We start from the raw sequence: 46,965 nt of genomic DNA, 5'->3' as shown, positions 1-46,965 counted from the left end.
CGGTCGCCGCCCCGATCAACAGCGGCATCCGCTGGCGCTGGCCGGCCGACGGCCCCTTGCTGAGCCGCTACGTCGCCAACGAGCCGACCAAGCAGGGCGTCGACATCGGCGGCTCCAGCGGCGCCGCGGTGCGCGCCGCGGCCGACGGCGTGGTGGTGTATTCGGGCACCGGCCTGGTCGGCTATGGCGAGCTGATCATCGTCAAGCACAACGAGCAATGGCTGTCGGCTTACGGCCACAACCGCAAGCGCCTGGTCAACGAAGGCCAGGTGGTCAAGTCCGGCGAGCAGATCGCCGAGATGGGCCGCAGCGGCGCGGCGCGCGACATGCTGCACTTCGAGGTGCGCTACAACGCCAAGCCGGTCGATCCGTTGCTGTATCTGCCGGCGAGGTAAGCCGGCGAAACGAGCCGGCGGGCTCAGCCCGGCCGGGCCGGCCCGGAACCCCGGCACAGCGAACTACTGCGCGAATAATCGCCGCCCCAGGTGCGGAAACCGGCGCTGTCGATGTGCGGGTGGCGGCGATCATAGAAGCCGAGGCCGAAGCCGGCCGCCTCGCCATGGCGGCGCCAGAACCCGCACAGCTCACGGGCCGGCGCATCGGCGGCCAGGTCGAAATCATAGGCGCCGCCGCTCATGTGGCGGCTGCGCGAGCTGCCGCCTTCGCAGCGGTTGAGGGCCGGGTCGCGATAGCCGGAGGTGATTTCGGCGCCATCGAGTAGTCCGGCCCGGCGCAGTTCGCCGATCAGCCGCAGCGTGCGCAGGGTATCCGGCCAGGCCGGTTTCGGCGGCAACGCGAACTCGGGCGCGCCGCATATCCGCCAGCGGCGCCCGCTGCGCAACAACTGGCTCAGCGGCACGACTTCGGCCGCGCCGTGGGCGCGCAGGTAGTCGCGGTACTCCTCGACTGCAGCCCGTCGGCCGTCGTCGAGCCAGCGCTGGTAACGCTCGGCCGGCGAGGGCAGGGCGCAGGCGTCGAGCAGGACCCCCACGATTGCCAGGGCCGGGGCGAACAGGAAGGCCGCCCGCCGCGAATGCGGCGCGGCCGGCTTCATGCGCCGAGCACGAACCCCATGACCACGCGCCGGCCTTCGCCGGCCAGCACGTTGAAGGTGCGCGCGGCGGCGGGGTTGGTCATGGTTTCCAGGCCGACGCCGCGGCCGAGGCAGGCGGCCAGGGTCGCCGCCGGGGGAAACGCCTGGGTCGCGCCGCAGCCGAGCACGATCAATTCGGGCTCCAGCGCGAACAGCGGCGCCAGGTCCTCGATGCCCAGGGTTTTCACGTCGCGCACCGGCCAGTCTTCGATCAGCCGGTTCGGCGCGAGGATGAAGCTGCGTTCCAGGCGGCGATCGTTGACCAGGGCGACCTGGCCGTCGGCGCCGCGCAGGAAGAACTCGTGATCGGGGCGTTCCAGGGTCAGCAGCATGGGGCGGGAATCGAAATCGGGAGGCCGGAATCGGGGAACGGGATGGCTGGAAGCAGCCGGAGTGGAGCAGGGCCGGGGCGTTCGGACTTCCTATGCCCCCATTCCGGGCCTCATCAGGTCCGCGGCAGGACGATCTGGCGCTTTTCCTTGCTCGGGCGGTACAGCACGGCGGTGTGGCCGATGCGTTGGACCAGGGCGGCGTCGGTGCGCTCGGCGATCTCAGCGATGGCTGCGTCGCGGGTGTCGCGGTCTTCGGCGCCGACCTTGATCTTGATCAGTTCGTGGTGCTCGAGGGCGCTATCGACCTCGGCGACCAGCGCATCGGTGATGCCCTTGCCGCCGACCTGGAGCATGGCCTTGAGGTCGTGGGCCTGTCCGCGCAGGAAACGGGTCTGGGCGGAGGTCAACAGGGTGGGCATTGGGTCACACGAACGGAGCGGGAGGGGCGCTCAGGGTATCATGGCGTCCCCAACCCCCACCGGGACGGCCGCCCGCCCATGGCGACCCGCAGCAAAAGCAGCCAGCGCTGGCTCAAGGAACACTTCTCCGACCCCTTCGTGAAGAAGGCCAAGGCCGAAGGCCTGCGTTCGCGCGCCGCCTACAAACTCGAAGAGCTGGTCGAGCGCGACCGCCTGCTCAAGCCGGGCATGGTCGTGGTCGACCTGGGCGCCGCCCCGGGCGGCTGGTCGCAGTGGCTGCGCCAGGAGCTCGACCGCCTGAACGCGGCCAAGCCGGGCCGGATCATCGCCCTGGACATCCTGGAGATGCCGGGACTGGCCGGGGTCGAGTTCATCCTCGGCGATTTCCGCGAGGACGAGGTCCTGGCCCAGCTCGAACAGGCCCTGGCCGGGCAGACCGTGGACCTTGTGCTGTCGGACATGGCCCCCAATATGAGCGGTGTGGATGCGGTGGACCTGCCGCGGGCGATGCACCTTTCCGAGCTGGCGATGGATTTCGCCGACCGGCATTTAAGGGTCGACGGCACTTTCCTGATCAAGCTGTTCCAGGGCGTGGGCTTCGACGATTACGTGCGGGAACTGCGCCGTCGCTACGCCAAGGTCTCGATCCGCAAGCCGGCGGCCTCGCGCAAGCGATCCCCGGAGGTGTACGCGCTGGCGCAGGGCAAGCGGGCCGCCCCGACCTGAACGCCAGGGCGTCGGGCCGACGGACGGCCGGCCGACCCACCTGCTTTTGGCAGGTGTCCGGCCACGGGTGGTGTGACAATCTGAGCGGTACCGCCGGCGCAAGAGGCGTCGGAGGACACGAGGCCCCACAGGGCCGCAGGCTAGGAAATACATGAACGATTTGGCCAAGAATTTGCTGCTTTGGGTAATCGTCGCCGTCGTGCTGATGGTGGTGTTCCAGGCGTTCGGCCCGCGTACGCCCGGCGCCGAAGCGATCCCCTACGATCAGTTCATCGCTCAAGTCCAGAGCGACCGGATCAAGGAGATCAAGTTCTCCGACGACCGCACGACGATCACCGGCACGCGCAAGGACGACACCAAGTTCACGACCTACGCTGCGCAGGACCCGTACCTGATCAACGACCTGCTCAACCACAAGGTCGAGACGGTGCAGACGCCGCAGTCGAGCAGCCCGTCGCTGGTGGTGATCCTGATCAACGTCCTGCCCTGGCTGCTGTTCATCGGCATCTGGGTGTATTTCATGCGCCAGATGCAGCAGGGCGGCAGCAAGGGCGCGATGAGCTTCGGCCGTTCGCGCGCCAAGCTGCAGGGCGAGGACCAGGTCAAGGTGACCCTGGCCGACGTCGCCGGCTGCGACGAGGCCAAGGAAGAAGTCGGCGAGCTGGTCGAGTTCCTGCGCGATCCCTCCAAGTTCCAGAAGCTCGGCGGCAAGATCCCGCGCGGCGTGCTGATGGTCGGCCCGCCGGGCACCGGCAAGACCCTGCTCGCGCGCGCCATCGCCGGCGAGGCCAAGGTGCCGTTCTTCAGCATTTCCGGTTCCGACTTCGTCGAGATGTTCGTCGGCGTCGGCGCCAGCCGCGTGCGCGACATGTTCGAGCAGGCCAAAAAGCACGCGCCGTGCATCATCTTCATCGACGAAATCGACGCGGTCGGCCGCCATCGCGGCGCCGGTCTCGGCGGCGGTCACGACGAGCGCGAGCAGACCCTCAACCAGTTGCTGGTCGAGATGGACGGTTTCGAAGGCGGCGAAGGCGTGATCGTGATCGCCGCGACCAACCGCCCCGACGTGCTCGATCCGGCGCTGCTGCGTCCGGGCCGTTTCGACCGCCAGGTCGTGGTCGGCCTGCCGGACGTGAAGGGCCGCGAGCAGATCCTGCGCGTGCACATGCGCAAGCTGCCGCTGCACGACGACGTCGAGCCGATGACCATCGCCCGCGGCACCCCGGGCTTCAGCGGCGCCGACCTGGCCAATCTGTGCAACGAGGCGGCCCTGTTCGCCGCGCGCGAGAACGGCAAGGACGTGCGCATGGAGCACTTCGACAAGGCGCGCGACAAGATCCTGATGGGCGCCGAGCGCCGCTCGATGGCGATGAGCGAGGACGAGAAGAAGCTCACCGCCTACCACGAGGCCGGCCACGCCATCGTCGGCCGCGTCGTGCCCGAGCACGACCCGGTCTACAAGGTCACCATCATTCCGCGCGGCCGCGCCCTCGGCGTGACCATGTACCTGCCGGAAGGCGACAAGTACTCGATGAACCGCGTCGCGATCGAGTCGATGCTGTGCTCGCTGTACGGCGGCCGCGTCGCCGAGGAGTTGATCTTCGGCGTCGACAAGGTCACCACCGGCGCGTCCAACGACATCGAGCGCGCCACCAAGATGGCCCGCAACATGGTCACCAAGTGGGGCCTCAGCGACGAGATGGGCCCGATCGCCTACGGCGAAGAAGAAGACGAAGTCTTCCTCGGCCGTTCGGTCACCCAGCACAAGAACGTGTCCAACGAGACCGCGCGCCGGATCGACGAAGTGGTGCGCGGCATCCTCGACAAGGCCTATGGCCGTACCTCGCAGATCCTCAAGGACAACCTCGACAAGCTGCACATGATGGCCGAGGCCTTGCTGCAGTACGAAACCATCGACGCCGCGCAGATCGACGAGATCATGGCCGGCCGCGAGCCGGGTCCGCCGGCCGACTGGGCCAAGTCGGGCCGCATCTCCAAGGACGACCCGGGTCCGGGCCGCCCCGGCAGCCAGATCGGCGGGCCGGCGGCGCAGACGTAATTCGGGACTCGGGGTTCGGGACTCGGGACTCGGGACTCGGCAAAGCACCGGGACTCGGGACTCAGTAGAAGCACAAAGCGAACGGCGCCCGAGAAATCGGGCGCCGTTTTGTTTGGGCTGGGTTTGGATTGGCAACGGCCGAAGCCTGGAAGATATCCAGGTTAGGCGGATGTCTTTGCTTCCGAGCGAAAATTAAGCATCCAGAATGCTTGCGTAAGCTCGAGGCAGCGCGAAAACTCTTTCCCGAGTCCCGAGTCCCGAGTCCCGAGTCCCGAGTCCCGAGTCCCGAGTCCCGAGTCCCGAGTCCCGAGTCCCGAGTCCCGAGTCCCGAGTCCCACTCTCGAATCCCAGACGGCGCACCCATGTTCGATCTCGCCCCCACCCTCGATTGCAACGGCCGCCGCCTGGTTCTCGACCGCCCGCGCATCATGGGCATCGTCAACGTGACGCCCGATTCCTTTTCCGACGGCGGCGCCCACGACAGCGTGGAGGCCGCGGTCGCGCATGGTCTGAAGCTGGCCGGGGAGGGCGCGGACCTGCTCGATATCGGGGGCGAGTCGACCCGCCCAGGCGCCGCCGAGGTGCCGCTGGAAGAAGAGCTGCGCCGCACGATTCCGGTGATCGAACGTCTGGCCGGCGCGACCGGACTGCCGATCAGCATCGATACCTCCAAACCGGAGGTCATGCGCGCCGCGGTCGCCGCCGGTGCCGGGCTGATCAACGATGTCTACGCGCTGCGCCGCGAGGGCGCGCTCGACGCCGCGGCCGAACTCGGCGTGCCGGTGGTATTGATGCACATGCAGGGCGAGCCGCGCTCGATGCAGGCCGACCCGGTCTACGACGATGTCGTCGCCGAGGTGCACCGTTTCCTGGTCGAGCGCCTGTTCGCCGCCGAGATGGCCGGCATCGCCAAGAAACGCATCGTCGTCGACCCCGGCTTCGGCTTCGGCAAGACCCTGGCCCACAACCTGGCCCTGCTCGCGCAACTGGAGCGCTTCGGCGAACTCGGCGTGCCGGTGCTCGCGGGACTGTCGCGCAAGCGCAGCATCGGCGAGCTTACCGGCCGCGACGAGGCGCGGCAGCGCGTCCACGGCTCGGTCGCCGCACACCTGGTCGCCGCCCAGCGCGGTGCGAAGCTGCTGCGCGTGCACGACGTCGCCGCCACCGTCGACGCGATCAAGGTCTGGGAAGCGGTCGCGGCGCAGCCGATGCCGCGGCGCGCGGCCGCCTCGGCGCCGAGCCTGAAGTGGCCCGACGACGACTGAGCCGGTTCGGCGCTTCGGTGCGGTGCCGAGCGCTCGGTCATCGAGGGGACGGTTCGCTCGCCACGCGCCTCGGAAAATCGCCGTCGCCGCGCTCGCTCTGCGGCAGGGTGCATCGCGTGGGACAGGCTGGCGAAAGATGCGTCTGCCCGAATCGCAGCATCTCGTCCTCAACAATCGCCGCGATCGCGAAAGCCTTGCCGCACAAGGCGTGAAACATGCTGCACGAAGATTGTCCGCAGGCTTGTCCACAGGCGTGGTGGGCAGCGCGATGCGGCCGCTGCGATGCGGTCGCATGCACCGGATCGGCGATTCCGGATTCCGAACACCACGGCCTCGCGCCCCATCGACGCTGCAATCCGTCGGCGTTCGCGACTGCGCGACGTCAAGCATTTGACGAAGCGAGCGACCCATGTCCTTCGATGCGGAGCGCATGGTCAAAATTTCGCCATGATTCGGACGCCTTTGCGACACAAGGCGTGGAACCCGATTCCACCGCGTGTGTCCGCAGCCTTGTCCACAGCGTTTGTGGACATCGCCGCGGCGGTTTCGCGCAAACGATGGCCGGCATGCGCGCAGTCGCTGCGAGTTCTGCGCGATTCGCGACGGGGATCGGATACCGCGAGCCGTGCTCGAACGCCGACAGCCGGCGAGATGCCGAGGCTCAGCGATGCGATTCGACCTCGTTCCAGGGGTGGTCAAAGTTTCGCCATAGTTGCCGCGCCCTTGCGGCGTAAGGCGTGAAACCCGATTCCATCGCCGCTGTCCGCAGGTTTGTCCACAGGCCTTGTGGACATCGCCATGCATGGGCGCGGACGACTCGGCCGCCTGTTTGTTGCGAGGCGACGCGACACCATGCCGATCGTGTCGGCAGCGGCGAGCGGCGCTCGTCGCGGTTCGCCTCGGCTTCGATGTCAAGCCTTCGACGCCGATTTCCTGCGAATTTTTCCCGCCGAGTTGGGTGGCGAAAATTTGATCAAACCTGTCGCGCCCTTGTCACACAAGGCGTGAAACACGGTTGCGCGGTGTCTGTCCGCAGGTTTGTCCACAGCGATTGTGGACAGCGCTCGCTCTGGCTTGCGCGCGGCCTCGTCGTGCCTGCGGTCGGTCTCGCTCCGGGATGCCGACAATGCGATGCAAGTCAAGAAAAATCAGTGATCAATAAATGATCAAACTTATCGCGAGCGTTACGCCGCAACGCATTGCGTCGGCTTCGCGAAGACTGTCCGCAGGCTTGTCCACAGGCTGTGTGGACAAACGTCATCGCCTGGTCAAAAAAGCGACAAACAGGCGCCATGCCTTGCCGGGCCTGGGCGCGACGGGCTTGTCCACAGGCTTGCCCCAGTGCTTCTCCACAGCTTCTGTGGAGCGCGCTCGCCGCGCCTCGCCCGCGCCCCATCCGGGCCGCGCGCGGAAGGCGGGGCGGGTGTGCGCTTCCTCGAGGCCCGCGCCTGTGCGAGGCTGCCGGCTCGCTCCACCGCCGTGCCGCCGTCCCGCATGAACGCTTCTGCCGATCCCCGCCCGCTCGCCATCGCCCTGATGGGCCCGACCGCGTCGGGCAAGACCGCGCTCGCCTTGGATTGGGCGCAGCGCCTGGGCGGCGAGATCGTCAGCGTCGATTCGGCCCTGGTCTATCGCGGCCTCGACATCGGCGCGGCCAAACCGAGCGCCGCCGAGCAGGCCTGCGTGCCGCACCACCTGATCGACCTGCGCGAGCCCTGGCAGCCGTACTCGGCCGCCGAGTTCGCGCTCGACGCCCGCCGCGCCCTCGACGACATCGCCGGCCGCGGGCGCCTGCCGATCCTCGCCGGCGGCACCGGCCTGTACTTCCACGCCCTGCTGCACGGCCTGTCGGCCATGCCCGAGGCCGACCCGGCCACCCGCGCGCAACTCGGCGCCGAAGCCGAAACGCTCGGCTGGGACGCCCTGCACGCGCAACTGGCGCAGATCGATCCCGAGGCCGCGGCGCGCATCCACGTCACCGACGCCCAGCGGATCCAGCGCGCGCTGGAAGTGTTCCGGTTGTCCGGACGCAGCATCAGCGACTGGCGCCGCGACTCGCTCGCCGCGCCGCGGCTGCCGTACCGCGTGCTCAAGCTGGTGCTGGCCCCAGCCGATCGCGCGGTCCTGCACGGCCGCATCGAGCGCCGCTTCGAGCAGATGCTCGCCCAGGGTTTCCTCGACGAAGTCCGCGACCTGCGCGCGCTGCCGGCGCTGCAGGCGCATCCGCGGCCGCGGGACTTGCCGGCGCTCCGCGCGGTCGGCTACCGCCAGGCCTGGGAGCATCTCGACGGCGACTACGACGCCCGCGAGTTCCGCGATCGCGGCGTCTACGCGACCCGCCAGCTCGCCAAGCGCCAATTGACCTGGCTGCGCAGCGAGCTTGACGCCCGTTGGTTCGATCCTTTGCGCGATGCGGCCGAACTGGAGCGCGCCCTGGCCCTGTTTATGGGCGCGGGGAGGCCCTAGACGCATCCGGCGCCCGGAATGTGCGCGCAAACCCAGAACCGGGTCGCAATGTTTGCTTTCACTTGCGTTAACATCGGCCGGTCGCCCCTGTGGGGACAACAGCCGGCGATACGGCCGTGCTCCGCACCACCGGTGCCGGGCGTGCCGTCCTAATAACTAGAACATGCTGGGGAATTAGAAGATGTCTAAGGGGCAATCCCTGCAGGATCCTTTCCTGAATGCGCTGCGTCGCGAACGCGTACCGGTCTCGGTCTACCTGGTCAACGGCATCAAGCTGCAGGGCACGATCGAATCCTTCGACCAATTCGTGGTGCTGTTGCGCAATACCGTGAGTCAGATGGTCTACAAGCACGCCATTTCCACCGTCGTTCCCGCGCGCAACGTTCGCGTCGGTCCGGGCGGCGGCTATGTGCAGTCCGCCGATGGCAGCGACAATGGCGACGGCGGCGACGAAACTGAGTAATTCGACGACCATGGCGGCGCGCGCGCCGACGGTGCGAACCCGTGTTTGAACGTTCGCGCAAGGGCGAGCACGCGCTGCTGATCCAGCCTCATGCCGGCGGCCCGCCGGACGAGGACCTGCTGGAAGAGTTCGCCGACCTGGCCAGGTCGGCGGGCGCGAGCGTGGCCGCGGTCCTGACCGCGCGCATCGACCGTCCGAATGCGGCGACCCTGATCGGCAGCGGCAAGCTCGACGAGGTCAAGGCTGCGGCCGAAGCCAGCGGCGCCGACCTGATCCTGGTCAACCACCCCTTGTCGCCGGGCCAGGAGCGCAATCTCGAACGCTTCCTCGAACGGCGGGTGGTCGACCGCACCGGCCTGATCCTCGACATCTTCTCGCAGCGCGCGAAGAGCTCGGAAGGCAAGCTGCAGGTCGAACTGGCCCAGCTCAAGCACATGGCGACCCGCCTGGTGCGCGGCTGGACCCACCTGGAGCGCCAGCGCGGTGGTTCGATCGGCCTGCGCGGCCCCGGCGAAACCCAGCTCGAGACCGACCGGCGCCTGCTGCAGAAACGCCTGGAGCAGTTGCAGCGCCGGCTCGACAAGGTCGAGGTGCAGCGCACCCAAATGCGCCGCGCGCGCCTGCGCAGCGAGCTGCCGCGCGTGGCCCTGGTCGGCTACACCAATGCCGGCAAATCCACCCTGTTCAATGCGATGACCGGCGCGGAGGCCTACGCCGCCGACCAGTTGTTCGCGACCCTCGACCCGACCGTGCGCCGGATCGAGCTGTCCGGCGGCGCCGCGGTGCTGGCCGACACGGTCGGCTTCGTCCGCGACCTGCCGCACGAACTGGTCGCCGCGTTCCGCTCGACCCTGTCGGAGGCGCGCGAGGCCGACCTGCTGCTGCACGTGATCGACGCCGCCGACCCGCTGCGCGACGAGCGCATCGCCCAGGTCGACGCGGTCCTGAACGAAATCGGCGCGGGCGACCTGCCGCAGGTGCTGGTGTTCAACAAGATCGACCGCCTCGACGGGGTCGAGCCGCGCATCGACCGGCCCGGCGAAGACAACAGCCGGGTCTGGGTCTCGGCCCGCGACGGCCAGGGCCTGGACCTGCTGCGCAGCGCCCTGGGCGAGGCCCTGCAGCTGCGCCATGTCGCCGGCAGCGTGCGGATCGCGCCGCAGGACGCACGCCTGCGCGCGCGCCTGCACGAGCTCGGCGCGGTGCGTTCGGAGCAGGCCGACGAGCATGGCTGGCTGGTCGAAGTCGACCTGGCCGTGGCCGACGCCCAGCGCCTGTTCGCCCAGCCCAACGGTGAGGCATTGCGCCCCTTGCTTGAGGCCGTTCAGGCCCCCACCTAGAATCGACGGGTTCGTGCGCGGGTGACGCGTGCGGACTCCCGCGGCGCCACCGGCGCCGTGGACCGGTCGCGGCGCAGGCCGTGGCCGGTGCAGCGGGCTGGACAGGACGTCCCGCCCGGCGCCCACATCTTTAGGAGCAGGCATGGCCTGGAACACCCCTGGCAGTGACAATTCCGGCGACAACCCGCGTCCGCCGCGACAACGCAAACCGCAAGGTCGCGGTCTCGATGCTGTGATCGAGCCCTTGCGCGGCTTGTTCGGCAACGGAGGCGGCGGGATCCTGCGCTGGGTCGCGCTGCTGCTCGGCCTGTGGCTGGTGTTCAACTGCTTCGTACTCGTCACCGAGCAGGAACGCGGCGTGGTCCTGCGCTTCGGCGTGTTCTCGCGCGTCCTCCAGCCCGGCCCGCACTTCAAGGCGCCGTGGCCGATCGAACGCGTGACCAAGCTCAACGCGACCCAGAGCCAGGCCTACACCGAGACCATCCCGGTGCTGACCCGCGACGGCAACATGGTCAACGTCGAGATCAACGCCCAGTACCGGATCGAATCGCCGCGCTTGTACCTGTTCGGTTCGCGCAAGCCCGACGACGTGCTCAAGCAGGCCGCGCAGAGCGCGGTGCGCGAGCAGATCGGCCGCTCCGATCTCGACACCGTGCTCGGCGCGCGCAGCCTGCTGACCGCACAGGTGCGCCAGCGCCTGCAGGCTTCGCTCAAGGACTACGAGACCGGCCTGATCCTGACCGAGCTCAACCTGCCCAATGCCCGCCCGCCGGACGAGGTCAAGGACGCCTTCGACGAGGCACAGCGCGCCAACGCCGACAAGACCACCTCGATCAACCAGGCCCAGGCCTACGCCAAGCAGATCGTCCCGGAAGCGCGAGGCGAGGCCCAGCGCGTGCGCACCACGGCCGAGGGCTACAAGACCTCGACCATCGCCCGCGCCCAGGGCGACGCGACCCGCTTCTCGCTGCTGGTCGAACAGTACAAGGGCGCGCCCGACGTCACCCGCAAGCGGCTGTGGCTCGACACCGTGCAGGAAGTGCTGACCCAGAACCGCAAGATCGTCGGCGGCGATTCGCGCCAGGTGCTGTACGTGCCGATGGACCGCAACGTGCCGACCACGCCGGGCCCGGTCAGCGTGCCGCTGGTGACCCAGCCGGAAATGCTGAGCCCGGTCACCGCGACCGAATCGCAGGCGACCGTGCCCTATGTCGGCCGGCCTGCGCGCCCCAAGTCCCGCGATGAGGTGATCCGATGAGAGTTCCCGCCCTGATTGCCGCGGGCATCGCGCTGCTGCTCGCGTTGCTGGGTTCGGTGTTCGTGGTCAGCGAAGGCCACAGCGCGATCGTGTTCCGCCTCGGCACCGTGGTGCGCGAGGACATCGGCCCCGGCCTGCGCTTCAAGTGGCCGCTGATCGAGACCGCGCGCGTGTTCGACCGCCGCCTGCAGATCCTCGAATCGCCGCCGGAGCGTTACCTGACCGCCGACAAGCTCGACGTCAGCGTGGACTTCTTCGCCCTCGGCCAGATCGACGACATGCGCCGCTTCTTCCAGGCCACCGGCGGCGACGAGACGGTCGCGGTCGAGCGCCTGGCGCCTATCATCCGCGACTCGCTGCGCAACGAGATCAACTCGCTGAACCTGCTCGACGTGGTCAAGGGCGATCGCGAAGCGGTGATCGGCAAGCAGCTCGAAACGATCAACAAGGGCGCCGCGACCCTGGGCATCCGCATCAAGGACATCCGGATCAAGCGCATCGACCTGCCGCAGGACAGCAACGTGCTGGCCTCGGTCTATAACCAGATGCGCTCGCAGCGCCTGCAGGTCGCCAGCCAGTTGCGCGCCGAGGGCGTCGAGCAGGCGCAGGCGATCCGCGCCACCGCCGATCGCGACAAGACCGTGATCCTGGCCGAAGCCGAGCGCGACGCCCAGCGCCTGCGCGGCGAAGGCGACGCCGAAGCCACCCGCATGTACGGCGAGGCCGCCAGCAAGGACCCGGCGTTCTTCACCTTCCAGCGCAGCCTGGAGAGCTATCGCAAGTCCTTCGCCGACGGCCAGAGCGTGATCGTGCTCGACCGCGACGATCCGTTCCTGCAATACCTCAAGTCCGACCGCTGATCGCGCATGGTCGGTGAGTTGATCCGGGCACTGTGCCTCGTCGCAGTGCTCGAAGGCCTGTTCCTGTTCGTCGCCCCGAACGGCTGGAAACGCGCAGCCGAACAACTGCAGGCCTTGCCCGACCGCCACCTGCGCATCGTGGGCGGCGTGGTGGTCGCGATCGGTGTGGTGTCGTTGTGGGTGCTGCGGGGCGGGTGAGGGCTAGGCCGTCACCGGCGCGACCGCGACGCCTCGATCTCGCGCCGATGGCGACGGCAGCCCCGCAGGGTAGGAGCGCCGCAAGCCGCGACCGCGCGACCGGCGGCTGTCGCGTCTCCGGCCGCAGAGCGGAAAAGCAACATCAAGACTGAAGGTCCGTCGCTGACGCGGCAGGATTACTTCGAGTGGCTTTTCTTGCTGCCGGACGGGCAGGGTGCCGGCGGGCGCGGGACCTGATGCAGCCGGTCGAGCGTGTACTCGGAGAATGCTTTTTCAAGGCTGTTCTTGCCCGCGAGTACGGACTCGATTCGAGCGCGATCGCCGCTGGCCGGGCCGTATACGTCGCCCAGTTCCAGCAGAGTGCCGAGGTCGCCGGATAGCTGCGGTGCGGCGCTGGAGGCAAAGGCGGCATAGTACTTGCCGACATCGAGGCGAACGCCGCAGCATTGTTGCGTGGAATAACGGATGGTCCTGGTGCTCGCGGTGCCGCGCAGGGTGTCGACGATCCGGATTTTGCCGATCACGCGCGTCGTCCACGGGTCGCTCGAGCCTTCGGTCTGGAGTTCGGAACTCAACAGCCGGAAGACGAAGACATGTTTGGCCCGCCGTGCGGACACGGTGTCCAGGGGTGGTCGCGTGCACTCGCAGGCAGCCGCGGCGGTCGAGGCCAGCATCGCGATAACGAAGACGACGATCTTGCGCATGGGCGGATCTAACTCGGCAGGCGAAGCGGATGACGAGCGGGAACGGTGGGCCGTCAACCGACCTTGCCGCCCGCCGCGACGACGTGCTCGAGAATGAAGTTCCGGGCGTCGGCTGGAACATCGCTCAACGGCAGGGTGACGAACTGGGCCTTCGAGAACAGCAGCAGCCAGCAGGTTTCGAACTTCCACACTTCGGTGACCGCCGACCAGGGCAGGGTGCTGGAGCCGCTGTCGGCGCTGAGGCTGAAATTTTTCTCGGTAAGGACCAGGCTCGCCTGCGGCTTGCGCATCGCCTTGAGCTTGCGCAGCGAATTGCGGTAGTGGACGAGATAAAGCATCGTCATGAAGCCCAGGCCCAGTGCGAAGGTGGCCGCCATCAGGCCGGTCAGCCAAGAGCCGTCCCGGTTCGCCAGCAGCACCCCGAGCGCGACGGCATTGAGCGCGAAGACGATCAGGAAGCGCAGCCCGACGACTCGCCGCCAGAAGCCGAGCACAGCTTGGCGCAGCAGCGGTTCGGTGTAGTTGAGGGTCAACGAATGCATGAGGCGCCTGAGTCGAAGGAGGCGTGAGCCGGATGGAAGCGATGCGTTCGCGCGCGGTTGCCGAACTGCATGGATGGTGCCAGCGCGTCGCGCGCCAGTCACCCGGCGGACCCCGCGCGATAGGTGGCGCCCGGCGCCCAATACTCTTCCAGGGCGAGGATGGCGTCGTCTTTCCAGGCCGAGGCTTCGCTGAAGGCCAAGGCATCCAGCACGGCGGTCACGGCCTGTTCCTGATCCCGGGTCAGCGAGGGCAAGCGCGGCGGGTCGCGGTCGGGCGGGCGCAGCGAGCTCAGCAGCGCGTCGACCGCCATCGAGTCCGCCCGCTCCAGGTTGAGCAAGGCATATCGCAACAGCACCGGCAGATAGTGCCGCCAGGAGCTGGGATCCAAATGTGCGATGCCCCAGTGATGAGCCTCCAGATACGCGGCGACCGGATGATCGAGGTCGGCGTCGAATGGCGGCGGCGTGCCGTAGTCGTCGAGAGCATCGCCGCCGCGCAACGACATCGCAGGCGTGGCGGAACAGTCGTGGAACGCCTGGTCGATGGCGGTGAGAATGCGGTCCATTGCCTTGCTGCCTGGTCTGGATGTAACAGAACGATTCGGCTGGACGGAGCGGCAACCGTGAGGGATACGATAACGCCGAAGGGCTCAATCCTCATCGTATTCAGCAAGCACTCCACTCAGCCTTTACTTGGCCGGGCGCTCAATAACTGGCGAATCCGAAGCAGCGCACTGGCTGCATCCGAATCGGGAGGCGACGATGAACGACGAAGCGGCGTGGGGCATGGAAGAGCGGTTCTGGCTCGGCAGCGCCGACGATAACGAGGGTGTGTTGAGCCCGGAATGCGTCATGGCCTTCGCCGAGCCGGTCGGCATTCTGCGCGGCAGCGCGATCGTCGAAAGCCTGCGTTCGGCGCCACGTTGGGCTTCGGTCGACATGACCGAACGCGTCATCGGCCGGCCCGATCAAGCGACCCTGGTGCTGGCCTACCGCGCGGAAGGCACTCGCGAGGAGGCCGATCCGTATCGGGCGTACTGCACCTCGACCTATCGCCTGACGGGAGCCGAATGGCTGCTGGTCCAGCATCAGCAGACGCCGATCCATTAGCGCGGCGGCTGCCGACGGCGGCAGCAACCGCCGGGCTCAGCCCGTGTACGGGCCCTTGACCTCGCCCCAGCCCCAGCGCGGCATCGGCGCCTGCGGGTCGACCGTGACGCCGGGCTGCGAATTGATCACCGCCAGGCGCGATCCCCATTCCAGATAGCCGACCAGCGCCGAACGAAACTCCGGGTCGTCCGGCAGACCGAGCTCGTCGGCGGTATCCAGCAGCAGACCGACCCAGCGCCGCCGCATCTCCTGGCTCAGATGGCGGTTGAGGTGCTGGCGGACCATATGCGGATGGCCGCCGTATTGGCGGCTGTAGTCGTCCGGCCCACCCAGCGCCTCAGCGAGAAAGGTCGCGACATGGCCCGGATGGTCCGCGGCCATGTGTTCGAACACCGGCCCCAACAGCGCATCGGCCTTGACGTGCAGGTAGAAACGATCGGTCAGCCGGTTCAGCGTATCGATGCCGCCGAGCCAGTCGTACAGGGAGGGGATGCGTTGTTCGGACATGACGTCGTATGGATTCGGTGGGGCGGCTGGGCCACGTGGGATTACAGTCTTAATGAGACGGCTGCATGGAGCTTATCGTCGCCACCGCGAGATGCGACCGGTAACCAGTTCAACGAAATACCGAATGAAACATTCGGGTAACCCCGTGTTTTTTGGCAGCCAAAAGCTTAGTCGCGCACGGTACTCAGGTATCTGCCATGGCACGAAAAAAGCGATTCGCGGCCGTCGCGATTGTTGGCAGTTGCCCAAGCTCCAGCTCAAGCCCGCTTCGTACTTCCCATTCCTCGGGTGCTCCAAAGGCGCCGTGGATGACGATCGTCAACGTTACCTGTCCCAGCGATGAGCAGGCGGCGGCGAGCGAGAAGTCGCCTTCCATCGAGGTATATCGTTCGCTCCCGGACCAGGGGCGCATATAGGCGCCCAGGCGCGAGAAGAACTGGATCAACTCGGTTGGGCCGACAGGGCAATGGACTTCCTGGGCGCCATGGATCGACGCGCCGCGAAGTTCCACCCGGAACGAATAGCCGTCTGCATCAAAGAACCGAAGCTGCTTGTCAGTGCGCACCGACCTGATGATGAAATCGGTTGTTTCCATCGAACCGCCAGCTGTTGGTGTAAGCGAGGCTTGCCTGGGCGAAGCCGCGAACGCCGCACGCGCAGTGCGGACGACTGCGACGCGCGCCGCCTCCATACGAATCAGCGAGCCGCGTCCTGCTCGGCTTCCCAGACGAAGCTGTGGCCCTGGGCCTTGACCTGCCCCAGCCCCGGGAAGGGGAAATGCACGGCGTAGACGCGCAGCTTGCCGTCGGCGGCGCGCTGCAGCAGTGCGCGCCGGCTGGTCTGGGCCAGCGGTGCGTTCGTGTCGTACTGCACCGTCCATTCGGGGCGTTGCACCGAGATAACGTGGTGATGCGCGGTGTCGCCGAGGTACAGCAGGCGCTCGTCGCCCGATGCGATTTCGTAAGCGCTGTGGCCCGGGGTGTGGCCGTCGATGGCCACGGCGGTGACTACGCCGGGAACGATCGTCGCGCCGGGCTGGAAGGTCGCGACTTTCGGTGCGATCGCGGCGACCAGCGCGGCGGCGTCGCGGTCGCTCTTGAGGGCTTCCCATTCCGGCGCCGAGAGGTGGATGGCCGCGTTGGGGAAAGCCAGCGCGCCGTCGCGGGTCAACAGGCCGCCTACGTGATCCTGGTGCTGGTGCGAGATGAAGACATCGGTGACCTGGGACGGCTCGACGCCGGCGGCGCGCAAAGAAGCGGGCAAGCGCCCGGCGCGCGCGAACGAGGCGTCCGCCGCGCCGGTGTCGAACAGCAGGGTGCGAGCGCCGCTGCGGACCAGCAGGGGCTGGATGCTGAGGTGCAGTATCTCGGTCGGCGCAGCCGCGGCCGCAAGCAGCGCCTTGACCTGATCGACGGGCTGGCCGATGGCGAAGGTCTTGCCGTCGTTGGCGACCTCGATGTCGCCGTCCTTCAGCGCCGCCGCGTCGAGCGCGCCGATGCGGAAACGCAGCACGTCGGGGTTGGCCGGCTGCTGCGACACCGAAGTCGCGGCCGGCGTCTGCGCCGGAGTCGGAGTGGGCGTGTCGGCCGCGGCCGGCTTGGGTTCCGAACAGCCGGCCAGGATCATGCTGGTCAGGGCCAGGCCGGCCAGCAAGCGGACGGCCAGGACGGAGCGGTAGCTGCAAGTCATGATGAGGCTCTCGATAGGGCGGTGGAATACGGACGGGCGACAGCGCGGCCCGGCGGATACTTGAGCGGTGAGGTCGTCAGATAGGCGATGCTCATTATCGCGAGACTCATCATCGGCCAGAAGCGCGAGTCGATGGGCTTGAGGGATGAAACAGTGTGAGCCGCACGGCCGGCTCGCGCGGAAGAATTCGGGCCGCGGCGGTCGCTTCGAGCCGGCCGGCCACGCGCGTTTCGCGACTCACGCAATCTCTCCTGTGCACGACGCGCATCAAGCACGCCCGGAGACCTCCATCACTGTTGACCGAAGGTCGCCGGCCGCGTTGCGAATTCTTCCCACGCCGTCCCGGTTTCGACCCGGTTTCGTCCTGTCGCGGCGAGGACGATGCGACTAGAACCGGGGGCGGCGAACAGCGCGGCCTGCGGCGGACATGCCGGCAGGCCCGCACTGCGCCGCTTCCGTCGATGCAAGCGGCGCCGGGCCGTCGGAGTCCGGCAGGCCGGCGCCGCGCAGCGACGCACATCCATGCATCTGCTTATGGAGTAGCGTCATGAAGGAATCGTCCCAACTGCGGCGTACCGCGCTCGCGCTCGCGCTGTTGTCGCTGAGCGGGTCGGCGCTGGCCGCCACCTGTCCGGCCTATAACCCGTCCAACAAAGCCAACAAGCTGTATCTGGTGTACCCGACCGCGCCGCTGGCGTTTCCGTCGTTCGGTTTCTCCGCGGCTTCGGCCACCAACCCGGCGGCGCCGTTCACCGCGGTCGACCTGCCGAGCTACACCGGCACCACGGTCGCGCTGCGCGATGCGGTCAGCCATGTGGTCGAGCTCGATTACTGCGAGTTCAACGTGCAGGTGATTCCGAGCTCGACGCTGCCGCCGGCGACGTTCGCCCGGCGCAACGTCGTCGCGGTGACGACCAAGGCCAACATGACCGACGGTCTGTTCGGTCTCGCCCAGGCCGTCGACACCAACGACCCGACCGCGATCGACTATTCCTACGTCTGGGGCGGCACTTATCAAGGCTGGACCGGCGGCCCCGGCGGCGCCTTGAACGGCGCCAATTCCACGCTCGACCGCTGGGCCAACTCGATCGGCGGCACCGCCGCGCACGAGGCCGGGCATAACTACGGCCTGGCCCACAACACCATCGTCGGCCCGGGCGAGGACACCTACAAGCATCATGTGATGCCGGCCGGCGGCAGCCTGACCGCCGAGGACCGCGCCGGTTATCGCCGGCATTTCAGCGACCACGAGTTCTCGGTGCTGGCGGCCAACGTCGGCCTGTCGCTGCAGACGATGTGGAACTGGGACCTGGTCAATCCGAACGCGGCGCCGGCGCACAGCCTGGATCTGCGCGTGCTGTATCCCTCGGCCACGCCGCCGGTGATCGACTGGGCCTACGCGGGCTGCAACAGCCCGTGGATCAACCCGACCGTGATCGGCCCGATCGGGCCCTCGGAGGTATTCCAGGGCGGCACCTATTACCCCTACACGGTCAAGTGGAGCACGCCGAACCCGGGCTGGGGCACCGGCGGCTGCGTCGGCCTGCCGGGACCGCCGGGGCAGGCGCCGGGCGGGGTCAAGTTCCACATCGGGGCATCGTTCGCCGGGGTGAACTTCGGCCTCTCCACGCTCAATCCGATCGTGATCAAGGACATCGCCCTGCGCGATGTGGCGAGCAACCCGATGGCCTTGAACCCGCGCCTGCATGCCTTCGATGCCGGCACGCTCGACAGCGTCGGCAACCTCAACCTCGGGGTGTTCAATCTCGCCGCCGCTCCGCTGGTGGTGCGCGACCTGCAGATGATGGAACTGCCGCGCGTGCTGGCGCTGGACCAGATGGTCGTCAACGGTCGCATCGCCGACTTCCTCGGCGTGCCGTTCCAGCCATGGCCGAACACCACCCGCACCCTGCTGCGCGAAGCCAGTCTGTCGCAGGGCAAGGGCCTGAGCGTGCCGATCGCCAAGGTCGACCAGCCCCGCCACGTCTATGAGGTCATCACCGCCGACGATTGCAAGAAGAGCCAGGCCGACCGCTTCACCGCCGGTCCCGACACGGCCGACTGCCGTCCGGGCACCAACATCGACTTGTTCCCGTCGACCACGGTGTATTTCACCGCCAACAGCGTCGACCCCAGCGCGACCTACTGGGACCCGGAGAAGCGCGCTTATGTCCGAGGCGCGTTGAGCACGCGGACCTACTACCAGCTCAGCGGTCGCCGCCTGGACAAGGACCGCAACGGCATCGACGACTACGTCGACGCGCGTCGGGGCGAGGCGCAAGGCAAGTGAGGGCATGACCGGTTGAAGCCGCCGGGCGCGTCGGACCGCCCGGCGGCCTGCGGGCCCGGCGCAAGGCCGGGCCCGCGTTTTGTCCGGCGTGTCCACCGCGCGGCCGGTGCCCAACAGGCGGGCTCCGGCCGCTCGGCCGGGTCGGGGCAGGGGCGGTCCATGAACGAATCCGGCCGATTTTTCCCAATCGGCCGATCCGGACCGATTTGGGGTGGCCTTGGCCTATCGAAACCCGGATAATGCACAAAAGCCGGCCGGGGACATCCCCGCCGGCTTTTTTCCGTTCATGGCCCTGTGGCGCGGCATCGGCTGCGACTGGGCCGGGACGGTCGCCTCGCGGCCAATGCCGCTTTCACAGCAAGCGCAGGAGTTACAAGGTCATGGGTCAGTCAGTCGTCGTTCTCGGTGCCCAATGGGGCGATGAAGGCAAGGGCAAAATCGTCGACCTGCTGACCGAGCAGATCGGCGCCGTCGTGCGATTCCAGGGCGGCCACAACGCCGGCCACACCCTCGTCATCGGCGGCAAGAAGACCGTCCTCCATCTGATCCCGTCGGGCATCCTGCGCGACGACGCGCTCTGCCTGATCGGCAACGGCGTGGTGCTGAGCCCGGCCGCGCTGCGCAAGGAGATCGGCGAGCTCGAGGAAACCGGCGTGGAGGTACGTTCGCGTCTCAAGATCAGTCCGGCCACGCCGCTGATCATGCCGTACCACATCGCCCTGGATCAGGCCCGCGAGAAGGCCGCCGGCGGCAAGGCCATCGGCACCACCGGCCGCGGCATCGGCCCGGCCTACGAAGACAAGGTGGCGCGCCGCGGCATCCGCGTGGCCGACCTGCATTACCCGACCCAGCTCGCCGAGCAGCTGCGCACCGCGCTGGACTATCACAACTTCGTCCTGACCAAGTACCTGGGCGTCGACGCGGTCGATTACCAGAAGACCCTGGACGAGGCGCTGGCCTTCGGCGAGTACGTCGAGCCGATGAAGTCCGACGTCGCCGGCATCCTTCACGACCTGCGCAAGCAGGGCAAACGCGTCCTGTTCGAAGGCGCGCAGGGCTCGCTGCTCGACATCGACCACGGCACCTATCCCTACGTCACCTCGTCCAACACCACCGTCGGCGGCGCGCTTGCCGGCACCGGCGTCGGCGCGGACTCGATCGACTACGTGCTCGGCATCGCCAAGGCGTACGCGACCCGCGTCGGCGGCGGCCCGTTCCCGACCGAGCTCGACGACGAAGTCGGCCAGGGCATCCGCGACCGCGGCCAGGAATACGGCGCCACCACCGGCCGTCCGCGCCGCTGCGGCTGGATCGATATCGTCGCGCTGAAGCGTGCGGTGGCGATCAACGGCATCACCGGCCTGTGCATCACCAAGCTCGACGTGCTCGACGGCATGAAGACCTTGAAGATCTGCATCGCCTACGAATACCGCGGCAAGCGCACCGAGTACGCGCCGCTCGACGCCGCCGGCTGGGACGAGTGCACGCCGGTCTACCTGGAGTTCCCGGGTTGGGAAGAGAACACCCACGGCATCACCGAATGGGACAAGCTGCCGGCCGCGGCCCGCGCTTACCTGCGCGCGCTGGAAGAGTTGGCCGGTTGCCAGTTGGCGATCGTCTCGACCGGCCCGGACCGCGCCCACACCATGGTGTTGCGCGATCCCTGGGCCTGATTCCCGGGCGTACACCCTCGCCGATCCGCCCGCCATGGGATGAACGACGAAGCCCCGCGAAAGCGGGGCTTTTTCGTGGACGGCCCGCCGGTGCGAGCCTGGCTCGGTCTCGTTCGATTGGTGCCTGATGCGACGCGCAGCGTCGATGAAAATGCCTCACTGCGGAACGATGGGATTGGCTAAGTTAAGCCATCTCCCATGCAGAGGCCGCAGGCCATGTCCACGCACCCGCCGCAAGCACCATCGACTCTCACGCCCGAATCGCAGCGCCCCAAGCGGGTGCTGATCGTCTACGCCCATCCCGAGCCGGCCTCGTTGAGCGGATCGCTCAAGGACACGATGCGAGAGCATCTGCTCGCGAACGGGCACGAGGTACAGGTCACCGACCTGTATGCGCAAGGCTGGAAGGCGAGCGTCGACGCCGAGGATTTTCCCGGACACGACCCGCGCGAACGCCTCGCCGTGGTGCACAGTTCCAAGCGCGCGTTCGCGTCGAATGCGCTGACCGAGGACGTGCTGCGCGAGCAGGAGAAACTGCGCTGGGCCGATGCGCTGATCCTGCAGTTTCCGCTGTGGTGGTTCACGATGCCGGCCATCCTCAAGGGCTGGATCGACCGCGTCTATGCCTATGGTTTCGCCTACGGCGTCGGCGAGCATTCCGACACGCGCTGGGGCGACCGTTACGGCGAAGGCCAGTTCGCCGGCAAGCGCGCGATGCTGTCGGTCACCGCCGGGGGTTGGGCCGACCACTACGGCCCGCGCGGCATCAACGGCGACATCGACGACCTGCTGTTTCCGATCAACCACGGCGTGCTGTATTACCCGGGCTTCGACGTGCTGCCGCCGTTCGTGGTCTACCGTAGCGACAGCCTAGACGCCGAACGATTCGCCGTCGCCCAGGCGCAGCTGCGCGAGCGCATGGATGGCTTGTGGACGCAGGCGCCGATTCCGTATCGCAAGCAGAACGCCGGCGACTACGAGGTGCCCGCGATGACCTTGAAACCCGGGCTGGAACCGGTGGGTACACGCGGCTTCGCGCTGCACCTCGATCGGCGCCGCGCCGCGGGGTGAGCCGCGGGACGCATCCGTGCAGGTCGGGCCTTGCGCCGAGCCACGGACGTTTCGGCCGCATCGGCCGCGACGGCCCGCCGGGTTTTGTCATGCCGGCGGCATAGCGGAATGCCAGGATGGTCGTGCGCGTGCGGCCGGCCGGGTTTTGTGACCGAGGTCCGCCTCGGCTGCGGGCTCCGGCGGTTCTTGCTAGGCTGGGCCCGCCACGGTACGACACCGTATGTCGCTAGACGCTACGGTAGGGGATACGTTCCGCGCGCGTCGTTCGACGTCCCGCCACGCCGCGGGCCTTGGGGTAAGCAGTGCTCAGGAGGAGTGCAAGATGGCAGTAGTCGATATTCACGAGGTGTTCGCCGACCCGGCCGTGGCCGAACTGGCCGAGGCGGTCGCCGCTGGCGACAGCGCCGACATCCGGCGCTTGGCCGCGGGCGTGGACCTGCGCTCGCACGGCGACAAGAACGTGACCCTGCTCGAGTGGGCGGTGCTCAACCAAAGCCTCGACGGCCTGAAGGCCTTGCTCGAAGCCGGCGCCGATCCGGCCGAACCCGGCATCGACGGCGGCACCGTCGTGCACATGGCCGCGATGGCCAACGATCCGGCCTATCTGGAAGTGCTGCTCGCGCACGGCGCGGCGCCGAACACGCCGCATGGCGAAAACGGCTCGGCCCCGCTCAGCGCGGCCTTGATGGGCGAGCGCTCGGCGCAGTTCCATCGTCTGCTCGAAGCCGGCGCCAACCCGAACCACGCCGACCGCCTAGGCAATACCGCCCTGCACGTCGCCGGCAAGATCAACCAGCCCAATCGCGCGCTGGAACTGCTCCAGGCCGGCGCCGACGCGGACGCGCGCAATCGCCAGAACGTGACCTTCCAGCGCTATCTGTTCATGACCCCGCCGGGCTTGTTGAACGCGCAGACCCGCCAGGATCGCGAAGCGCTGGTGGCTTGGTTGCGCGAGCATGGCGTCGCGGTCGAAAGCGGCGGCTGAGCGCTGCCGCAGTGCGAGCGCGCCGGCCGGGGAGTGATCGCCGCTGCGCCGCAATCGGAACTTAGGGATTTCAAGGATTCCAGGGATTTCAGGGAGATCGAATCATGAGCGAGCAGTCCACGCGTCCCGCCAGCGGCGGTGAACCGTCGTTTGCCGAGCAAGTCCGAGGCCAGGCCGCCAAGCCGATCGACAAGACCTTGGCGCGGTTGATGGCCGACCTGTACGACGAAGGCCCCGGCACCGACGGCTTCAGGCCGTTGAACGCCGAACAACTGCGCGACGCCGGCATCGACCCGTCGACGCTGAAGAACGACGACAGCGGCTTCCTGGCGCGCATCTACGGCGACGACAAGGGCCATTACGTCATCGCCTATTCCGGCACCGACGAGGGCAAGGACTGGCTGACCAACCTGCGCCAGGGCGTGGGTCTCGAAGACGCTCAATACAACCAGGCCATCGCGCTGGCGCGCGAAGCGCGCGTCGCGTTCGGCGACCAGGTCGTCATCACCGGCCATTCGCTCGGCGGCGGTCTCGCCGGCGCGGCGTCGATCAGCAGCGGCATCCCGGCGGTGACTTTCAACTCCTCCGGCGTGCACGACAAGACCCTCGAACGCATCGGCATCGATGCCGACCGCGCCAAGGACGAGGTCGCCAGCACTGGCCAGGTCCGCCGCTATGCGGTCAAGAACGAAATCCTGACCGACCTGCAGGAGCACAGCATTCCCTTGAAGTGGGCGATGCCGGACGCGGTCGGCCACAAGATCGAACTGCCCGATCCCGATCCGCAATCGTTCTGGCGGCGGATGATCCCGGGCAACGGCATCAAGCACGGCATCGACGTGCATTACATCGATGCGGTGATCAAGGCGCAGGAGATGGCCTCGCCGAGCCTGTATCCGCAGGGCACCGCCGCGGTTACGCCGCTGCATTCGGGGCGCGACGCCCAGCCGGCCACCTCGCCGGCGCATCCGGAGCATCCGAACCACGCCTTGTACGGCCAGGCCTTGCGTGGGCTGCAGGGCCTCGACAGCCGCGCTCTGGATTTCCAGGGCGAGCAGGGTTATCGCAACGCCGCGACCCATGCCGCATCGGATGCGCGCGCGCACGGCATGGACCGGATCGATCACGTGGTGGCGAGCAACAACGGCGCCGGCTTCTTCGTGGTCCAGGGCGGGCTCGACGACCCGAGCAACCGCCGCGTATTCCTCGACCAGTCGCGCGCCTTGTCGCAGCCGGCCGAACAGCCGGTCGTGGCCCAGGTCGCGCAGACCGAAGCGCCCGTGCAAACCGAGGCGCGCCGCGCCGTGATGAGCTGAGCTCAGTCCTGATCGGTTTTCGGCGAACGGCGGCTTCGGGCCGCCGTTCGTCTGTGTGCGGTAGGTGTTTCTTGGGGTCTTCGGGTACCGGCCAGTTCGGGACCGTGGCTCTTGCGGCGCCTGTGGCCGCAGGTTCCGTGTAGGAGCGGCGTAAGCCGCGACCAAGGGACGGGTAGAGATAACGAGCCGTCATCATTCGCCGAAGCGGCGTGCTCTCGCCAGGGTAGAGGAGCGGCGCAAGCCGCGACCACGCAATCCCGATCGTCCGCGCCGGCAGCCGCAGATTCGCGGTCGCGGCTCGCGCCGCTCCTCTACCCCGGCGAAAGCGTGCGGCTTCGACGGAGGGCGTTGGCCTCGTGGTTTCGGCGCGTCCCTTGGTCGCGGCTCACGCCGCTCCTACAGGGGATGACGACGTCGCAATCCGATCTGTTTTGGTTTTGATTTTGGCTGTGGCCGTGCGCCGCTTCGCACTAGCGAAGGCCATCGAAGACCCGGAGGGCGGCGCGCAGGGATGCGCGCCGTTTTTCATCGGGACAGGGAGGTCCCGTATGAAAAATCCCCGCGGATGCGTCGAACGCGCGGGCCTGTGACCCAAAGAGAAGCATTTTTCTTTGGTTACCTTTCTTTTGTTGCTTTAGACAAAAGAAAGTAACCCGCCGCTTTAGTGGCGGAAGCTTTGGTTTGATCTTGATCTTGATCTTGATCCGGATCTTTTTTGCAGCGTGCGCCGCAAGACCGCCACATCGATGTCGCGGCTCGCGCCGCTCCTACCCTGACGGGCTGCGGGTGGCATCGGCGCGAGATCGAGAGGTGCGGTCGCGACTTACCTCGCTCCTACAGGAGAGGGCGCGCGGCGCGACCGAAACGGCGCAAGCCGTCAATCGATCCGATACACCCGCGCCTTCGGCATGTCCTCGTCGACCTGCAGGAACCACCGGCCGGCGACGCCGGGGACGACCAGGATCTCGGGCGCGATCAGCGGCTTGCGCAGCTTCATGCTGCCCTTGAGCACTTTCCATTGCTGGCCGTTGTCGAGTTCGAACACGGTGCCGGGTTCCCAGCCCGCCACGTCGCCCTTGAGGCGGCTCTTGATCGGCTGGTCGTCCAGGCCGATGTACTGCACGGCGCTGCGCTTGCCGACCTCCGATGCCGCCGAGGCCGTGGGCGAGGCGGAGGCCGCAGCGACGGTCGGGGCGGGGTCCCGCTCGGCGGCTTCGCGCAGCATCCGGTTGAGCAGTTGCAACTGCGCGGGCGACAGGCCGACCTCACTGAGCTGCTGCGCGCTGAGGCGTTGCTCGATGTCGATATAGCCCGACTGCGCGAGGGCGCTTAACGGGGCGAGCAGCAGGGCCATGGTCAGGCACAGGCCGCGGATCAAGGGTCTCGCCATCGTTCTGGTCTCGGTCGTTGCGGGCCGTCGATCGGCCGCTTCAATGCCCGGACCGCGTTCGCGGAACCGGATCTGCGGCAGTGTGTGGCAGTCGTGTTGCAGAATTAAGACGATACGCGTCAGGCCGCCCGCGACCGCGGACCTAGCCCCGTCGCGCTTACGGCGTCGCGCGCGGCACCCAGCGCTCTGCGTCGATGCGGCAACGACCGCGAGAGCTGAACGCGGCGACGCTGCCGGTGTCCGACAGGTGCGTATCGGCGTGGTCGACGGCGAATTCCACCACCATGAAACGGGGCACGAACGGCCGCAGAGCCGGGCACGGCGCTTGCTGGAACCCGTGCATGGGGCGGTGCGGGGTGCGGGCCATGCCGTTTGCCGTCGGGAATCCCAGCCGGCGGCTCGTCCGCGGCTTCGGTGCAGCCACGCTACTACAGGGGGCAGGCTACTGCAGGGGCACGCTACTGCAGGGGTCGAACGCCGACAACGGCCCTGCAGCGTGTCCCGGCTTCAGTCGGACGCCGGATCGGCGATGCGGGTATCGGTGGCGATCCAGTTCAGTTCCCAGCTCTTGCCGTCGTCGGCGGAGAAGGCCTGCTCGAAGCGGCAGACATCGCGCGTCGCGCACTCGATGACGAAGCGGACCCGGATCGGCCGCCCGTCGAAGCTGTCGTGCCCGAAAAATTCGCCGCGTCCGTTCTTGAACGCGCCGGCGATCGGCGCGGTCAGCGCGCCCGAGCGCAGGTTGGCGTAGTTGATGCTCCACTGCCGCGCCTGCGGCTCGTACAGGCGCAAGGAGAGGCCCTGGATGCGCCCCGAGGGGCCGGCGATGTCGAGTTCGGCGAGATTGGCACGGCCGTCGAACACAGGGCGCACCACGGTCGTGCCTTCGAGCTCGGTCCACTCGTCGCTGCCGCTGAGCGGACGCAGGCGTCTCGATACGTGGCTTTTCCAGGCGCCGATCTCCCAGTCGAAGTCGTGCTGTCCGTCCGGCGCCGCAGCGCCGGCAACCGGGTTCGCCGCCGCGGGCTCGGCGGCGCGAACGCCGCACATGGACAGGACGCCGAAGCTGGCGGCCGACAGGGCGATGCGAAAGAAGGCGGCGGTCATCGTGGGCTCGGCGGCGGGACGGCTCGGATTGCGAGCGATGTCCGCACCATGCGATGGCGCCGGCGGGCCAGCAAGAGCCATTCTGGCGGCCGCCGCGAGGCCACCGCGCGCGCCGTTGCCGACGGGCGGGCCGGACCGGCGCGGGCGCGCCTGTCATACGTTCGGCGCTAAGGTCGGCGCGCCCGCGACCATCCAGGCGCCTCGAGCGCGCCGCGTCCGCTTGGAGGAATCCCGCAGCTTGGCCACTCTGTCCGCCGTACTGTATTTCCTGAGCCAGCATCCGTACTGGTCGTTCCCGCTGATCCTCGGCCTGTGCAACCTTCCGGCGGTGGCCTTGTACAAATGGACCGGCAGCGACCGCTGGCTGTGGTGGTGCTTCGTCGGCTGGCTGGCGGCGTTCGCCAATATCTTCGTCGGCCGCCTGGCCAACACGAGTTTTCTCGAAGCCTACGGCAGCCAGGGCTCCGCGGTGATCGTGGGCAGCGCGCCGGCCCATGCCAGTTTCAACGAGCAGCCGATCTTGAACCACACCGCGGTGTTGAAAACCGCCGACGGCCGCGACCTCGAGATCGGCTTCGACACCCTGACCGCGAGCCTGTATCCGCTCGGCGAGAGCTTCGCCGTGCCTCCGCAAGGCGAGCGCTTCGTCGTGCGTTATGTCCCGGGTTTCGAGCGCAACATCGCGATCGTGGCCGAGCGTTCCGCGTTCGGAAAACGCCAGCGCCTGGCCGAAGCCCGGGCCGCGCTCGACCAGGCCGCCGCGCAATGGGCGCTGAGTCCGCGCAACCCGCAATTCGTCGACGAATACCGCGGGGCCTTGCGGAGCTTTCTGGACCGCCATCGCGGCGATATCGACCCGGCTCTGGCCGAAGCCCTGGAGCGCCGGCGCGCCGCGCTCGACGCCGCGACGCGCTGAGATGCCGCCGTACGTGGCCGATGGCCCAGGCGCCGGCGGCAAAATGGCGCTTCCGGTGCGGACGGGGCGCGCGCGACGCTGGACAGGCCTTCCGTCCACGAGCAGGTTCGCATGCACAGACCGACTTCGACCTCGCGCCGGCGACTCCTCATCGATGCCATCGCCGGCGCCACCGCGCTGGGCCTGGCGCCGAGCGCGACCGCCGGCGGTGCGCCGCCGCCTCCCGCGAATGCCGTGCCCACTAAGAGCGGCATGAGCGACCCCGGCATCGTCATTCCCACCGGCGACATTCACGATTTCGATTTCTTCGTCGGGCGTTGGCGCTTCGCCAACCGGCGGCTGAAACAGCGCTGGGTCGGCAGCGACGAATGGGAGGAGTTTCCGGCCACGCTTCACTGCGAAAGCCGCCTCGGCGGGGTGGTGAACATCGACGACGGGGTATTCCCGACCAAGGGTTGGTCCGGCATGACCGTGCGCGTGTTCAATCTCGCCGAGCGGCGCTGGTACCTGTACTGGATCAACAGCAGCAGCGGCCGTTTGTTCCCGCCGGTGGTCGGCGGTTTCGTCGGCGACGACGGCGAATTCTTCGGCGACGACAGCGATGAGGGGCGTCCGGTCAAGGTCCGCTTCCGCTGGAAGCGCCTGGGCGCGGATGCCGCGCATTGGGAGCAGGCGTTCTCGCAGGACGGCGGCCGCCAGTGGGAAACCAACTGGACGATGGAGCACACGCGCATCAAGGGCTAGTATGCGCGGCATGGCCAAGCATGCCGGTTCGGTGTTCTCCGTCGACGTCACCGGTCTCGAAACGGGACAGGGCCAGCCCGCGTACGCGCGGATCTGCGAGCGCATCCGCAGCGCGATCGTCAGCGGCGCGCTGGCGCCGAATGCGCGCCTGCCGTCGAGCCGCGTGCTCGCCCAAGACCTCGGCGTCGCCCGCAACACCGTCGATTGGGCCTTGGGCCAGTTGGTCGCGGACGGCTATATCGTGCGCCGCCGCGGCGCCGGCAGTTTCGTCGCCGCAAGCCTGCCCGAACGCGATACGCGCCCGCTTGCGCCCAAGCGCACCGCGCCAGCCGCGGCCGTCGAGGGCGAGCGTCGATTGTCGAGCCGGGCGACTGCATTGCGGAGTTATCCCGGCCATTACCAGTCGGCGTCGGCGATAGCGTTCACGCCGTCGTTGCCGCCGATCGACCTGTTCCCGCGCGCGGTGTGGAATCGCCTGCTGCAGCGCGAAGCGAGCCGGGCCGGCACCGCCTACTGGGCGTACGGCGCCAGCAACGGCTTGCCGGCGCTGCGCGAAGCCATCGCCGCGCATGCCTCGGCGATGCGCGCGACGCGTTGTTCGCCCGAACAGGTGATCGTGGTCACCAGCACCCAGCAGGCGGTGGAACTCGCGGGAAAAGTGCTGGCCGATCCGGGCGACCGCGCCTGGGTGGAGACGCCGGGCTACCAGCCCGTGCAGCACTGCCTGCGTGCGGCCGGCCTGCAGGTGGTGCCGGTGCCGGTCGACGCGCAGGGCCTCGACGTCGCCGAGGGCCGCCGGTTGGCGCCGGATGCGCGCCTGGCCTATGTCACGCCGGCGCATCAATATCCGATGGGGTGCGAGATGTCGATGGAGCGGCGCCAGGCCTTGCTCGATTGGACCCGGCAACACGACGCTTACGTCGTCGAGGACGATTACGACGGCGACTATCGCTATGAAGGGCGGCCGATCGCCTCGCTGCAGGGCATGGACGAGGGCGAGCGCGTCATCTACGTCGGCAGCTTCAACAAGATCCTGTTTCCGGCGCTGCGCATCGCCTACGCCATCGTGCCCGAACCCTTGGTGGCGCCCTTCGTCGACGCCAAGCACGTCGCCGACGGCCACACCGCCTTGTTGCTTCAGGGGGTGTTGGCGGCGTTCATCCACGAAGGCCATCTGGCCCGCCACCTGCGCAAGACCCGCGCGATCTACGACGAGCGCCGCCTGGATTTCCTCGAACAGGCCCGTGCATTGGCCGGGGTGCTCGATTTCGGCCCGGCCACCGCCGGCATGCACGTCGCCGCCGTGTTCAAGCCGGGCTTGGCGATCGACGATCGCGCGGTCGCCGCCGAATGCGCGCGGGCCGGCGTGGTCGTGCACCCCCTGTCGAAGTACGGTGCGAGCGAACGCGGCGGCCTGGTGTTCGGGTTCGCCGGCGCCTCGCGCGCGGCGACCCGTTCCGGCCTGGAGATCGTACGCAAAGCCATTGACGGTTTTGCCGCCGGTGATGCCGGCTTGCGCACTTGATCGCCGTGCCGGCCGACCGCAACCGGCACGCGCGATGGCCTGGTGGAGAGTCCCTTCCGGCAGGCCTGCGATGGGGGATCGCACCGCCTCGTTCGTGACCATCGCCGATCACGAATGCGAACCCGAACCGGTCACGATTGGCACCTGCATGCATCCGATTCGTGGCTCGTGCGCTTGATCGTGCGCGCCGGCTTCGCTGAAGTCGAGCCTCCCCAATGGAGTGGAGCGTATCGATGAAGAAGTTGGCCGCAGGTTTCCTGCATATGCTGGCCTTGTGCCTGTTGTTGGCGGTGTCGCAATCGGCAGTGGCCCAGTCCGCGTATAAGCAGATCCCTGAGGGTACGACCCTGTGGATCGGGGAGTCGATCTATTCCAACAACCTGAAGTACCGGCTGACCATGCAGCGCGACGGCAATCTGGTGTTCTACCGCGTCGCCGATTCGCGCCCGTTGTGGAACAGCCAGACCTCCGGCAGCGGCGGCTACAAGACCGTCTTCGAGCCCTTCGCCGTATTCAATGTCCTGCGCATCTCCGACGACGCGGTCCTGTGGACCAGCCGCGGCGGCTATATCGGCGCACCGTATCCGGGCATGGCCTGGTACATCACCGATCAGGGCGACTTCATGGCGCTATACCACCGCGGCATGATCATCAGCTGGCTGGCGAACGACCCCGATAATTGATCGGCGCCTGCTCGCGCGCCCCGCGAGCCCCGCGAGCCCCGCGAGCCCCGCGAGCGATCGCGGGGCTTTCTTTTTTTTGCGCAGGCCCAACCTGTAATGCTCCGCACTGTGAAGCCGCGCGCCGCCTGCGATCGGGCCTATGACTAGAATCGGAATCCCCCATCGCTTTCGCGCGCGACACGACGAACGAAGCGCGTGTGAGCCCGCACAGGACGATCCGATGAAGACACGGCGACACTCACTGCCCAGCGCTCTGGCGGTCCTGGCCGTCACGGCGACGCTCGCCGCGAACGCTCAGCAGGCGCCGGCAACCTTTCATGCCTACGACAATACTCACTACCAGGACGTCGATCTGGTCGGTGAAGCCGGGCTCGTCAAGGCGAACATCCTGTACCAGCGGCCGGAGTGGATCGCTTGCACATCCGCCGACTTGTTGCCGCCGAAGGCCGAGTTCCAGGCGGCGGTGCAGGCCGCCGCGGTGCATCGCGGGCCGATCGTGCTGGACTTCGAGAACATCTGGATCAAGAACGTCGATGCCGCGCGAGCGCATAAGCGCTACCGGCTGTGGCGCCAGTTGTTCCTCTGGGCCAGGGAAGCCGCGCCCGGCCACATGATCGGCGCCTACGACCTGCTTGGGCCCAACACCGATCAATACCTCGAGTGCGCGCGCGATCTGTCGCAATACCAGGATGGCTTCTTCCCGCATCTGTACACCGCTTCCGACCTGAGTCAGTCCACCTGGGAGCGCCGCCTCGACAACCGCGTGCTGTCCGCGCGCAACGTCAATCCGGCCAAGCCGCTGATTCCCTATATCCGGCCGCAGGAAGAGGCGACCTGCGGCGGCGATCCCGAGCCTGCGTATCTGGCGCCGGAGAGGTGGCGCCGGCAACTGGATCAACTGGGTGCGAAGGCTTCGGGTTTCATCATCTGGAGCCCGGTGATGTGTTCGCACGAGGTCGGCGACAACCGCGGTTGGATCGTCCAGACCGTCGACTTCATGCGCAGCTTGCCGCCCGTATCCGCGGCGCTTGCGCCGACATCCGTCTCGCTCGCATCGCCGCCGCTGCCCGCTTGCGCGCCGACGCCCGGCGTCAGCGTCCCGGTATCGGCGCCGGCGGGGCCTTCGCCAGTACCGGCGACGGCCCAATTCGCCGCGCAATGCGAAGCCTTGCCGGCCTTCTGATCGCAGCGGCTTTGCCGATTAAACAAAGCCCCGCGTGAGCGGGGCTTTCGTGCGCAGGCGCGTTCGAGTCCGGGCTCGTGCCGGGCCCGTCATTCGATGGTCATGTCGATCCGGGCGCGGTCGGTGTTGGCGATGCTGCCGTCGGCGCCGTCGGAAACGAAGAACAGGTCCATCGTCAACCGATGCGGGTCGGAATCGAGGATGCGGCCCAGGGTCATGCCGAACTGGAACGGGTCCTTGTACTCGCCCAGTCGCTCGGCGCTGTTGCCGGGCAGAGTGCCCTCGGCGCGCGCGGTGGCGTCGGTCTGCTTCATCAAGGCCTGCATCTGCGCTTCGGTGAAGGTCACCTTGGCGTCCTTGCCGACCTGCACCGGGCCGTTGCCCTTGATGTCGCCGGTCAGCATGTAGTTCCAGGTCTTGGCGTCGGCGTCGGTAGGCACCCTGAGGTTGTATTCGTAGGTGCGCTCGGAGGTGATTTCGTTGCCCTGGGCGTCGTAATGGCAGACCACCTGCAACGGCGGGGTGCCGTTGCCGCCCATCGGCGGGGTGATGGTGTAGCTGTAGGAGCCGTCGGGATAGCTGGTCTTGACGTAGCCGTAGGTGGTTTGCGGGCCGCCGAACGAGGCGTAGGCGCGCGCCATGGTGTCGCCCTGCTCGAAGGCGACTTCGCCGTTCAAGCGCAACTGGTCGGAGAAGTTGTAGCGCTCGAGCGTGGCGACGTTGCTGACGCCGTCGGTCTGGGCGGCGATTTCGCCCGTGCCGGTGAAATGCGCATAGGCGGCCTGGCCGTCGGGCTTGGACAGGTCGAATTCGGCCGTGCGCAGCACCGAATGGCCCTTGTTGGCCTGGATGCCGGGGCCGAGGTCGAAGCTGAGCGGGCCGACGTTGATCGAGGGCAATACGCTGCTCTTCTGTTCGATCGCCTGCAGCGCGCCGATGTCGACGCGCACCCCGGTTTCGCTGGTGCGGGTGACGCTGTAGGCCGAACCGGTGGCGACCTTGTTCTCGCCGTCGACGGTCACGCCCAGACGCGGGCCTTTCGGGAAGGCGTCGTCGAACAGTTTCTGGAACGCGCCCGAGAACTGAGTCTGGGTGAAGTTCTGCGAATCCAGGGTCACCGTAGCGCCGACCGGGATCGTGGTCGGGTTGAAAGGATTGATCGTCGCGGCGGTCTGGGGGTTCTGGTTCTCGCCCGGCAGCACGACCTTGTAACGCAGGCGATGGCCAGCGCCCGCGCTGCCCTCTACGTCGGCATTCTTGTTGCCGCCGCCGGCTGCGCCGGACACCGAAAACACCGCGGTGACCTCGAATTCGGTCTTGCCGTCCTTGTTCTGCTGCTTGACCTCGATCTCCGAGTCCTGGCGCATCTCGATGCCACCGGGGCCGGGCACGGTGCTGCCCTGGGTCAGCTTGACGCTGCCGTTGCCGGGGCTCCAGGAAATGCCGCCGCGCTGGCTGCCGTCGCTGGCCTCCACGCCGTATTCGCTGGACGCGGTCGGGTGGGTCGGATCGAAATCGGTGACGATGGTTTCCTCGGTGACGCTCATCGTCGCCGCGGGGATCTTGAGCTCGTCGCCGTGGAAGATCGGGTCGCTCTTGCCGGTCATGCTGGCCTCCATCCGTCGTTCCTTGTCCTGGAACAGCTCCGGATTGGCCTGGCGCAGCGCCTGGGGGGTGATGCCGTAGAGCGCGGCGATCTCGACCACGCTCTGGTCGTTGACGACGGTATGGGTCTGGGGGTGGTTCTGCGGTTGGGGCAGGGTGGGAGAGGGGCCCTGGGTGGCGTAGACACCGGTCATGAATGGCTTGGACGCAACTGTGAGGATGGTCGCGACTTTACCGTCGCGCCGGCCCGGGGGCGACTAGGGACGACCCCAGTTTGGGACGAAATTTGTGCAGGAGTGGACCAATTCGCGGTTTGAGGGGATGGATGGCCGGTTAAGGTCCGCCCATGCTGCTTCTGCAGGGGTGTGGTTGCGTTGTCTGGCGCAAGTTTCTTACCACTGTAGGAGCGACGCGAGTCGCGACCGCGGGACGCGCAGAGGCAACGAAGCCGATGCCATTCGTCGAGGCGGCGTGCTCAGGCAGGATAGGAGCGGCGCAAGCCGCGACATCGTCGCAACGGTCTTGCGGCGTCGCTATCCAGCAAGGTCAAGATCAAGATCTAACCCAAAGCTTCCGCCACTAAAGCGGCGGGTTACTTTCTTTTGTCATAAGCAACAAAAGAAAGGTAACCAAAGAAGTTGCTTTTCTTTGAATCAAGGGCCCGCGCGTTCGATGCATACGCGGTGATTTTTCATACGGGACATCCTTGTCCCGATGAAAAACGGCCCGCATCCCTGCGGGCCGCCCTCCGGGTCCACTATGGCCTTCGCTAATGCGAACCGGCGCACAGCAACAGCAACAGCAACAGCAGAAGCAGAAAGCAGCAAGATCAACATCACGTCCTGTCCGGGACCCAACCTGTCGAGACCACCATGCTGATTCACGGAGCCTGCCACTGCGGCAATATCGCTTTCGATCTCGACTGGCAGCCGGAGCCAAGCGAGATTCCGGCGCGCGCCTGTACTTGCACGTTCTGCAGCAAGCACGGGGGCGTGTGGACTTCGTGTCCGACAGGTGCGCTGCGGGTGCGGATCGCCGAGCCCGCACGGGTTTCGCGCTACGACTTCGGTACGCAAACCGCGGATTTCCATGTCTGCACGCGATGCGGGGTGGTGCCGGTGGTGACCAGCCGCATCGACGGGAGGCTGTATGCGGTAGTCAACGTCAACACTTTCGAGGAAGTCGGCGGGGCCTTGCTGCGGCGGTCGCCGTCGACGCTCGACGACGAAACCGAAGCGGTGCGCCTGGCGCGGCGGCAGCGCAACTGGATCGCCGAGGTCGAGTTCGTCGAGGGCGGCGATTGAGCCTGCGCTCGGGGGCCGGCTTCGGCGTTCGTGTCGCGGGCTTACCGAGAGTTGACGCGCTTGCAGTCGGCCGTCATCGCCTGGTCCTCGGCGCTGACGCACAGCTTGAATCCCGGTTCGAGCCCGATCACTTCCTTGTCGGTGCCGGCGGCCATCGCGAAGCGTTCGAAAGCGCGGCTGGCGCAGGGCTCGGCGTTCGTGCCCGGCGGCCGCCCCATGCCCGCCACCGCGACGCAATCGTCGTGGAACAGGACGTAGTGGCATTGCCCGCTCCGGCTGGCCAGGCACTCGAACCTGGCGATGCGGTCGGTGATGCGCACCTCGCTGTCGATGATGTCGACGCCGTCGGCGCTGGCGCGGTGGACGATGGTGGTCGCACCCATATCGCAGCCGAGCAAGGCGAACAGGTAGTACAGTAAAGCGGTGAGGTTGCGCATAGGTCACCTGAATAGTGGGTTGCCGCGTTACATCGTGCGGAACAAGGCCATGAAGGGCTGGCTGACGGTCAGGGTTTCCGGGCGGTTGCGCAGGCGCACGCTGCCCTTACCGCTGTCGTCGCGGACGATCGATGCGATCGCCTTGAGATTGACGATGGTCGAACGGTGGATCTGCTTGAACATGCTCGCGTCGAGCACGTCGAGAAGCTCGCGAATAGGTTTGCGCAGCAGGGCTTCGCCCTCGGCGGTCACGACCGTGGTGTATTTGTTGTCGGCGCGGAAGTAGGCGATGTCGTCGACCAGGATCAGACGGGTTTCGCGGCCGGTGCTCGCGGTGATCCAGGTCAGCGGCGGCGCGCCGCGCCTGGGCGCGTTGCTCGCCAACTGCCGGGCGAGCTCGGACAGTGCATCGGCGCCGGTCCGGGTGGCGGCGCTGCGTTGCTGCAGCCGCTGCACGGTGACGGCGAGACGTTCGGGCGTGACCGGCTTGAGCAGGTAGTCGATCGCGCCCTGTTCGAAGGCATCGATCGCGTACTGGTCGTAGGCGGTGACGAACACGATCTGGGTTCGCGGGCTGACCTCGGCGGCGGCGGTGGCGACATCGATGCCGGTCAGACCGGGCATGCGGATGTCGAGGAAGGCGATGTCGGGTCGATGCTCGGCCAGGGCTTCGAGCGCCTCGGCGCCGTCTTCGCATTCGGCGACGATCCGCAACTGCGGCCAGGCCTCGCGCAGGGAGTCGATCATCGCCTGGCGCAGCAGGGCTTCGTCTTCGGCGACCAGGGCGGTGGAAGGGGGGAGCTCAGACATAAGAGGATTCCTCGCGCGCGAGCAGGGGCACGCTGATCGTCGCGGCGACGCCATTGGGGAAGTTGGCGACGACCGCGAGTTGCGCCTCGCCTCCGTACACCAGTTGCAGGCGTTCGCGCACGTTGCGCAGGCCGATGCCGGTACCGGCGTTGGTGGAATTGAAGCCTTCGCCGTCGTCGGCGACGGTGATGGCGACGCGCTGGTCGTTGCGGCGCGCGAGGATCCACACGGTGCCGCCGCCGGGCTTGGGTTCCAGGCCGTGCTTGATGGCGTTCTCGACCAGGGTCTGCAGCATCATCGGCGGCAGCGGAATCGCGCGCAGTTCCTCGGGCACGTCGATTTGCAGCGCCAGCCGCGCGCCCATCCGCAGTTTGAGGATTTCCAGATAGGCGCGGGAGCGGTCGAGTTCGTCGCCGAGGGTGGACTGCGCGTCCTCGGTGCGCGGCAACGAACGGCGCAGGAAATCGATCAGGTGGCCGAGCATGACGTCGGCGCGCGGCGGGTCGTTGCGGGTCAGGTACTGGGCGCTGGCGAGGGTGTTGTAGAGGAAATGCGGCTCGACCTGGGCGTGCAGCAGGCTCAGCTTGGCCACGGCGAGTTCTTTTTCGGTGACCGTGCGGGTGGTGCTGACGCGTTCGGTGCGGCGGCGTTCGGCGATGCGGCGGGTGATCGCGCGCACGATCGCTTCGGCGTTCTCCAGATTGGTGCCGCCGTCGACACGGAACCAGTCGCTCCAGGCTCCGGTCTCGGGTTCGCAGATCAGGGTGATGCTGCCGCTGTCTTCGCCCGGCGTGACCGTGGCCAGGATCTGGTTGCGGGTCCAGCGGCCGTGGTTGCGCACCACGCCATGGCGGTCGGTGCGGCTGCGGCCGTAGAGGTTGGGGCGCTGCACCTTGGCGCTGACCTGCAGGCTGTCGCGCGCGCTTTCGATGTCCTCGACCCGCGGGAGCTCGCGGATCGCGGCATCGAGCAGGTCGAACACCTCGCCCGCCTCGAACGGCACCTCGATCTGGCGGCGGTGGCGGTTGGCGAGGGTGTCGCGGCCGACCTGTCCGGCGATCAGGCGCACCCGGCGCAGGTGCGAGAAGGCGTTGGTGACGACATAGGCCACGACCAGCGCGCCGATGATGAATAGCGGCGCCACATCCTGGTGCTCCAGTCCTGGCGTGGCCGAGGACAACAGCGCGATCAGCAGGAACACGCCGAACCAAGCGACGGCGAGGCGGAGGATGAAAAAGAAGCTCCTGATCACTGCGAGTCCGAAAGGTCCTGGGTTGCGATGCAGCATAGTCGTCCGCCGGCCGGGCGGAAGAGGGGGCGCGACGAAGCCGCGGAAGGCGGCGACGAAACCGGTCGGGAAGGGAACGAAGGGCCGGCGTGCCGATCGATGCCGGGTCGTCCACGGTCTGCGAGGCGATGAGCCCTCTCCGCCTGCGGGAAGAAGAAAGGAGGGCGGCGTCGCCCGCCTTGTCCTCATCCGGCCTACGATCACCTCCCGCCGGCGGGACTGCTCGCGAGGATCGGGGCAGGGCACCGCGCGACAAAGACCACTCGCTCCTTGCTTCTCCGGCGGCCCGATCGACGAACGATGTGCCTCCGCTCCCGCCTCAACGTGCCTTGCGGTGAATCGGCGCTCCGGACGAAAACCTGCTTGGCAAAGCTTCGGCGTTCCGATAGCGTGACGCTCGACAAGGACGGTTGGGGGCCGCCTTCATGTTTTCGATGTCTATCGCATTGATCGCCGCGCTGGCGATGCATCAGGCGCAGCCGTTGCCGACCGCCGCCGAAGCGCCGAGTACGCTGTCCGCACCAATTCCAACGCCAACAACACCAGCACCTGCGGCCGCACCGGCACCTGCGGCGTCGGGGTCCGAGCCTGCTCTCGCATCGGCATCGGCATCGGCATCGGCGCTGCCGTCCGCGACCAGCGGCGGCCCCGATGCGCGCCGCCTCCTGGCCGGCACCGAGCTGCTGCTCGAAACCCTGCAACCGCTGAGCTCGGCCACGCTGAAACGAGGCGACAAGTTCGGGCTGCGGCTGGCGCAGGCGCTGAGCGTCGACGGCGCACTCGTGCTGCCCGCCGGCACGACCGGCGTCGGCGAAGTGGTCCATGCCGAGCGCTCGCGCAGCGGCGGCAAGCCGGGCGAGTTGTTGCTCGCCGCGCGCTACCTCGAAGCCGATGGCCGGCAGATCCCCTTGCGCAGCTTTCGCGTCGGCGCCGCCGGCGTCGACAAGTCGGGCCAGGTGATCGGCTTGTCGATCGCGGTCGGGGTGTTCGCGATGTTCATGCGCGGCGGCGAGATCCAGATCCCTCCCCATACCCAGGCCCAGGCGCGCATCGCACAGGACGTCGACCTGCCGTCTTCTGCGGCGCCTGTTCAAGGCCCGGCACCCGTTGCCGCCACCGAACCACCCGTCACCACCCAAACTGGGAAAGCTGTCCAATGAAGTCGATGTCGTCGCGTGTGTTGTTGATTGCTCTGTTGCTGCCGGTGTCGGCCTTCGCCGCCGGCGGTTCCCTGGCCTGGAACGGCAAGACGCCTTCCGACCCGGCCAAGCAGGTCCCGAGTGCCGAGGCGAGCGTTTCGGCCGAGATCAAAAACGAAGCCGATACCGCACCCGCGGTAGAAGCCGGCGCGGCGGCGAGCGCAGTTCCGGCAACCGCGACCGCGGCGGCCAGCGCGAAGCCGGCTGCCGCCGGCAGCGGCCTGATCGCGGCGCCGCCGGCCGGCAAGGGTCAGATCGTATTCTTCCGCCCGCCCAAGTTCGTCGGCGGTGCGGTGGGCTACAAGGTTCGCGAAGGCGCGGTCGAGCTGGGCAAGCTGCGCAGCGGCAAGTACTTCGTGGTCGCGGTCGAACCGGGCGCGCACGAATACACCGTGCACTCGGAAGCCAAGGACATCCTCAACATGGAAGTCGAAGCCGGCGAAACCTATTACGTGAAGGGCACGGTAACGATCGGCATCCTGGCCGGGCGTCCGAACCTGTCGCCATCGACGGTCGCCGAATTCGACGAAGTCGCCGGCAAGCTCAAGTTGGCGAAGTAAGCGCAAGGCGCGGCGAGCGCATCGCGCCGCCGCAGCCCGGCCTCGACACCAGCCGAAACACAAGCCACAACAGCTCTGAAAAAAAGGCCCCGCATTCGCGGGGCCTTTCTTGTCGCATGCAACCAGCCGGGGCTCATGCCTCGACTTCTTCCTTGTAGGCGTCGATCGGGATGCAGGCGCACATGACGTTCTTGTCGCCGTAGACGTTGTCGACGCGCGACACCGGCGGCCAGTACTTCTGCAGGCGCAAGGTCGGCAGCGGGAACGCGGCCAGCTCGCGCGGATAGGCACGGGTCCATTCGCTCGCGGTGACCTGCGAAGCGGTGTGCGGGGCGTGCTTGAGCGGGTTGTCCTCGCGGTCCAGGCGGCCATCCTCGACCGCGCGGATTTCGTCGCGGATCTGGATCATCGCATCGATGAAGCGGTCCAGCTCGTGCTGCGATTCGCTCTCGGTCGGCTCGACCATCAGCGTGCCGGCGACCGGGAAGCTCAGGGTCGGGGCGTGGAAGCCGAAGTCGATCAGGCGCTTGGCGACGTCCTCGGCGCTGATGCCGGTGGCGTCCTTGATCGGGCGCAGATCGAGGATGCATTCGTGCGCGACCAGGCCGTTGCGGCCGGTGTACAGCGTTTCGTAGTGCGGGGCGAGGCGCTTGGCGATGTAGTTGGCGTTGAGCAGCGCGACCTGGGTGGCCTTGCGCAGGCCGGCGGTGCCCATCAGGGTGACGTACATCCACGAGATCGGCAGGATGCTCGCCGAGCCGAAGCTCGCCGCGCTGACCATGCCCACCACGCCTTCGCCGTCGACGGTCTTCGGCAGGAACGGCGCGAGGTGCGACTTGACCGCACAGGGACCGACGCCGGGGCCGCCGCCGCCGTGCGGGATGCAGAAGGTCTTGTGCAGGTTGAGGTGGGAGACGTCCGAGCCCCACTTGCCGGGCTTGGCGACACCGACCAGGGCATTCATGTTGGCGCCGTCGGTGTACACCTGGCCGCCGTGCTTATGGATGATCTCGCAGATCTCGACCACTTCCTCCTCGAACACGCCGTGCGTGGACGGGTAGGTCATCATGATCGCGGCCAGGCGGTCGCTGTACTTCTCGGCGGCGCGGCGGATGTCGTCGACGTCGACGTTGCCGTTGCTGTCGGTCTTGGTCACCACCACGGTCATGCCGCACATCTGCGCCGAGGCCGGGTTGGTGCCGTGGGCGGAGTCGGGGATCAGGCAGATGTCGCGATGGCCTTCGCCGCGCGAGCGGTGATAGGCGCGGATCGCCAGCAGGCCGGCATATTCGCCCTGGGCGCCGGAGTTCGGCTGCAGGCTGACCGCGTCGTAGCCGGTGCACTCGACCAGCATCGCTTCGAGTTCTTCGATCAGCTGGGTGTAGCCGGTGGTCTGGTCGGCCGGGGCGAGCGGGTGGATGTTGCCGAACTCGGGCCAGGTCACCGGGATCATCTCGGCGGTGGCGTTGAGCTTCATCGTGCACGAGCCCAGCGGGATCATGGTGCGATCCATCGCCAGGTCCTTGTCGGCCAGCGAGCGCATGTAGCGCAGCAGTTCGTGTTCGCTGTGGTGGGTGTTGAACACCGGGTGCTGCAGGAACGAGGACGTGCGGGCCAGCGCGACCGGGATCGCATCGACGGCTTCGCGATCGAGCGCGTCGATGTCCAGTTGCACGCCGAACGCGCCGGCGATGGCGACCAGCTCGTCGCGGGTCACGGTTTCGTCGAGGCTGATGCTGAGGCTGCCGGCATCGATCTCGCGCAGGTTGATGTTGGCCGCGCGCGCCTTGGCGTGGATCGCGTTCGCGTCGACGCCGGTGACGTGCAGGGTGTCGAAGAAGCCGCTGCCGACGGCGATGCCGGCCTTGCCGAGCGCGGTGGCGAGGATCGCGGCCTGGCGGTGGACGCGGCGGGCGATGCGGGTCAGTCCGTCGGGGCCGTGGTAGACGGCGTACATGCTCGCCATCACCGCCAGCAGCACCTGCGCGGTGCAGATGTTGCTGGTCGCCTTCTCGCGGCGGATGTGCTGCTCGCGGGTCTGCAGGGTCAGGCGGTAGGCGGGCTTGCCGTCGGTGTCGACCGACACGCCGATCAGGCGGCCCGGCATCGAGCGCTTGTAGGCGTCGCGGCAGGCCATGAAGCCGGCGTGCGGACCGCCGAAGCCGAACGGCACGCCGAAGCGCTGGGTGTTGCCGACGACGATGTCGGCGCCCCATTCGCCCGGCGCCTTGAGCAGGGTCAGGGCGAGCAGGTCGCTGGCGACCGCGACGATGCCGCCGCGCGCATGCACGGCGTCGGCGACGCCCTGGTAGTCCTTGATCGCGCCGAAGGTATCGGGGTATTGCAGCAGCACGCCAAAGGCGTCGACCGCGGCCGCCTCGGCGTCGTCGCCGACGTACAGCTCGATCGCCAGCGGTTCGGCGCGGGTGCGCAGCACTTCCAGAGTCTGCGGGTGGATGTTCCTGGAGACGAAGAAGGTCTCCGACTTGGACTTGGCCGAACGCTTGGCCAGGGTCATCGCTTCGGCGGCGGCGGTGCCTTCGTCGAGCAGCGAGGCGTTGGCGATCTCCATCCCGGTCAGGTCGGCGACCATGGTCTGGAAGTTGATCAGCGCTTCCATGCGGCCCTGCGAGATTTCCGCCTGGTACGGCGTATAGGCCGTGTACCAGGCCGGGTTCTCGAGGATGTTGCGCAGGATCACGTTCGGGGTGTGGGTGCCGTAGTAGCCGCGGCCGATGAAGCTGCGGAACACCTGGTTCTTGGCGGCGATGGCGCGGATCTTGGCCAGCGCCTCGACCTCGCTGATCGCGGCCGGCAGGGCCAGCGGCTGGGTCGACTTGATCGAGCCGGGGACGATGGCGTCGGTCAGGGCTTCGAGCGAGTCGTAGCCGACCTGCTCCAACATGTGGCCGATCTCGGCGTCGTTGGGGCCGATGTGGCGCTCGATGAAGGCGTCGTGGTGCTCGAGATCGCGCAAGGAGGTTGCGCTGTTGGCGGCTGGGCTCATGGCAGGGGCGTCCGAAGGCAGCGTGCGGTGCCGCACGCGAGGCGCCCCTCTGTCCTTTTGCCTGAGAGTTTAAAAGCGTGCTGCGGTCAGGCAGCTAGGGGAGGGGAGGGCCCGGGGGCCGCTTCCTGTCCGCGCTCGCTTCGTGCCCCTTCGGCGCCGGTTCTGCCTCGCTGTCTCAGCGCACGCAGGCGGTCTCTCCAGAGTTTTGTACACGCGGCGGTATGGGGCCTGAGCGATTACGGGCGTTGCGCCTTCGGCAGCGCGCCTGGCCGAGGGCCGGGCGGCTTCTCCCACCGCGTGTTTCAAGCCGCGATTATAGCCGCAGCGGCGGCCGCTCGGGGCGACGTTGCCGGGACTGGCGGCAGCCGGCTTCATCCCCGGTTTCGCCCCGCGACCCGGTTCAGGATGGCCGATTCGCCGTAACATGGTCGCGGTCCCTTCCGGAGCTTCCTGCATGGACCGACCGCCGTTCCAACTGCTGCAAATCGACCACGTGGTGCTGCGCGTGCGCGACACCGAGGCGATGGTCGCCTTCTATTGCGACGTGTTGGGCTGCCGGCTGGAACGGCGCCAGGACGCGATCGGCCTGGTGCAGTTGCGCGCCGGCCTGTCCCTGATCGACCTGGTCGACGTCGACGGCAAGCTCGGCCGCCTCGGCGGCGCGCCGGCCGGCGCCGAGGCCCGCAACATGGACCACCTGTGCCTGCGCGCCGAGCCCTTCGACCGCGAGGCCATCGTCGCCCACCTGGAGGCGCACGGCGTGCGCCTGGGCGACTTCGGCTCGCGCTACGGCGCCGAAGGCGAGGGGCCGTCGCAATACCTGTTCGATCCCGAAGACAACCTGGTCGAACTCAAGGGCCCGCCCGACGAAGTGCCGATCGACACCCACGCCTCCCACGCCTCCCACGCTCCCAGCTGAGGCCCCGAGCCGACGCTTCCCGACTGGCCTGCCAGACTGGTGAACCCGATCAATACCTCCGCTCCCGATTCAGCGCCGGCCACGAAGGCCTTGTCGATCCGTCGCCTGGCCTTGTTGCTCGGCGGCCTGGCGATGTTCGGGCCGTTCTCGATCGACACGATCTTCCCGGCGTTCCCGGTCATGGGCGCCGAACTGGGCGCCGACAAGCTGGCGATGCAGCAGACCATCAGCCTGTATCTGATCGCCTATGCGCTGATGAGCATCGTCCACGGCCCGTTGTCGGACACCATCGGGCGCCGGCGGGTGATCATCGGCGGGCTGAGCGTGTTCACGCTGGCCTCCGTCGGCTGCGCTTTGTCGACCGATCTGTCGATGCTGCTGTTCTTCCGCGTGGTGCAGGGTTTGTCGGCGGGCGTGGGATTGATCGTCGGTCGCGCGGTGATCCGCGACGTGCTGCACGGCGACGACGCCCAGCGCCTGATGAGCCAGGTGACGATGATCTTCGGCGTGGCGCCGGCGATCGCGCCGATCATCGGCGGCTGGATCCTCGGCTGGGCGCATTGGCCGGCGATCTTCTGGTTCCTGGTCGGCTTCTCGCTGCTGCTGCTGGCGGCGACCGTGTTCCTGTTGCCGGAAACCCATCCGCCGCAGGCGCGCCTGCCGCTGAAGCCCAAGCGCCTGCTGCGCGATTACTTCGCGATCTTCCTCAACCCGCGCTTCCAGCGCCTGACCGCGACCGGCGCGTTCAACTTCGCCGCGCTGTTTCTGTACATCGCTTCGGCGCCGGCGTTCGTGCTCGACATCCTCAAGCTCAACGAGCGCCAGTTCGGCTGGTTCTTCGTGCCGACCATCGGCGGCATGGTGCTCGGCTCGTTCGTGTCGGGCCGCTCGGCCGGCAGGATCAGCGGCGACCGCCTGGTGCGCTGGGGCTTCGTGTTCTCCTTCGCCGGCGTGGCGATGAACCTCGGCTACAACCTGTGGACCGACGCCCCGCAGATCCCATGGGCGGTGCTGCCGATGTGCGTATCGGCGTTCGGCATCGCCCTGGTGTTCCCGATCGTGACCTTGTCGATCCTCGACATGTACCCGCGCCAGCGCGGATCCGCCTCGTCGCTGCAGGCGTTCTCCGGACTGGTGATCAACGCGATCATGGCCGGCGTGCTGTCGCCGTTGATCAGCGGCAGTGCGGTAGCGCTGGCGGTGGCGGCCTCGGCGTTGACCGCGATCGCCTGGCTGTTCTGGCAGTGGGAAGCGCGCGTGTCGAAAACCCGGTGCCCGAGCCACGGCGACGAAGCCGCCGCGGTGGAGCCGCAGGAGTCGTTGTAGGACGCCGCGAGCCGTAGTCGTTGTCCTTTCGTCGCGCTTCGCTGTCCCTTCTTTGTAGAGGGGCAGGGGATTTGCCGTTGCGTTGTTGTCGATCGAACAACAGCAAGAGCAAATCCCCCTAACCCCCTTTCCAAGGGGCAGCGGTAGGCGGGTTCGTTATCTGTGACCGACACCGAAGGCCCCGGCATCGTCGCCAGCGACGATGCATTCGCTCGGCGATTGCTCGATCCGGACGCAGATCGAACCCGGACCGATCCAAGCCCGGACCGATCCAAGCCGGAATCAATCCAAGCCCGGATCAACCCAAGCCCGCATCAATCGAACCCGATCAGATCAACCCCGGATCGGTGATGCCGTGCGCGCCGGTTTCGATGCGGCCGGCGAGGCGGCGGTAGTACTCCGGGTCGTTGGCGTCGGTGAGCACGAAGTCGTACCACTGATGGCTTTCGTCGAGACGGATCGGGCGCTGGCGGGTGGTGCCGGGGCCCAGCCGCTCCAGGCGCGCTTCGTACAGGCCGTATTGGTCGGCGATGCTCAGCCGCACCGGTTTGTGGGTGGTATTGCGCAAGGCCAGGATCAGTTTGCGGCGGCGCAGGCGCAGGTCGGGCACGGTCGTCGCCGAGGGGTTGGCGCCGTGCAGGGAGCCGCGGAACTCGCGGAAGAAGCCGTTCGGCGCGAACACCTGCAGGGCATAGGCGCGGGCGCCGTCGCTCTTGAGCGCCCATTCGCCGTGCAAGGACTTGCCGGGCTCGACGGTGTAGCGGCGCGGGATCGCATTCGGGTCGAGCAGGTCGTACACATGGAACACCGCGCTGGCGCGGCCGGTGTTGCCGAAGTGCAGGCGCACGCGTCGCGCGCCGGCATCGATGCGTTCGCCGACCTGCAGGTCGTAGGGCAGGGCGCGCGAGGGTTTGATGCCGCGTTCCTGCTGCGCCGCGCTTGCCACCGTCGGCGGTTTCGGCGCCGGCAGGCGGCTTTGCTCGGCGACGATGCGGTCGGCGTCGCCGGTGTCGGGCAGGCTTGGGATCGGTTCGCGGTTGGGGTCGACGAAATTGAAGGCGCTGGTGAGGTCGCCGCAGACCGCGCGCCGCCACGGGCTGATGTTGGGCTCCATCACGCCGAAACGGCGCTCCAGGAAGCGGATCACCGAGGTGTGGTCGAACACCTGCGAATTGATCCAGCCGCCGCGGCTCCACGGCGAGATCACGTAGGTCGGCACGCGCGGGCCGAGCCCGTAGGGGCGGTCGTAGTAGATCGGCGGGTCGTTGGAGGTGCCGTGCGAAGGGCCCGAACGCGCGCGGTGATGTTCGCCGCGCAGGTCGACGGTGGAACCGCCGAGGTAGGCGCCCTGGCCGTCGAGCGAAGGCGGCGCCGGCGGCGGGATGTGGTCGAAGAAGCCGTCGTTCTCGTCGAAGTTGACGATCAGCACGGTGCGCGCCCAGACCTCGGGATCGGCGGTCAGGGCGTCGAGCACGCGCGCGGTGTAGTCCGCGCCCCAGATCGGCGCCGAAGGCCCCGGATGCTCGGAGTATTTCGCCGGCGCGACCAGCCACGACACCTGCGGCAGGCGGCCGCTGCGCACGTCGGCGGCGAGGTCGTCGAGGGTCCAGGTCTTGAGCGCTTTCTCGGCCAGCGCCGAACCCGGCGGGGCCGCGCGGAATTGGCGGAAGCCTTCGAGCGGGTTGTCGGTGAAGTTGTCGTCCATGTCCTGGTACAGCTTCCAGCTCACCCCGGCCTGCTCCAGGCGCTCGGGATAGGTCGTCCACCAATAGCCCTCGTTGGCCGGGCCGTAGTCGTCGAAGGTGTTGACGATCGCCGGGCCGCCGCGGTCGGCGGCCGGGTTGTTGGTGCCGGTCCAATGGAACAGGCGGTTCGGGTTGGTGCCGGTCTGCTGCGAACAGTGGTAGGCGTCGCAAAGGGTGAAGGCGTTGGCCAGCGCGTACTGGAACGGAATGTCGGCCTGGCGGTAATAGCCGAGCGAGCGCTCGGTCTTGGCCGGCAGCCAGCGGTCCATCAGGCCGTTGTTCCAGGCCGCCTGCGAATCCGGCCAGGTGTGCGGGGTGCCGCCGATGCGCTGCGCGCTGGTGGTCGTGGTGTCGAGGTGATAGGGCTGGATCTCGCGGCCCTGCGCGGTCTGCTGGTGCCACACCGGTTTGCCGCTCGGCAGCGGAATCGGGAACCGGTCGCCGAAGCCGCGCACCCCGCGCATCGCCCCGAAGTAGTGGTCGAAGGAGCGGTTTTCCTGCATCAGGATCACTACGTGCTTGACGTCGTGGATGGTGCCGGTGACGCGAGCGGCGGGGATCGCGAGCGCTTTGCCGATGCTCGGCGGGAACAGGTTGAGGGCGAGTCCGGCGGCGGTGGCGCCGGCGGCGCTGCGCAGGAAATCGCGGCGTTGATGGTCGGTCATGGGTAATCCGTGCAGTCGTTCGGGGGAGCGGTGGGCAGCCGCCCGGGCAGCCTGCTCGCCGAACGTGGCATCGCGGTTACCGCGTGCGGATCGCCGTGCGGTCCTGTGCGCGGGTGCCCGGTGCGCGCACGCAGGCGCCGCGCCGAGCGGCTTCGCAGCGACCTGATCGTCGCGGCCCGATCGCCG

Annotated in this window: 44 protein-coding genes and 1 riboswitch; of the genes, 26 read left to right on the top strand and 18 right to left on the bottom strand. The window is 67.8% G+C overall.

Annotated features, from left to right (window positions below; all coding sequences use genetic code 11):
• A partial coding sequence (locus ACSAMQ_RS07750; protein ID WP_435395112.1) for a peptidoglycan DD-metalloendopeptidase family protein occupies nucleotides 1-395 on the top strand: 395 nt, incomplete at its 5' end.
• Nucleotides 396-418: 23 nt separating this feature from the next.
• Here ACSAMQ_RS07750 and ACSAMQ_RS07745 read toward each other — a convergent pair.
• The 3 genes from ACSAMQ_RS07745 to yhbY all read right to left on the bottom strand — a co-directional run bounded on the left by ACSAMQ_RS07745 (nucleotide 419) and on the right by yhbY (nucleotide 1,844).
• Entirely contained in the window at nucleotides 419-1,054 is a 636-nt protein-coding gene (locus ACSAMQ_RS07745) for a D-Ala-D-Ala carboxypeptidase family metallohydrolase (RefSeq protein WP_435395111.1), read from the bottom strand.
• Nucleotides 1,051-1,425, bottom strand: coding sequence for an Mth938-like domain-containing protein (locus ACSAMQ_RS07740; protein ID WP_435395110.1), 375 nt, complete (start codon nucleotides 1,423-1,425; stop codon nucleotides 1,051-1,053). Before ACSAMQ_RS07740 ends, ACSAMQ_RS07745 begins: the two co-directional genes overlap by 4 nt.
• A gap of 113 nt (nucleotides 1,426-1,538) precedes the next feature.
• Nucleotides 1,539-1,844 (bottom strand): ribosome assembly RNA-binding protein YhbY, encoded by a 306-nt coding sequence (gene yhbY / locus ACSAMQ_RS07735; RefSeq protein WP_408950589.1) that lies wholly within the window; start codon nucleotides 1,842-1,844, stop codon nucleotides 1,539-1,541.
• 78 nt (nucleotides 1,845-1,922) lie between these two features.
• Between yhbY and rlmE the strand changes: the two genes are divergently transcribed.
• The 9 genes from rlmE (at nucleotide 1,923) to ACSAMQ_RS07690 (ending at nucleotide 12,479) form a co-directional block, all read left to right on the top strand.
• Nucleotides 1,923-2,570, top strand: a complete 648-nt coding sequence (gene rlmE, locus ACSAMQ_RS07730) for a 23S rRNA (uridine(2552)-2'-O)-methyltransferase RlmE (RefSeq protein ID WP_435395109.1) — start codon at nucleotides 1,923-1,925, stop codon at nucleotides 2,568-2,570.
• Nucleotides 2,571-2,721: 151 nt separating this feature from the next.
• Complete coding sequence (gene ftsH / locus ACSAMQ_RS07725; RefSeq protein WP_435395108.1) at nucleotides 2,722-4,629, top strand: ATP-dependent zinc metalloprotease FtsH; 1,908 nt, start codon at nucleotides 2,722-2,724, stop codon at nucleotides 4,627-4,629.
• A 362-nt stretch (nucleotides 4,630-4,991) separates the two neighbouring features.
• Nucleotides 4,992-5,894 (top strand): dihydropteroate synthase, encoded by a 903-nt coding sequence (folP, locus tag ACSAMQ_RS07720; RefSeq protein WP_435395107.1) that lies wholly within the window; start codon nucleotides 4,992-4,994, stop codon nucleotides 5,892-5,894.
• Between the two features lie 1,494 nt (nucleotides 5,895-7,388).
• Nucleotides 7,389-8,360 carry a tRNA (adenosine(37)-N6)-dimethylallyltransferase MiaA gene (gene miaA / locus ACSAMQ_RS07715; RefSeq protein WP_435395106.1) on the top strand — a complete coding sequence of 324 codons (972 nt, stop codon included), beginning with the start codon at nucleotides 7,389-7,391 and terminating at the stop codon, nucleotides 8,358-8,360.
• 181 nt (nucleotides 8,361-8,541) lie between these two features.
• Nucleotides 8,542-8,823, top strand: coding sequence for an RNA chaperone Hfq (gene hfq, locus ACSAMQ_RS07710; protein ID WP_031374342.1), 282 nt, complete (start codon nucleotides 8,542-8,544; stop codon nucleotides 8,821-8,823).
• 41 nt (nucleotides 8,824-8,864) lie between these two features.
• Nucleotides 8,865-10,163, top strand: a complete 1,299-nt coding sequence (gene hflX / locus ACSAMQ_RS07705; RefSeq protein WP_435395105.1) for a ribosome rescue GTPase HflX — start codon at nucleotides 8,865-8,867, stop codon at nucleotides 10,161-10,163.
• Between the two features lie 142 nt (nucleotides 10,164-10,305).
• A complete protein-coding gene (gene hflK, locus ACSAMQ_RS07700) occupies nucleotides 10,306-11,421 on the top strand; it encodes an FtsH protease activity modulator HflK (RefSeq protein WP_435395104.1) in 1,116 nt (371 codons plus the stop codon).
• Entirely contained in the window at nucleotides 11,418-12,281 is an 864-nt protein-coding gene (gene hflC, locus ACSAMQ_RS07695) for a protease modulator HflC (RefSeq protein ID WP_435395103.1), read from the top strand. Before hflK ends, hflC begins: the two co-directional genes overlap by 4 nt.
• Before the next feature lie 6 nt (nucleotides 12,282-12,287).
• The gene (locus ACSAMQ_RS07690; RefSeq protein ID WP_435395102.1) at nucleotides 12,288-12,479 is read left to right on the top strand and encodes a DUF2065 domain-containing protein; all 192 of its coding nucleotides are present in this window, start codon (nucleotides 12,288-12,290) and stop codon (nucleotides 12,477-12,479) included.
• Nucleotides 12,480-12,655: 176 nt separating this feature from the next.
• On the opposite strand, the gene ACSAMQ_RS07685 is transcribed toward ACSAMQ_RS07690, so the two are convergent.
• From ACSAMQ_RS07685 to ACSAMQ_RS07675, 3 genes are all read right to left on the bottom strand, one after another.
• Nucleotides 12,656-13,183, bottom strand: coding sequence for a hypothetical protein (locus ACSAMQ_RS07685; RefSeq protein ID WP_435395101.1), 528 nt, complete (start codon nucleotides 13,181-13,183; stop codon nucleotides 12,656-12,658).
• A gap of 53 nt (nucleotides 13,184-13,236) precedes the next feature.
• Complete coding sequence (locus tag ACSAMQ_RS07680) at nucleotides 13,237-13,725, bottom strand: YcxB family protein (protein ID WP_435395100.1); 489 nt, start codon at nucleotides 13,723-13,725, stop codon at nucleotides 13,237-13,239.
• 98 nt (nucleotides 13,726-13,823) lie between these two features.
• Nucleotides 13,824-14,291, bottom strand: coding sequence for a DUF6714 family protein (locus ACSAMQ_RS07675; protein WP_435395099.1), 468 nt, complete (start codon nucleotides 14,289-14,291; stop codon nucleotides 13,824-13,826).
• Nucleotides 14,292-14,487: 196 nt separating this feature from the next.
• Between ACSAMQ_RS07675 and ACSAMQ_RS07670 the strand changes: the two genes are divergently transcribed.
• Nucleotides 14,488-14,835, top strand: coding sequence for a hypothetical protein (locus ACSAMQ_RS07670; protein ID WP_435395098.1), 348 nt, complete (start codon nucleotides 14,488-14,490; stop codon nucleotides 14,833-14,835).
• Nucleotides 14,836-14,871: 36 nt separating this feature from the next.
• Here the strand turns inward: ACSAMQ_RS07670 and ACSAMQ_RS07665 are convergent, their stop codons facing one another.
• From ACSAMQ_RS07665 to ACSAMQ_RS07655, 3 genes are all read right to left on the bottom strand, one after another.
• Nucleotides 14,872-15,342, bottom strand: a complete 471-nt coding sequence (locus ACSAMQ_RS07665; RefSeq protein WP_435395097.1) for a group II truncated hemoglobin — start codon at nucleotides 15,340-15,342, stop codon at nucleotides 14,872-14,874.
• A 184-nt stretch (nucleotides 15,343-15,526) separates the two neighbouring features.
• Nucleotides 15,527-15,937 (bottom strand): DUF6228 family protein, encoded by a 411-nt coding sequence (locus ACSAMQ_RS07660; RefSeq protein ID WP_435395096.1) that lies wholly within the window; start codon nucleotides 15,935-15,937, stop codon nucleotides 15,527-15,529.
• A gap of 101 nt (nucleotides 15,938-16,038) precedes the next feature.
• Nucleotides 16,039-17,031: an MBL fold metallo-hydrolase gene (locus tag ACSAMQ_RS07655; protein WP_435395095.1), complete on the bottom strand. Its 993-nt coding sequence runs from the start codon at nucleotides 17,029-17,031 to the stop codon at nucleotides 16,039-16,041.
• 547 nt (nucleotides 17,032-17,578) lie between these two features.
• Here ACSAMQ_RS07655 and ACSAMQ_RS07650 point away from each other — a divergent pair.
• From ACSAMQ_RS07650 to ACSAMQ_RS07630, 5 genes are all read left to right on the top strand, one after another.
• A complete protein-coding gene (locus ACSAMQ_RS07650; protein WP_435395094.1) occupies nucleotides 17,579-19,321 on the top strand; it encodes a hypothetical protein in 1,743 nt (580 codons plus the stop codon).
• A gap of 380 nt (nucleotides 19,322-19,701) precedes the next feature.
• The gene (locus ACSAMQ_RS07645; protein ID WP_435395093.1) at nucleotides 19,702-20,994 is read left to right on the top strand and encodes an adenylosuccinate synthase; all 1,293 of its coding nucleotides are present in this window, start codon (nucleotides 19,702-19,704) and stop codon (nucleotides 20,992-20,994) included.
• 216 nt (nucleotides 20,995-21,210) lie between these two features.
• Nucleotides 21,211-22,065 (top strand): NAD(P)H-dependent oxidoreductase, encoded by an 855-nt coding sequence (locus ACSAMQ_RS07640; RefSeq protein WP_435395092.1) that lies wholly within the window; start codon nucleotides 21,211-21,213, stop codon nucleotides 22,063-22,065.
• Between the two features lie 322 nt (nucleotides 22,066-22,387).
• Nucleotides 22,388-23,050, top strand: coding sequence for an ankyrin repeat domain-containing protein (locus ACSAMQ_RS07635; RefSeq protein ID WP_435395091.1), 663 nt, complete (start codon nucleotides 22,388-22,390; stop codon nucleotides 23,048-23,050).
• 104 nt (nucleotides 23,051-23,154) lie between these two features.
• Nucleotides 23,155-24,366 carry an XVIPCD domain-containing protein gene (locus tag ACSAMQ_RS07630; protein ID WP_435395090.1) on the top strand — a complete coding sequence of 404 codons (1,212 nt, stop codon included), beginning with the start codon at nucleotides 23,155-23,157 and terminating at the stop codon, nucleotides 24,364-24,366.
• Between the two features lie 877 nt (nucleotides 24,367-25,243).
• Here ACSAMQ_RS07630 and ACSAMQ_RS07625 read toward each other — a convergent pair.
• The 3 genes from ACSAMQ_RS07625 to ACSAMQ_RS07615 form a co-directional block, all read right to left on the bottom strand.
• Nucleotides 25,244-25,756: a hypothetical protein gene (locus tag ACSAMQ_RS07625; protein ID WP_435395089.1), complete on the bottom strand. Its 513-nt coding sequence runs from the start codon at nucleotides 25,754-25,756 to the stop codon at nucleotides 25,244-25,246.
• Nucleotides 25,757-25,913: 157 nt separating this feature from the next.
• Nucleotides 25,914-26,123 (bottom strand): hypothetical protein, encoded by a 210-nt coding sequence (locus ACSAMQ_RS07620; RefSeq protein ID WP_435395088.1) that lies wholly within the window; start codon nucleotides 26,121-26,123, stop codon nucleotides 25,914-25,916.
• A gap of 140 nt (nucleotides 26,124-26,263) precedes the next feature.
• Nucleotides 26,264-26,863, bottom strand: coding sequence for a hypothetical protein (locus ACSAMQ_RS07615; protein WP_435395087.1), 600 nt, complete (start codon nucleotides 26,861-26,863; stop codon nucleotides 26,264-26,266).
• Between the two features lie 238 nt (nucleotides 26,864-27,101).
• Here ACSAMQ_RS07615 and ACSAMQ_RS07610 point away from each other — a divergent pair, with 238 nt between their 5' ends.
• The 5 genes from ACSAMQ_RS07610 to ACSAMQ_RS07590 all read left to right on the top strand — a co-directional run bounded on the left by ACSAMQ_RS07610 (nucleotide 27,102) and on the right by ACSAMQ_RS07590 (nucleotide 31,914).
• A complete protein-coding gene (locus ACSAMQ_RS07610) occupies nucleotides 27,102-27,779 on the top strand; it encodes a hypothetical protein (protein ID WP_435395086.1) in 678 nt (225 codons plus the stop codon).
• A 111-nt stretch (nucleotides 27,780-27,890) separates the two neighbouring features.
• A complete protein-coding gene (locus ACSAMQ_RS07605) occupies nucleotides 27,891-28,523 on the top strand; it encodes a hypothetical protein (protein WP_435395085.1) in 633 nt (210 codons plus the stop codon).
• 10 nt (nucleotides 28,524-28,533) lie between these two features.
• Nucleotides 28,534-30,048: a PLP-dependent aminotransferase family protein gene (locus ACSAMQ_RS07600; RefSeq protein WP_435395084.1), complete on the top strand. Its 1,515-nt coding sequence runs from the start codon at nucleotides 28,534-28,536 to the stop codon at nucleotides 30,046-30,048.
• A 233-nt stretch (nucleotides 30,049-30,281) separates the two neighbouring features.
• Nucleotides 30,282-30,731: a hypothetical protein gene (locus ACSAMQ_RS07595; protein ID WP_435395083.1), complete on the top strand. Its 450-nt coding sequence runs from the start codon at nucleotides 30,282-30,284 to the stop codon at nucleotides 30,729-30,731.
• Nucleotides 30,732-30,951: 220 nt separating this feature from the next.
• Nucleotides 30,952-31,914 carry a hypothetical protein gene (locus tag ACSAMQ_RS07590; protein WP_435395082.1) on the top strand — a complete coding sequence of 321 codons (963 nt, stop codon included), beginning with the start codon at nucleotides 30,952-30,954 and terminating at the stop codon, nucleotides 31,912-31,914.
• 89 nt (nucleotides 31,915-32,003) lie between these two features.
• Here ACSAMQ_RS07590 and ACSAMQ_RS07585 read toward each other — a convergent pair whose 3' ends face one another.
• A complete protein-coding gene (locus ACSAMQ_RS07585) occupies nucleotides 32,004-33,713 on the bottom strand; it encodes a LysM peptidoglycan-binding domain-containing protein (RefSeq protein WP_435395081.1) in 1,710 nt (569 codons plus the stop codon).
• A gap of 678 nt (nucleotides 33,714-34,391) precedes the next feature.
• Between ACSAMQ_RS07585 and ACSAMQ_RS07580 the strand changes: the two genes are divergently transcribed.
• Nucleotides 34,392-34,823: a GFA family protein gene (locus ACSAMQ_RS07580; protein WP_435395080.1), complete on the top strand. Its 432-nt coding sequence runs from the start codon at nucleotides 34,392-34,394 to the stop codon at nucleotides 34,821-34,823.
• Between the two features lie 41 nt (nucleotides 34,824-34,864).
• Here ACSAMQ_RS07580 and ACSAMQ_RS07575 read toward each other — a convergent pair whose 3' ends face one another.
• Genes ACSAMQ_RS07575 through ACSAMQ_RS07565 form a run of 3 tightly spaced genes read right to left on the bottom strand, consistent with a single transcriptional unit; the run spans nucleotide 34,865 to nucleotide 37,319 of the window.
• Entirely contained in the window at nucleotides 34,865-35,260 is a 396-nt protein-coding gene (locus tag ACSAMQ_RS07575; RefSeq protein ID WP_435395079.1) for a hypothetical protein, read from the bottom strand.
• A gap of 27 nt (nucleotides 35,261-35,287) precedes the next feature.
• Nucleotides 35,288-36,070 carry a LytR/AlgR family response regulator transcription factor gene (locus tag ACSAMQ_RS07570; protein WP_435395078.1) on the bottom strand — a complete coding sequence of 261 codons (783 nt, stop codon included), beginning with the start codon at nucleotides 36,068-36,070 and terminating at the stop codon, nucleotides 35,288-35,290.
• Complete coding sequence (locus tag ACSAMQ_RS07565; protein WP_435395113.1) at nucleotides 36,063-37,319, bottom strand: sensor histidine kinase; 1,257 nt, start codon at nucleotides 37,317-37,319, stop codon at nucleotides 36,063-36,065. The genes ACSAMQ_RS07570 and ACSAMQ_RS07565 overlap by 8 nt, the downstream gene beginning before the upstream one ends.
• A 485-nt stretch (nucleotides 37,320-37,804) precedes the next feature.
• Between ACSAMQ_RS07565 and ACSAMQ_RS07560 the strand changes: the two genes are divergently transcribed.
• Together ACSAMQ_RS07560 and ACSAMQ_RS07555 are read left to right on the top strand one after the other, a co-directional pair.
• On the top strand, nucleotides 37,805-38,518 hold the full coding sequence (locus ACSAMQ_RS07560; RefSeq protein ID WP_435395077.1) for a hypothetical protein: 714 nt from the start codon (nucleotides 37,805-37,807) through the stop codon (nucleotides 38,516-38,518).
• Complete coding sequence (locus ACSAMQ_RS07555) at nucleotides 38,515-39,117, top strand: DUF2846 domain-containing protein (protein WP_435395076.1); 603 nt, start codon at nucleotides 38,515-38,517, stop codon at nucleotides 39,115-39,117. Before ACSAMQ_RS07560 ends, ACSAMQ_RS07555 begins: the two co-directional genes overlap by 4 nt.
• A 133-nt stretch (nucleotides 39,118-39,250) precedes the next feature.
• Here the strand turns inward: ACSAMQ_RS07555 and gcvP are convergent, their stop codons facing one another.
• Nucleotides 39,251-42,124 carry an aminomethyl-transferring glycine dehydrogenase gene (gcvP, locus tag ACSAMQ_RS07550; protein ID WP_435395075.1) on the bottom strand — a complete coding sequence of 958 codons (2,874 nt, stop codon included), beginning with the start codon at nucleotides 42,122-42,124 and terminating at the stop codon, nucleotides 39,251-39,253.
• A gap of 39 nt (nucleotides 42,125-42,163) precedes the next feature.
• Nucleotides 42,164-42,335, bottom strand: a riboswitch (glycine riboswitch).
• A 243-nt stretch (nucleotides 42,336-42,578) separates the two neighbouring features.
• Here gcvP and ACSAMQ_RS07545 point away from each other — a divergent pair.
• Nucleotides 42,579-43,043, top strand: coding sequence for a VOC family protein (locus ACSAMQ_RS07545; RefSeq protein WP_435395074.1), 465 nt, complete (start codon nucleotides 42,579-42,581; stop codon nucleotides 43,041-43,043).
• Nucleotides 43,044-43,133: 90 nt separating this feature from the next.
• Complete coding sequence (locus ACSAMQ_RS07540; protein ID WP_435395073.1) at nucleotides 43,134-44,369, top strand: multidrug effflux MFS transporter; 1,236 nt, start codon at nucleotides 43,134-43,136, stop codon at nucleotides 44,367-44,369.
• A 328-nt stretch (nucleotides 44,370-44,697) separates the two neighbouring features.
• On the opposite strand, the gene ACSAMQ_RS07535 is transcribed toward ACSAMQ_RS07540, so the two are convergent.
• Entirely contained in the window at nucleotides 44,698-46,779 is a 2,082-nt protein-coding gene (locus tag ACSAMQ_RS07535; protein ID WP_435395072.1) for a phosphocholine-specific phospholipase C, read from the bottom strand.
• Nucleotides 46,780-46,965: the final 186 nt, after the last annotated feature.

The organism is Lysobacter sp. 1R34A (assembly GCF_051217035.1).
Lineage (GTDB): Bacteria > Pseudomonadota > Gammaproteobacteria > Xanthomonadales > Xanthomonadaceae > Lysobacter.
This window is presented reverse-complemented; position numbering and strand designations above follow the sequence as displayed.

What these genes read in the sequence shown, in the direction of transcription:
- ACSAMQ_RS07745 (WP_435395111.1), bottom strand. Translation starts at nt 1,054, where the DNA reads ATGAAGCCGGCCGCGCCGCATTCGCGGCGGGCGGCCTTCCTGTTCGCC.
- ACSAMQ_RS07740 (WP_435395110.1), bottom strand. Translation starts at nt 1,425, where the DNA reads ATGCTGCTGACCCTGGAACGCCCCGATCACGAGTTCTTCCTGCGCGGC.
- yhbY (WP_408950589.1), bottom strand. Translation starts at nt 1,844, where the DNA reads ATGCCCACCCTGTTGACCTCCGCCCAGACCCGTTTCCTGCGCGGACAG.
- rlmE (WP_435395109.1), top strand. Translation starts at nt 1,923, where the DNA reads ATGGCGACCCGCAGCAAAAGCAGCCAGCGCTGGCTCAAGGAACACTTC.
- ftsH (WP_435395108.1), top strand. Translation starts at nt 2,722, where the DNA reads ATGAACGATTTGGCCAAGAATTTGCTGCTTTGGGTAATCGTCGCCGTC.
- folP (WP_435395107.1), top strand. Translation starts at nt 4,992, where the DNA reads ATGTTCGATCTCGCCCCCACCCTCGATTGCAACGGCCGCCGCCTGGTT.
- miaA (WP_435395106.1), top strand. Translation starts at nt 7,389, where the DNA reads ATGAACGCTTCTGCCGATCCCCGCCCGCTCGCCATCGCCCTGATGGGC.
- hfq (WP_031374342.1), top strand. Translation starts at nt 8,542, where the DNA reads ATGTCTAAGGGGCAATCCCTGCAGGATCCTTTCCTGAATGCGCTGCGT.
- hflK (WP_435395104.1), top strand. Translation starts at nt 10,306, where the DNA reads ATGGCCTGGAACACCCCTGGCAGTGACAATTCCGGCGACAACCCGCGT.
- hflC (WP_435395103.1), top strand. Translation starts at nt 11,418, where the DNA reads ATGAGAGTTCCCGCCCTGATTGCCGCGGGCATCGCGCTGCTGCTCGCG.
- ACSAMQ_RS07690 (WP_435395102.1), top strand. Translation starts at nt 12,288, where the DNA reads ATGGTCGGTGAGTTGATCCGGGCACTGTGCCTCGTCGCAGTGCTCGAA.
- ACSAMQ_RS07685 (WP_435395101.1), bottom strand. Translation starts at nt 13,183, where the DNA reads ATGCGCAAGATCGTCGTCTTCGTTATCGCGATGCTGGCCTCGACCGCC.
- ACSAMQ_RS07680 (WP_435395100.1), bottom strand. Translation starts at nt 13,725, where the DNA reads ATGCATTCGTTGACCCTCAACTACACCGAACCGCTGCTGCGCCAAGCT.
- ACSAMQ_RS07675 (WP_435395099.1), bottom strand. Translation starts at nt 14,291, where the DNA reads ATGGACCGCATTCTCACCGCCATCGACCAGGCGTTCCACGACTGTTCC.
- ACSAMQ_RS07670 (WP_435395098.1), top strand. Translation starts at nt 14,488, where the DNA reads ATGAACGACGAAGCGGCGTGGGGCATGGAAGAGCGGTTCTGGCTCGGC.
- ACSAMQ_RS07665 (WP_435395097.1), bottom strand. Translation starts at nt 15,342, where the DNA reads ATGTCCGAACAACGCATCCCCTCCCTGTACGACTGGCTCGGCGGCATC.
- ACSAMQ_RS07660 (WP_435395096.1), bottom strand. Translation starts at nt 15,937, where the DNA reads ATGGAAACAACCGATTTCATCATCAGGTCGGTGCGCACTGACAAGCAG.
- ACSAMQ_RS07655 (WP_435395095.1), bottom strand. Translation starts at nt 17,031, where the DNA reads ATGACTTGCAGCTACCGCTCCGTCCTGGCCGTCCGCTTGCTGGCCGGC.
- ACSAMQ_RS07650 (WP_435395094.1), top strand. Translation starts at nt 17,579, where the DNA reads ATGAAGGAATCGTCCCAACTGCGGCGTACCGCGCTCGCGCTCGCGCTG.
- ACSAMQ_RS07645 (WP_435395093.1), top strand. Translation starts at nt 19,702, where the DNA reads ATGGGTCAGTCAGTCGTCGTTCTCGGTGCCCAATGGGGCGATGAAGGC.
- ACSAMQ_RS07640 (WP_435395092.1), top strand. Translation starts at nt 21,211, where the DNA reads ATGTCCACGCACCCGCCGCAAGCACCATCGACTCTCACGCCCGAATCG.
- ACSAMQ_RS07635 (WP_435395091.1), top strand. Translation starts at nt 22,388, where the DNA reads ATGGCAGTAGTCGATATTCACGAGGTGTTCGCCGACCCGGCCGTGGCC.
- ACSAMQ_RS07630 (WP_435395090.1), top strand. Translation starts at nt 23,155, where the DNA reads ATGAGCGAGCAGTCCACGCGTCCCGCCAGCGGCGGTGAACCGTCGTTT.
- ACSAMQ_RS07625 (WP_435395089.1), bottom strand. Translation starts at nt 25,756, where the DNA reads ATGGCGAGACCCTTGATCCGCGGCCTGTGCCTGACCATGGCCCTGCTG.
- ACSAMQ_RS07620 (WP_435395088.1), bottom strand. Translation starts at nt 26,123, where the DNA reads ATGGCCCGCACCCCGCACCGCCCCATGCACGGGTTCCAGCAAGCGCCG.
- ACSAMQ_RS07615 (WP_435395087.1), bottom strand. Translation starts at nt 26,863, where the DNA reads ATGACCGCCGCCTTCTTTCGCATCGCCCTGTCGGCCGCCAGCTTCGGC.
- ACSAMQ_RS07605 (WP_435395085.1), top strand. Translation starts at nt 27,891, where the DNA reads ATGCACAGACCGACTTCGACCTCGCGCCGGCGACTCCTCATCGATGCC.
- ACSAMQ_RS07600 (WP_435395084.1), top strand. Translation starts at nt 28,534, where the DNA reads ATGGCCAAGCATGCCGGTTCGGTGTTCTCCGTCGACGTCACCGGTCTC.
- ACSAMQ_RS07595 (WP_435395083.1), top strand. Translation starts at nt 30,282, where the DNA reads ATGAAGAAGTTGGCCGCAGGTTTCCTGCATATGCTGGCCTTGTGCCTG.
- ACSAMQ_RS07590 (WP_435395082.1), top strand. Translation starts at nt 30,952, where the DNA reads ATGAAGACACGGCGACACTCACTGCCCAGCGCTCTGGCGGTCCTGGCC.
- ACSAMQ_RS07585 (WP_435395081.1), bottom strand. Translation starts at nt 33,713, where the DNA reads ATGACCGGTGTCTACGCCACCCAGGGCCCCTCTCCCACCCTGCCCCAA.
- ACSAMQ_RS07580 (WP_435395080.1), top strand. Translation starts at nt 34,392, where the DNA reads ATGCTGATTCACGGAGCCTGCCACTGCGGCAATATCGCTTTCGATCTC.
- ACSAMQ_RS07575 (WP_435395079.1), bottom strand. Translation starts at nt 35,260, where the DNA reads ATGCGCAACCTCACCGCTTTACTGTACTACCTGTTCGCCTTGCTCGGC.
- ACSAMQ_RS07570 (WP_435395078.1), bottom strand. Translation starts at nt 36,070, where the DNA reads ATGTCTGAGCTCCCCCCTTCCACCGCCCTGGTCGCCGAAGACGAAGCC.
- ACSAMQ_RS07555 (WP_435395076.1), top strand. Translation starts at nt 38,515, where the DNA reads ATGAAGTCGATGTCGTCGCGTGTGTTGTTGATTGCTCTGTTGCTGCCG.
- gcvP (WP_435395075.1), bottom strand. Translation starts at nt 42,124, where the DNA reads ATGAGCCCAGCCGCCAACAGCGCAACCTCCTTGCGCGATCTCGAGCAC.
- ACSAMQ_RS07545 (WP_435395074.1), top strand. Translation starts at nt 42,579, where the DNA reads ATGGACCGACCGCCGTTCCAACTGCTGCAAATCGACCACGTGGTGCTG.
- ACSAMQ_RS07535 (WP_435395072.1), bottom strand. Translation starts at nt 46,779, where the DNA reads ATGACCGACCATCAACGCCGCGATTTCCTGCGCAGCGCCGCCGGCGCC.